Source organism: Streptomyces sp. DH37, assembly GCF_029813835.1.
In the GTDB taxonomy this organism is placed as follows: Bacteria; Actinomycetota; Actinomycetes; order Streptomycetales; family Streptomycetaceae; genus Streptomyces.
The window spans coordinates 1-56340 of sequence record NZ_JARVKV010000036.1 but is presented as its reverse complement, the minus strand read 5'-3'; the positions used below and the strand labels follow the sequence as shown (position 1 = coordinate 56340).

Genomic DNA, 56340 nt, shown 5'->3' with positions numbered 1-56340 from the left:
GGACGTGCTGGAAGGTGACCTTGGCGCGTACGGCCTCGCGCAGCGGCGCGAAGAGCGTCTCGCCCGCCTCCGCCAGCCCGCCGCCGACGATCAGCACCCGCGGATCCAGCAGGGTCAGCGCGGTGACCAGGCCCTCGGCGAGGGCGTCGAGCGCGTCGTGCCAGACGGCGGCGGCCCGCGGATCGCCGGACTCCACGGCCCGGGCGGCGTCGGCCGCCGTCGCCTCCGGGTCGCCGCACGCCTCGGCCCAGGCCCGGCCCACGGCGGCCGCGGAGGCGAACAGCTCCAGGCAGCCGCGCCGTCCGCAGCCGCACTCCGGCCCGCCGGGCCGTACGGTGATGTGGCCGATCTCGCCCGCGCTGCCGTGCGCGCCCGGCTCCACCCGGCCGTCGATGCCGATGGCCCCGGCGATGCCGGTGCCCAGCGGCACGAACAGGAAGCGGTCCACGCCCGCCCCCGCCCCGATCCGCCCCTCGGCGAGCCCGCCGGTGCGCACGTCGTGCCCGAGGGCGACGGGCACCCCGCCGAGCCGCTTGGCGAGCAGGTCGCGCAGGGGCAGGTCCCGCCAGCCGAGGTTGGCGGAGTAGACGGCGGTCCCCGTCGCGTCGTCGATGATCCCGGGCACGGCGACCCCCGCGGCGACGGGCTCCGCGCCGTACCGCGCGATCCCGGTCTCCCGCAGCTCGGCGGCGAACGCGAGCACGTTCTCCACCACGGCGTCCGGCCCGCCGGCCCGCCCGGTGGGCCGCCGTGCCTCGTGCAGCAGCGTGCGGTCGGCCCCGACCAGGGCGGCCTTCATACCGGTGCCGCCCACGTCGAGGGCGACGGCGTACGCGGTTTCGTCATGCGGAGGAGTCACGGGGGACAGTTTCGCCTGTCGTCCGCGAAAGGTCTAGTCCACTCCGCCGCCCCCGTGCCCGTGCCCGCCCTCCTGCCGCGGGCGGGATCCGTCCGCACGGCCGCCGCGGCCACCTGCGGGGCGCATCGCGAGCCGGCGCGCCCCCGGCGCACCCGGGGGCGCGTACGGGGGCACGGACACGGGCTCGGACGGGGACGCGGACGGGGACGCGGACAGGGGCCGCCCGCCGCACCGAGCGGTGCCCGGCCCCTCACGCACCCGGCGGGGCGCCGGGGCGGGTCAGCCCAGGATCACGCTGCGGGTGAGGTTGCGCGGCCGGTCCGGGTCCGCGCCGGCGGCCTCCGCCACGGCGACGGCCAGGCGCTGGGCGCGGATCAGGTCGGCCATCGGGTCCAGCGCCCGCTCGCCCGTGCCCGGGCAGTCGGAGTCCGCCAGCAGCGTCCCGCCCACCCGGGCGATGTCGCCGGACAGGCCCTCCGGCAGGGAACCCAGCAGCCAGGCGACGCGTCCGGGGCCGGTGACGGCGATGGGGCCGTGGCGGTACTCCATCGCCGGGTACGCCTCCGTCCACGCGCCGGCCGCCTCGCGCATCTTCAGGGCCGCCTCCAGGGCCAGGCCGTACGTCCAGCCGCGGCCCAGGAACGTCCACTGCTCGGCGGCCAGCGCGGCCTCCGGCAGCGGCTGGACCACGGCCAGCTCCGCGTCGACCGCCGCCTGCTCGACGGGCTTCACCCCGGCCGGCAGCGCGCCGTGCCGCTCCAGGCCCGCGCGCAGCAGCGCCAGCGCCGTCGTGGCGAAGCGGGTCTGGACGACCGACTCCTCGTCGGCCCAGTCCAGGACGGCGACGCGGTCGGCGGCCTCCATCACCGGTGTGGCGGGGTCGGCGGTCAGGGCGGTGGTCGGCACGCGGCCCGCCAGGCGGGCCAGCAGCCCGAGCACCTCGGAGGTGGTGCCGGAGCGGGTGATCGCCACCACGCGGTCGTACGCGCGCCCCACCGGGAACTCCGACGCCGCGAACGCGTCCGTCTCGCCCTGCCCGGCGGCCTCGCGCAGCGCCGCGTAGGACTGGGCCATGAACCACGAGGTGCCGCAGCCCGTCACCGCCACCCGCTCGCCCGGGAGCGGCAGCGCCTCGGCGGACCCCGCCGCCTCGGCCGCGCGCCGCCAGCAGCCGGGCTGGGTGGCGATCTCGGCGGCGGTACGGGACTGCTCTGCGGCGGCCATGCGGGGCTCCTCGAAGCGGGGCGGCGTGCGGTCGGCAGGGGACCCCGACCAGCGGGTACAAGCACGTGGATAGCAGTCCCGACCTGGGGAGTGAAGCACCGTTGTCGAAGCGATACGCGATGTGGTGCAGACCATTCGGCCGCCGGGATGCGGTGTCCGAGCGCGGCAGTAGGTTGGAGGTGTGAGCACCGGGAGCGAGCAGCCGCAGGGCGGCAACGGCACCGGCGGCCTGTCCGAGGAGGACGAGGCCGTGCTCGCCGTGGAGCGGCGCGGCTGGTCCAGCCCCGGCGCCAAGGAGCGCGTGATACGCGAGCGCCTGGGCATGTCCCCCACCCGCTACTACCAGGTGCTCAACGCGCTGCTCGACGACCCGCGCGCCCTCGCCCGCGACCCGGTCACGGTCAACCGGCTCCGCCGCCGCCGGGACGAGCGGCGCGGGCGGCGGTAGGGCGCCGGTAGGGCGGTGGCGGGGCGGTGGCGGGACGCGGTGGGGAGCCCGCCGGCGGGTAGGGTCCCAGGCATGGGCAGCCACTCCTCACACCCCCTTCCGGAGCAACTCCCCGCACCGACCACCCCCGCCGGACGCGACGGCCTGGCCGCACTGCTGGCCGACCCCGGGCGGGCCGTGGTCGCCCTCGACTTCGACGGGACGATCGCCCCGATCGTCCCCGACCCCGACCGGGCCCGCGCCCACCCCGACGCGGTGCCCGTCCTCGCCCGGCTGGCGCCGCTGCTGCGGTCCGTCGTCATCGTCACCGGGCGCCCGGCCGAGACCGCGGCGCGCTACGGCGGCTTCGCCGGGGCGCCGGGCCTGGAGCACCTGGTGGTGCTCGGCGCGTACGGCGCGGAGCGCTGGGACGCCGCCACGGGCGAGACGCGCACCCCGCCGCCCCACCCCGGCGTGGAGGCCGTGCGCACCGAACTGCCCGGCCTGCTGGAGAAGACGGGCGCCCCGCGCGGCACGGCGATCGAGGACAAGGGACGGGCCCTGGCCGTCCACACCCGCCGCGCCGACGACCCGGCGGGGGCGTTCGAGGCGCTGCGCGAGCCGCTGGCGGAACTGGCCGCCCGGCACGGCCTGGCCGTCGAGCCCGGCCGCTTCGTCCTGGAACTGCGGCCCCCCGGCATGGACAAGGGCGTGGCCCTGACGGACTTCCTCCGGGAGACCGGCGCGGGCTCGGTGCTCTACGGCGGCGACGACCTGGGCGACCTCGCCGCGTACGACGCGGTGGACCGGCTGCGCGCCGGGGGCGTCCCCGGAGTGCTGCTGTGCAGCGGCAGCGAGGAGGTCACCGCCCTGGCCGAACGGGCGGACCTGGTCGTGGACGGCCCCGCCGGGGTCGTCGCCCTCCTCGGGGGGCTGGCGGACGCGCTGGAGGGCGCCGCCGACTGAACCGCGCCGCCGCCCGCCCGCCGCACGGGCCCGGCCCCCGGGGGGGCCGGGCCCGTCAGTCGTCGGTCGTCAGCCGCGCAGCGCGTCGAGCTGGTCCAGGAACCAGTTCGTGGGCGGCAGCGCCGTGGCCGCCGCCGCCAGGCGCTTGGTGCGCTCGGCGCGCTCGCCCGGGTCCATCGTCAGCGCCCGGTGCAGGGCGTCCGCCGTCGCGCCGATGTCGTACGGGTTGACGGTGATGGCGTCCTCGGCCAGCTCCGCGAAGGCGCCCGCCTCGCGGGAGAGGACCAGCGCGCAGCCGCCGTCGGAGACCACCGGGACCTCCTTGGCGACCAGGTTCATGCCGTCCCGGATCGGGTTGACCAGGGCCACGTCGGCCAGCCGGTACGCCGCCAGCGACCGCGCGAAGTCGTCCTTCACGTGCAGCTCGACGGGCGTCCAGCCCTCCGTGCCGTACTCCGCGTTGATCTCGCCGGCGACGCGGGAGACCTCCTCGGTGTAGTCGCGGTAGACCGCCAGGTCCTGGCGGGAGGGGTAGGCGAAGGCGACGTGCACGACGCGGTCGTGCCACTCGGGGTGGTCCGCCAGCAGGCGCCGGTAGGCGAGCAGGCCGCGGACGATGTTCTTGGACAGCTCGGTGCGGTCCACGCGCACGATCGCCCTGCGCGGCTCGCCGTCGGGGCCGAGGCCGATCTGCTCGCGCAGCGCGGCCATCCGCTCGTCCACGTCCGGCCGCCGGGAGCGCTCGCGCAGGAAGTCCGCGTCGGCGCCCAGGCCGTGGACGCCTATCCGCGTCTCGCGGCCCTCGTGGGTGACGACCATCTCGCCGCCGTCCTCGGTCACGGCGACCTCCGCGCCCAGCAGCCTCACGCAGCAGTCGGTGAACGCGTTGGCCCAGCGCTGGGTGAGGAAGGCGGCGCGGTCGGCGCCCAGGATGCCGCGCAGCACCTCGGCGGCCACCCCGCCGTCCGGGTCGTCCGGCAGCATCCGGAAGTAGTCCGGCGGCGCCCAGGGGGTGTGCGAGAAGTGGCCGATGCGCAGGTCCGGCCGCCGCTCGCGGAGCATGGCCGGGACGAGGGTGAGGTGGTAGTCCTGCACGAGGACGGCCGCGCCCTCGGCGGCCTCCTCCGCCAGCGCGTCGGCGAACGCCGCGCTGTACGCCTCGTAGGAGCGCCACTGCCGCTCGAAGTCCGCGCCGAAGACGGGCTCCAGCGGGGTCTGGTAGAGCATGTGGTGGACGAACCACAGCACGGAGTTGGCGATGCCGTTGTAGGCGTCCGAGAAGACGTCGGGCGCGATGTCGAGCATCCGGACCTGCTGGCCTCCGGTGTCCGCCGGGTCCAGCGCGCCGCCCGTGCGCCGCACCGCCTCGCGGTCGCCGTCGCCCAGCGCCGCGCAGACCCACACCGCGTCGCCCCTGACGGCCGACAGGCCGGACACCAGCCCGCCGCCGCCGCGTTTGACGGTCAGTTCGCCCCCTTCGCCGAACGTGTGGGAGACGGGACCGCGGTTGGACGCGACGAGAACCTGGTGCCGAGTGACCATGAGCGGAACCTAGCCGCTGTCCGTACCGCTCAAACGTGCGGTTTTCGTCACACGGGGTCCGGCGGGGCCGGAAACGGCCGGGCGGGGCGGTACGGCGGCGGGAGCTGCTGGAGGCTGTCAGGACCTGTCGGAAGCTGTCAGGAGCTGTCAGGAGCTGTCAGGAGCTGTCAGGAGCTGCCGGGGCCCGCCGGGACGCGGGCAGGGTGGAACGGCGCGCGCCGGGACGGATGCGTGCTCACCGGCGCGCGCCGGGCCTCGGGATGTTCAGGAGGATTTCAGGGGGCTGTTCAGGGGGTGCTCAGGCCGCGTCGCGGCGGGAGGTGTACTCGGGGATCGTGCACATCGGCGGGCGCTCCTCGGTGTCCACCGGGTGGGTGTGCGGGACGAACCCGCCGCCGGGCACGCGCTCGAACTGGGTCAGCACCGGGCGTATGAGCGGGCCGCGCGCCTGCCGTACGTGGGCGGTGCGGTATATCGCCGCGGCCATCCGCCCCAGCGCCAGCCCGTCCTGGTTGCGGTGCCTGCGCACGCCGACGTCGACCTGCGCGAGCGCGTCGAGCCCGACGGTGTGCAGCGCGTCCACCAGCAGGCCCAGCTCGACGCCGTAGCCCACGGGGAAGCTGAGCCGCTCCAGCAGGGAGCGCCGCGCCGCGTACTCGCCGCCCAGCGGCTGGACGAAGCCCGCAAGCTGCGGCCAGTACAGGTTGAGCAGGGGGCGGGCGACCAGCTCGGTGACCCGGCCGCCGCCGGCGGGACTGTCCCCGATGGCGCGGTCGTACATCGCCTTGACCATCGCCAGGTCGGGGTCGGTCAGCAGCGGTCCGACGATGCCCGAGACGAAGGCGGCGTCGAAGTCCCGCAGGTCCGCGTCGACGAAGCAGACGATCTCGCCGCTGGTGGCCAGCAGCGACCGCCACAGCACCTCGCCCTTGCCCGGCACCGTGGGCATCCGGGGCAGCACCTCGTCGCGGTGCACCACCTTCGCGCCCGCGGCCGCCGCCACCTCGGAGGTGCGGTCGGTCGAGCCGGAGTCCACCACCACCAGCTCGTCGACCAGGGGCACCGCCTCGGTCATCAGCTCGCGGCGGATCGTGGCGACGATGTCGCCGACCGTCGCCTCCTCGTTCAGCGCCGGAAGCACCACGCTCACGCTGCCCGCCGGTCCGGCCGCCCGCTTCGCGGCCAGCAGCCGGGGCAGCGGGCGGTCGGCAGCGCTCCATGAGCGTCGCTCCAGCCAGTGGTCGACCTCATCCAGCACGTGCGCCTCCCTGTCCTCGGCGGTCCTCGGCGGTCCTCGGCGGTCCTCAGCGGTCCTCAGCGTCCCAGCTGCCCCGGCGGTCCCCGGCGTCCCGGTGATCCCAGGCATTCTGCGGGACCCGGGTCACCCGGGTGTTCCCGGCGTGTTTCTCGGTGTCGGTCGCGGTCGGTCGGTGTCGGTCGCGGTCGGCCGCAGTGCCGGTCGCAGTGCCGGCCGCGGTCGGACCGTGGTTGCCCGTCACCGGCCGTCCATGCCTGCCGGGAGGCATGTTCCGGAGGCATGTTCCCGGACCCCTTCCCGGGCACGTTCCCGGGCACCGCGCCCGCGGTGGCCGTGTGCCCTTCGTCTCGCGGTTCGGACGGTCGGCCTGACAGCCGAAGGTGTCGGTTACAGTCTTGGACGACGCGTGGGAGTTCCGCATCTCGGCGGTTCCGGCGTGCACAAACGCACCGGTCAGGGTATTGGCCGGCGCCATAGAGCTCATCCAGAGGGGCAGAGGGAACGGCCCGTTGAAGCCCCGGCAACCCTCCCGCCGGCACTCGTTCACAACAGTCCGAGGCCACGGTGGGGAAGGTGCCAATTCCGGCCCGCGGCGAAAGGCGCCACGGGGAAGATGAGGAGAAAGGGCCTCGCCACTCATGGCTGTGCAGACTGTTGCAAGCAGCACCGACTTCTCTCTCGGCTCCGCCGCGGCGCTCTCCTGCCGCGAGTGCGGCGAGCGTTTCCCGCTCGGGCCGGTCTTCGCCTGCGAGGCGTGTTTCGGCCCGCTGGAGATCGCGTACGACCTGCCCGAGGGCGACCCGGAGGAGCTGCGGGCGCGGATCGCCGCCGGGCCGGACAACATCTGGCGCTACGCCCCGCTGCTGCCGGTTCCGGCCGACGTGGCCGACAAGCCCAACATGAACCCGGGCTTCACCAAGCTGGTCAGGGCCGACAACCTCGCCCGCGAGCTGGGCGTCACCGGCGGCCTGTACGTCAAGGACGACTCCGGCAACCCCACCCACTCCTTCAAGGACCGGGTGGTCGCCATCGCCGTCGAGGCCGCCCGCGCCTTCGGCTTCACCACCCTCTCGTGCTCCTCCACCGGCAACCTCGCCGGCGCCGTCGGCGCCGCCGCGGCCCGCGCCGGCCTGCGCTCCTGCGTGTTCATCCCGCACGACCTGGAGCAGGGCAAGGTCGTCATGGCCGCGGTCTACGGCGGCGACCTGGTGGGCATCGAGGGCACCTACGACGACGTGAACCGCTTCTGCTCGGAGCTGATCGGGGACCCGATCGGCGAGGGCTGGGGCTTCGTCAACGTCAACCTCCGCCCTTACTACGCGGAGGGCTCCAAGACCCTGGCGTACGAGATCTGCGAGCAGCTCGGCTGGAGGCTGCCGGACCAGCTCGTCGTCCCGATCGCCTCCGGCTCGCAGCTCACCAAGATCGACAAGGGACTGCGCGAGCTGATCGCGCTGGGACTGGTGGAGGACAGGCCGTACCGGATCTTCGGCGCCCAGGCCGAGGGCTGCTCCCCGGTCTCGCGGGCCTTCAAGGACGGCCACGACGTAGTGCGGCCGGTGAAGCCGGACACCATCGCCAAGTCGCTGGCCATCGGCAACCCGGCCGACGGCCCGTACGTGCTGGACATCGCCCGCCGCACCGGCGGCGCGGTGGAGGACGTGAACGACGCGCAGATCGTCGACGCGATCAAGCTGCTGGCCCGGACCGAGGGCATCTTCGCGGAGACCGCGGGCGGCGTGACCGTCGGCGTGACGAGGAAGCTGATCGAGGCGGGTGTGCTCGACCCCTCCCTGACCACCGTCGTCCTCAACACCGGCGACGGCCTCAAGACCCTGGACGCGGTGGCGCCGACCACCGGACCGTCCGCGATCATCCGTCCGACCCTGGACTCCTTCCGAGAGGCTGGCCTGGCATGAGCGTCACCGTCCGAATCCCGACCATCCTGCGCACCTACACCGGCGGGCAGGCCGAGGTGCCCGCCGAGGGCGCCACGCTGGCCGAGGTCATCGCGGACCTGGAGAAGAACCACCAGGGCATCTCCGCCCGGGTGCTGGACGACTCCGGCAAGCTGCGCCGCTTCGTGAACGTCTACGTCAACGACGACGACGTCCGCTTCGCCGAGGGCCTGCAGACGCCGACGCCGGACGGCGCGGGCGTCTCCATCATCCCGGCCGTCGCGGGCGGCTGACGCCCTCGCGCACCGCACGCCGGCGGCCCCGCTCCCCCGACCGATCCGACGGGGGAGCGGGGCCGTCCGCGCGTGCGCCCTCCAGGGGCTCCGCGCACTCCCGGCGATGAGCGGAATTGGTAATTCCGCCCTTCGAAGAGCGGTAGAGTGAGCACGCCTCCCCCCGTATGCGCACTCAGCGCCCATAAGAACGCGACAACTTGCGCCCAAAATTGCTGCGGCAATTGTCGTGTTGGTCCGCTATGCCCGGCCCGAGTTGCCCTGCTTTCCTGCCGTTCATGTGCTTATCGGCAATCCGGAGTGACCGGAATTCTCGTCGGACAGACCTGTTGCGGAGGGCTTCCGCCCAGATACATTCAGCCGCGGTCGACGCGTTCCGGCGCACACCGCCCCCTCTCGCCGGGGGGTGGTAACTGACCCGGGTCCGCGGAGCGCGGGCTCGCGCAAGGGCCAGCAATAGGGGAGTTAGGAATGGCTCAAGGCACCGTCAAGTGGTTCAACGCGGAGAAGGGGTACGGCTTCATCGCGGTCGACGGTGGTGCGGACGTGTTCGTCCACTACAGCGCGATCCAGATGGACGGGTACCGCACCCTTGAGGAAGGGCAGCGGGTCGAGTTCGAGATCTCGCAGGGCCAGAAGGGCCCGCAGGCGGACATGGTCCGCGTGACGGCCTGAAGCGCCGGACACACGCACCACACGGAAACACACGAGCAGTAGACGGCACAGGAGGGCCCGTGTCCCCGTCGAGGGGGCGCGGGCCCTCCGCCGTGCGCCCGCGCGCGCCCCTGCCTCCCCGTACTCCGGAGTACGGGTGCGAGGGAGGCTCGGAACCCCTGGCGCGCTTGCACTCGGAGGGGTCGAGTGCTAATCATTGGCGTTAGCACTCTGAAGGTGAGAGTGACAAAGCAAGGACCGGTTCGGTGAGGTCCGCAAGCCCGGTGGAGCAAGGAACCGCCGGGCCGGTGGGCCGTCCGTCGCGGGCGCCAGAGCGGTCCGGACACATCCCAACCCGCCCCTGGCCTTCGGCATGGGGAACCCCAGGGAGGACCACTTCACATGGCCAAGATCATCGCGTTCGACGAGGAGGCGCGGCGCGGCCTCGAGCGCGGGATGAACCAGCTCGCCGACGCCGTCAAGGTCACGCTCGGCCCCAAGGGCCGCAACGTCGTCCTTGAGAAGAAGTGGGGCGCCCCCACGATCACCAACGATGGTGTCTCCATCGCCAAGGAGATCGAGCTCGAGGACCCGTACGAGAAGATCGGCGCCGAGCTGGTCAAGGAGGTCGCGAAGAAGACCGACGACGTCGCCGGTGACGGTACGACCACCGCGACCGTCCTCGCCCAGGCGCTGGTCCGCGAGGGTCTGCGCAACGTCGCCGCCGGTGCCAACCCGATGGCCCTCAAGCGCGGCATCGAGAAGGCCACCGAGGCCGTCTCCGCCGCCCTGCTGGAGCAGGCCAAGGAGGTGGAGACCAAGGAGCAGATCGCCTCGACCGCCTCCATCTCCGCCGCCGACACCCAGATCGGCGAGCTGATCGCCGAGGCGATGGACAAGGTCGGCAAGGAAGGCGTCATCACCGTCGAGGAGTCGCAGACCTTCGGCCTGGAGCTCGAGCTCACCGAGGGCATGCGCTTCGACAAGGGCTACATCTCCGCCTACTTCGCCACCGACATGGAGCGGATGGAGGCGGTCCTGGAGGACCCCTACATCCTGATCGCCAACTCCAAGATCAGCGCCGTCAAGGACCTGCTCCCGCTGCTGGAGAAGGTCATGCAGGCCGGCAAGCCGCTGCTGATCATCGCCGAGGACGTCGAGGGCGAGGCCCTCTCCACCCTGGTCGTCAACAAGATCCGCGGCACCTTCAAGTCCGTCGCCGTCAAGGCCCCGGGCTTCGGCGACCGCCGCAAGGCCATGCTCGGCGACATCGCCATCCTCACCGGCGGCCAGGTCATCTCCGAGGAGGTCGGCCTCAAGCTGGAGAACGCCGGTCTGGAGCTGCTGGGCCGCGCCCGCAAGGTCGTCATCACCAAGGACGAGACCACCATCGTCGACGGTGCCGGTGACAGCGAGCAGGTCAACGGCCGCGTGAACCAGATCCGCGCCGAGATCGAGAACTCCGACTCCGACTACGACCGCGAGAAGCTCCAGGAGCGTCTGGCGAAGCTGGCCGGCGGCGTGGCCGTCATCAAGGCCGGTGCCGCCACCGAGGTCGAGCTGAAGGAGCGCAAGCACCGCATCGAGGACGCGGTGCGCAACGCCAAGGCCGCCGTCGAGGAGGGCATCGTCGCCGGTGGTGGCGTGGCCCTGCTGCAGGCGTCCAACGTCTTCGAGAAGCTGGAGCTCGACGGCGACGAGGCCACCGGCGCCGCCGCCGTCAAGGCCGCCCTGGAGGCCCCGCTCAAGCAGATCGCGGTCAACGCCGGCCTCGAGGGCGGCGTCATCGTGGAGAAGGTGCGCAACCTGACCCCGGGCCACGGTCTGAACGCCGCGACCGGCGACTACGTGGACATGATCGCCGAGGGCATCATCGACCCGGCCAAGGTCACCCGCTCCGCGCTGCAGAACGCCGCCTCCATCGCGGCGCTCTTCCTCACCACCGAGGCCGTCATCGCCGACAAGCCGGAGAAGGCCGCCGCCGGCGCCGACGCCGCCGCTGCCGGCATGGGCGGTGGCATGGACTTCTGATCCGCCCGGCGGATCGGTGGTTCCCGCCGCGCGCGGACCACGCGCACGGTGACGAGGGCGGCACCCCGCGAGGGGTGCCGCCCTCCCGCTATGTCCGGGATGTGAGATTCGGCACCGTGCCGGGGCCTGCCCCGCGGGCGGATCAGCGGATAGCCTCCCGGGGACCGCACATGGGCGATCCCCTCGCGCGGCGCTTTCACTCTGTTTCCAGAGCCGAACCCACCCCACACGACTCCTGGACGGCAACGACGCGATGAGCACGCTCGAAACCGTGATCGTCGAGATCAACGATCACTTCTGGACCTACCTGCTGATCCCCCTGGTGGCGGTGGCGGGTCTGTACTTCACCATCCGCTCCCGGGCCCTGCAGATCCGGCTCCTGCCGGAGATCTTCAGGACGATCAGGGAGCAGCCCCGCGCGGGGGCCGACGGCAGCAAGCCGGTCTCCCCGTTCGGCGCCTTCACCATCTCCGCCGCCGCCCGGATCGGCACCGGCAACATCGCCGGCGTCGCGGCGGCCATCACCGTCGGAGGGCCGGGCGCGGTCTTCTGGATGTGGATGATGGCGCTCGTCGGCGGCGCCTCCGCGTTCGTGGAGTCCACCCTCGCCCAGCTCTACAAGGTGCGCGACCGCGGCAAGGGCGGCGAGGGCGCCTACCGCGGCGGACCCGCGTACTACATGCAGCGCGGCCTGGGCCGCCGCTGGCTCGGCGTGCTCTTCGCCGTGATCATCACCCTGACCTTCGGGCTGGTGTTCACGGCCGTGCAGTCCAACACGATCGCCTCGGTCACCGCCGGATCGCTCGGCGCGGACGGGGACGGCGGCTGGGTCGCCCCGGTCGTCGGCGCCGCGCTCGCCGTGCTGCTCGGGCTCGCCGTCTTCGGCGGGGTGCGCAGGATCGCCTCGGTCACCAAGGTGCTCGTCCCCGTGATGGCCGTGCTCTACCTGCTGGTGGGGCTGGTCGTCGTGGTGCTCAACGTCTCCGAGGTGCCGCGCGTCCTCGCCGACATCGTCGGCGGCGCCTTCGGCCTGCGCGAGGTGGTGGGCGGCGGCGTCGGCGCGGCCATCCAGCAGGGCGTGCGCCGCGGCATGTTCTCCAACGAGGCGGGTCTGGGCTCCGCCCCGAACGCCGCCGCCGCGGCCGAGACCTCCCACCCGGTCAAGCAGGGCCTGGTGCAGACCCTGGGCGTCTTCTTCGACACCCTGGTGGTCTGCACGATGACCGCCTTCGTCATCCTCTCCGCCAACCCGGAGCTCTCCGGGCGCCAGGGCGCCGACCTCACGCAGTCCGCGCTGCAGGAGACCCTGGGCGGCTGGGCCGGCCACCTGCTGACGCTGGTGGTCTTCCTGCTCGCCTTCAGCTCGATGATCGGCAACTACTACTACGGCGAGTCCAACATCGAGTTCATCACCCGCCGGCGCTCGGTCATGCTCGGTTACCGGGGGCTCGTCCTGGCCGCGGCCTTCCTCGGCGCGCTGGGCTCGCTGAGCGTGGTGTGGAGCCTGGCCGACGTCACCATGGGCGCCATGGCCCTGGTCAACCTGCTGGCGATCCTGCCGCTGTCGGTGATCGCCTTCCGGCTGCTGGACGACTACCTCGCCCAGCGCCGCGCGGGTCTGGACCCCGTCTTCACCCGCGACCGCCTCCCCGGCCTGACCGGCGTGGAGTGCTGGGACCCGGCGCCCGCCGCCGGGGCCTCCGCCCCCACCGCACGCGGCGGGGAGGACGGGATCCCGGCGGCGGGGACGCGCTGACCCGGATCCGGGCGGGGCACACGGGCCCGCACCGGGGCCCCCGGCCCGCGGCACCCCTTCCGCCGCGGACCGGGGGCCTCTTCGCGTACGGGCCCGGGACGGCCGCCGCGCGGCGGCCGTCCGCCTCCGGTGCCGGAGGCCGCCCGCGCCGGAAGCGGGCCGTCAGCCCCGCGCGGCCTCCAGCGCCGCGCGCAGACGGCCCCCGGACTCCCTCAGCAGGTGTTCGGCGGTGGGGCCGTCCACCCCGCCCAGGATGGTGAGGATGGCGTTCTTCACCTCGCCGTCGGTGGCGGCGAGCGCCGACTCGACCCGCTCGTCGCTCGCGCCCGTGGCCAGCGACACGATGCGGCGGGAGCGGGCCCGCAGCTTCTCGTTCGAGGCGCGCACGTCGACCATCAGGTTCCCGTACGTCTTGCCCAGCCGGATCATGGTGATGGTCGAGATCATGTTGAGGACCAGCTTCTGGGCCGTCCCCGCCTTGAGCCGGGAGGATCCGGTCAGCAGCTCCGGGCCCACGACGATCTCGATGCCGTGCTCGGCCGCCGCCGCCAGCGGCGATCCGGCGTTGCAGGAGAGCCCGACCGTCAGCGCGCCCAGCCGCCGCGCGTGCTCGACCGCGCCGACGGTGTACGGGGTGCGCCCGGAGGCGGAGACGCCGACCACCACGTCGTCGGGGCCGAGCCCCAGCTCGTCGAGGTCGGCCGCGGCGAGGTCGCCGCGGTCCTCGGCGCCCTCGGCCGCGCTGAACATCGCCTCCGGGCCGCCGGCGATCACCCCGACGACCTGGGCGGGATCGGTGTCGAAGGTGGGCGGGCACTCGCTCGCGTCCAGCACGCCCAGCCGTCCGGCCGTCCCCGCCCCCGCGTAGACCAGCCGCCCGCCGCGCGCCATCCGCTCGGCGGTGGCGTCGATGGCGGCGGCGATGCGCGGGAGCTGGGAGGCGACGGCGGCGGGGACGGTGGCGTCCTCCCCGTTCATGATCCTGGCGATCTCCAGGGTGGGGAGCCGGTCGATCTCGGACAGGTCGCTGCGGAACGCCTCGGTGGTGAGCGTGTCCAGTTCGGCGCGCAGCCGGCCGTGCGGGCCGCCGGGGACGCCGCCGGCGGAGGTCGGAGGGGTCTGGGAGGTCTGGGAGGTCGGAGAGGTCTGGGAGGTCGGAGAGGTCGGAGAGGAGGTCATGGAGGTGCGGCTCTTTCCGTTCTTCCGGGTGCCGGGACCGGCCTCCGGTGCCGGCACCCGGGTGGGGTGGGGGGTTGGGGCGGTGCGGTGCCGGCGGTCGCCGGGGTCAGCGCTGCCGGGGGGAGTGGCGGTGGGCCAGCGCCTCGTAGGAGGCCGACAGCGCGGGGGCGGCGGTTTCGTAGGTGCGCTGTGCCACACCGATGAACAGGCAGTCCACGACCAGCAGCTGGCTGGTCCGGCTGGACATGGCCGCCGGCCGCAGTTCGCTCTCGCGCGCCGTGGAGGTGGTCAGCACGTGGTCGGCGTACTGCGCGATCTCCCCGTCCGGCCGGCCGGTGACGGCCACGGTGGTGGCGCCGTGGTCGAAGGCGACGCGCAGCGGTTCGATCACGTCCACCGTACGGCCGGAGTGGGTTATCGCCACGGCGACGTCACCGGCGCGCAGTTGCACGGCGCCGGTGACGGCCAGGTGCGGGTCGGCGTGGGCGTGGGCGACCAGTCCGATGCGCAGCAGCTTCTGCGCCAGGTCCTGGGCGACCAGGGCGGAGGCGCCGGCGCCGTAGACGTCGATCCGGCGGGCCCCGGCCAGGGCGTGCACGGCCGCCTCGACCTGGCCCGGGTCCAGCCCGGCGGCGGTGTCGGCGAGGGTCTGGCGCTCGTCGTGGGCGAGTTTGGCGATGACGTCCTCGATGGGGTCGTCCACGGCGATGTCGGCGGTGACCGACGGGGAGGCGCCGGACGCCTGCTGCGCGGCGAGTCCGGCCAGCGCCAGCCGCAGGTCCCGGTAGCCGGGGTAGCCCAGCAGGCGTGAGGTCCGCACGACGGTGGCCTCACTGGTGCCGGTGCGCTCGGCGAGGCCGGTGACGGTGAGCTGCGCACACCCCGCCGGATCCCCGGCGACGGCCTCGGCGACGCGCTGCATGGAGCGGGTCATCGAGGGGGCCATGGTGCGCACCTTGGCCGCGAGGGCGGCGGGCCCCGGCGGACCGGGACGATGGCCCGGAGCGGTGTCGCGAGTCGGGTTTGCGAAACTTTCCTTCACGCTGTTGTTCACACGACGGAAGATATTTTCACCGCGGGAGGCCGTCAAGGGTCCCGTCGCCTCCGGCGACCGCGCTCGGAGGGCTGTTCCCCCGGGTGATCCCTGCTGCCTCCGACCCCGGCCGACCCCAGCCGTCCCCGGTCGACCCCGACCGACCTCGACCGTCCCCGGCTGCCCCCCGCGGTCTGTTCCAATGGTGGGGTTATGACAGAGCAGCCCCCTCCCTCCGGTTCCCCCGATCCCCGTGACCCCCGCGGCCTCGAACGCGCCCTCCACGCCGGCCGGGCGCTCGTCCTCGCCGACCTCACCGCCTGCGGCATCGCCGAGGCCGAGGTCGTCTCGCTGGTCGAGGACGCGGTCTCCCACCGCCGCTGGTGGGTCGAGCAGTGGCCGGAGGGCGCCTCCTTCGTCGCGGGCCTGATCGCCCAGGACGTCCAGGACGCGCTGCTCGACCGCCGCGGCCGCTGGCCGGGCTGCCCGGTGTGCGGCGGCCCGGAGGAGCACGCCCTCGACGTCGAGCCCGAGCTGGGCCCGGATCCGCACTGGGTGTGCGGCCGGACGGCGACGGCGGTGGCGCCGGTCGGAGGGCTGGGGCGCGCCCGGTGACCGTCTACATCGACCCGCCCGAGTGGCCGGGCCACGGGATGCTGTGGTCGCACCTGGTCAGCGACGTCTCCTACGAGGAGCTGCACGCGTTCGCCGCCGCCCTCGGCTGCCCGCGCCGCGCCTTCGACCGCGACCACTACGACGTGCCCGGGCACCGCTACGAGCGGGCGGTGCGGCTGGGCGCGGTCGAGGTGGGGAGCAAGGAGCTGCTGCGGCGGCTGACGGCGGCCGGCCTGCGCCGCCGCAGGCCCCCGCGCCGGGCGGTCACGGCGCCCTGAACGCGTCCGGGGCGTCCGGGACACCCGGGGCGTCCCGGGCGGGCACGCCGAGGGCCAGGACGGCGGTGTCGTCGTCCACGCCCTCGCCGAAGCCCTCCAGCAGGGCGCTGACGGCGGCGACGGCGCCGGCGGCGCTCGTCGGGGCCAGGTCGGCGGCGAAGGCGTACAGGGCCTCTTCTCCGAAGCGTTCCCCGAAGCGTTCCCCGGAGCGCTCCCCCGACCGCTCCCCGTGGCGGCCGCCGGCAGCGCCGGTGTGGGCCTCGGTCAGTCCGTCGGTGTACAGCAGCAGGGTGTCGCCGGGCTCCAGGCGCACCGTGGTGGTGGCGAAGCGGGCGTCCGGCAGTACGCCGACGAGCTGGCCGCCGGGGGTGTGCAGGTAGTCGGCGGTGCCGTCGGCGCGCAGCAGCAGGGCGGGAGGGTGCCCGCCGCTGGCCAGGGTGAGGCCGCAGCCGTGCTCCCCGGGGGTGAGCAGTCCGTGGATGACGGTGCAGAAGCGCGGGTCGTCGCCGTGGTTCTCGTGTTCCAGGACGGTGTTGAGGTTCTCCAGCACCCTGACCGGGTCGGGGTCGGAGGCGCTCGCGGCGCGCAGGGAGTAGCGGGTCAGGGAGGTCACGGCCGCCGCCGCGGCGCCCTTGCCGGACACGTCGCCGAGGAACAGCCCCCAGCGGCCCCCGGAGACCGGGAAGAGGTCGTAGAAGTCGCCGCCGACCTCGTCCACCGAGGCGGTGTGGTAGTGCGCGGCCAGCTCGGTGCCGGGGATCTCGGGCAGGGCCGGAGGCAGCAGGCTGCGCTGGAGGGTGGTGGCCAGCTGCTGGACGCGTTCGCGCTCGCGCTCGGCCTCCCGGCGGGCGCGCAGCAGCTCGGTCTCGTACGCGCGGCGGTCCCGGGCGTCGAAGACGGAGGTGTGCACCAGCGCCGGCCGTCCGCCCGGGCCGCCCCCGGCCACGGAGGAGACCATCACCGGGAGGCGGCTGCCGTCGGCGGCCCTCAGCTCCAGGGCGATCCCGTTGATCCGGCCCTGCATCCGCAGCAGCGGGGCGAAGTGGGTCTCGTGGTAGATCCTGCCGCCCACGGTGAGCAGGTCGGAGAAGGTCCGGCGGCCGACCAGCTCCTCGCGGCGGTAGCCGAGCCAGCTCAGGAGGGTGGCGTTGATCTTGACGATCCTCCCGTCCGGGAGGGTGGAGAGCTGGCCGCACGGGGCGTTCTCGTACAGGTCCTCCAAGTCCTCCAGGTCCTCCGAGTACTCCGGGTAATCGGGGTACTCGGGGCCGCGGGCCGGCTCCGGCGCGGCCTCCGGCCCGTCCGGTCCGGACCCCGTGCGGGAGGTCACCGCGCCCTCACGAAGGAGGCGATGGCCTCGGCCGTCGGCCCGGGGGCGCTCAGCTGCGGGCAGTGCCCGTGGGCGTCCAGGGTGACCAGGGTGCTTCCGGCGATCCTGTCCCGGACGAACGCGCCCACCTCGCGTGGGGCGAGGGTGTCGTGCGCGCACTCGACCACCAGCGTCGGCACGCTCACCCCGGCCAGGTCCTCGCGGTTGTCGGACAGGAAGGTGGTGCGGGCGAAGACGCGGGCCATGCGCGGATCGGTGCGGCAGAAGCTGTTGGTCAGCTCCTCGCCCAGCTCGGGCCGGTCCGGGTTGCCCATGATCACCGGCGCCATCGCCGCCGACCAGCCCAGGTAGTTGCTCTCCAGCGAGTCCAGCAGCTCCTCGATGTCGGCCTCGCTGAACCCGCCCCGGTACTCGCCGTCGTCGAGGTAGGAGGGGGAGGGGGTGAGCAGGACCAGCCCGGCGAAGCGCTCCGGCTCGCGCAGCACCGCCAGCACTCCGGCCATGGCACTGACCGAGTGCCCCACGAACGTCACGTCCCGCAGGTCCAGCGCGCGGCAGATCTCCAGCACGTCCTCCGCGTACCCCGCCAGCGAGGAGTAGCGCTCCTCGTCCCAGGCGGAGGGGTCCGAGTCGCCGGAGCCCACGTGGTCGAAGAGCACCACCCGGAACTCCCCGGCCAGGGCGGGCACCACCAGGCGCCACATGTTCTGGTCGCACCCGAACCCGTGCGCCAGCACCACCACCGGCCCGTCCTCCCGGCCGGTGACGGTGACGTTGTTCCTCCTGCGCACGTCCATCTCGTACGTCCTCTCGCCGGTGCTCGTGCCCCTCCGGGCGCCCGGTCCGCCCGGAACGCGGGGACGCGGGCCCCGGGCGGCCCGCGGGTTCACCGGCCACCGAGGGTAATGCCGTGCCTCGAAAGGGGCATATCGGGGCTTTCCGGTGAGGGGTGGTCGCGCCCGGACGGGTCAGCCCGCCGCCCCGGTGACCCGTGCGGGTCCGTCGGCGGTCTCCGCGGACGAGCCCGCCACCACGCGGGTGGCGGCGGTGCGCCGGTGCCACCGCGCGGCGGCCACCGTCGCGCCGACCGCCGCGGCGGCCAGCAGCGCGCTGACCCAGGCGACGCCCGTGTAGCCCCAGCCCGCGTTGATCACCAGGCCGCCGACCCAGGGGCCGAGGGTGTTGCCGATGTTGAACGCCGAGGTGGTCGTCGCGCCCGCCAGGGTGGGGGCGGCGCCCGCCACGTCGAACATCCGGGCGTTGATCGCGGGGGCCGTGAAGAAGGCGGTCACCCCGAGCAGCAGTGCCAGCCCGACGGCCATCGCCGGGACGCGCGCGGTGAGCGCCAGCAGCACCAGGACGACGGTGGTGGCGGCCATGCCGGCGTACATCGCCCCGAACAGGTGCGCGTCGCCGACCCGGCCGCCGGCCACGGAGCCGATCAGCGCGCCGACCCCGAACAGGGCCAGCACGGTCGGCACCCAGCTCTCCGTCAGGCCCGCCGTGTCGGTGAGCAGGGGCGAGAGGTAGGAGAAGAGGCAGAAGGTGGCGGCGGCGTTGAGCGCGGTGACGACCAGCGCCAGCCACACCTGGCCGTCGCGGTAGATCCGCAGTTCGCGGCGGAGTACGGGCCGGTCGTCGCCGGTGGGCGGCTCGGTGCGGGGCACCAGCGCGACCACGCCCGCCAGCCCGACGGCGGACAGCGCGGCCACCGCCCAGAACGCCGCGCGCCAGCCCGCGTGCTGTCCGAGGAGCGCCCCGGCGGGCACGCCCACGACGTTGGCGACGCTCAGCCCGCCGATCATCGTGGCCATCGCCCGCGCCTTGGCGCCCGGCGGCGCCAGCGACACGGCCACCGCCGCGCCCACGGCCCAGAACCCGGCGCACGCCAGCGCGCTCACCACCCGCGAGGCGAACAGCACCTCGTAGGTCGGCGCCAGCGCCCCCGCCACCTGCCCGAGTCCGAAGAGGGCCAGCAGCGCGATGAGCGTGGTGCGCCGGGGCAGCCGCAGGGTGGCCCCGGCCAGCACCGGCGCGCCGATCACCATCCCGATCGCGAAGGCGGAGACCAGCAGCCCGGCCTGCGGGATGGACACCCCCATGTCGCGTGCGAGCGGCTGGAGCAGCCCGGCGAGCATGAACTCCGAGGTGCCCAGGGCGAACACGGACAGCCCGAGGACGTAGACGGCCAGCGGCATGCGGGGACGCCGGGCGCGGCGCGGAGCGCCGGAGGACTCGGAGCCCCCGGACCGCTCGGAGGGTGCGGTGGCGCCGGGGGCGGCGCGGGGAGCGTCACCGGGGGTGGCGCCGGGAATGTCGCCGGTGGCGTCGTCGGGATGCGGCATGTAGGGGCCCAACATCATCGGCGGCCCCGTCATTCCTCGGCGCGGCCGGTCGCCCCTTACGTCCCCTTGTGAGGGTGATGGCGCGAATGCCGCGGACTCACCGTTTCGTCACCCCTCCGGCCTCGTCCGCCTCCCCGGCGCCGGAGGCCGTCAGCAGCTCCAGCTCCGTCGTCAGGTTGCGGCGGGCGGTGTGCTCCCAGCGCTCCCGGCCGTAGTGGGTGCGGAACAGGGTGGGCAGGTCCAGGAGCCGGCGCAGGACGTCGGCGCGGCCGGCGCGGAAGGCGTCGTCGGGCACGAAGGCGTACTCCTCGCGGACGGCGGCGGCGTAGGCCGCGTACTCCTGCGGCGACCCGGCCAGCACCGCGAGGTCGGCGTCGCACAGCACCTCGCCGCTCGCGTCGCCGGGGGCCGGGTCGTGGGTGGCGGTGAGGCGGACCAGCCGGGCGACCTCGGCGGACAGGGCGGGGGTCAGGCCCGCCTCGGGGAGGGCGCGCTCGGCGAGACGGGCGCTGCGCTCCTCGTTGGTGGAGCGGTCCGGGAGGTGGACCGCGTCGTGGAACCAGGCCGCCAGCGAGGTGGTGGCGACCTCCTCCGGGCCGTCGCAGTGCGCGGAGAGCAGGCCGATGCGGTCCAGGACGGCGATGAGGTGGTCGGTGGTGTGGTAGCGGCGGTGGGGCTCGGCCCAGCGGGCGAGGAGGTCGTCGGCGTAGGCGTACGGGGAGGGGGTGTCCGGGGGGAGGTCCGCCTCCGGCCGGCGGACGGCGAGGAGGGTCCGGGTCCAGCGCTCGCGCAGCTCGTCGTGGGCCGGGTGGCGGTTCTTCGGCGTGGCCATGGGGGTAATGATGCGCCGCGCCTTCCCAGCGTGTCCGGCGTTATGGCAGGCTCTGCGATATGTCTAGACCAATCCTCGAAGTGATCGCCCTCGACGTCCAGGACGCGGTCGCCGCACAGACCGGTGGGGCGGACCGCCTCGAACTGGTCACCGACATGGCCGCCAGCGGCCTCACCCCCGACCGCGAGACCTTCGCCGCCGTACGCGACGCCGTCGACCTGCCCGTACGCGTGATGCTGCGCGCGACGGACGACTTCGCGGCCGGCGACGCGGAGGCGCTGGAGGCGCTGTGCGAGCGGGCGCGCGCCCTGTGCGCCGAGGGCGCCGAGGAGTTCGTGCTCGGCTTCCTCGACGACACCGGCCGTCCCGACCTCGCCGCGATCGGCGCCCTCCTCGACGCCGTCCCCGGCTGCCGCTGGACCTTCCACCGCGCCATCGACCGCTGCGCCGACCGCGCCGGGCTGCGCAAGCAGCTCGACGGGCTCGCGGGCCTGGACACCTACCTCACCGCCGGCTCGGCGGACGGCGTGACGGCGGGCCTGGCCGTCCTGTGCGCGGAGGCGGCCCGTACGGCGGCCGGGGAGCCCGGTTACCTCCCGCACCTGATGGCCGGCGGCGGCCTGAACCTCGGTCACGTCCCCGCCCTGCGCGACGCGGGCGTGGCCGCCTTCCACATCGGCGGCGCGGCCCGCCTCGGCGGCTGGGACACCCCCGTCTCCCCGGACGCGGTACGCGTCTGGCGCGAGACGCTGGACGGCTGACCGGGCCGGGCGGCGCGTCACCCCCCGACCCGTTCGGGGGCGTGCGCGGCGGACCGCGGGCCGGTGCCGCCGGGGCCGGGGCCGGGGAGGGCCGCGGCCGACGGGCCCCCGCGGGAGGCGCCGTCGCGGGCCGTGGCCGCCCACAGCGCGACGGCGACGAAGAGCACCTGCTCGGGGATCCTGAACCACAGCGGTGTGGCCGGGCCGCCGTCGAGCACGACGTCACCGACCGCGGCGTGGATGTTGGCCGGGAGCATGAGGACGAGGAGCACGGCCAGGCCGAACCCGGCCGCCGGACGCGTCGAGGCCCGCACGAGCCCCACGGCGCCGAGGAGTTCGAGGACGCCGGTCGCGTACACCGCCGCGCCGGGGAACGGCACGAAGGGCGGCACCATGGCCACCAGGTCGTCGTGGCCGAGCGGCACCGCGGCGCCCGGCCGGGCGAAGTGCGCGACCGCGGTGACCACGAGCATGGCCGCCAGGCCGTGGGCGGCGCAGGCCCGCCAGGGGGCGAACCGGCCGACTCCCAGCGCGCCGAGCAGGCGGAACCCCAGTGCGGGGCCGACCAGGAGCACGAGGGTTCCGAACATGGGGGTCCTCCGGTGGACGAAGAGGCGTGGGCGAACGGACGGCCGTCCTCTCCGGGAACCGGTCCGTCCCCGTTCGGCCGCGTCGGTGCTCACTCGAACCCTTCCACCGGAACGCCGCCGTCCGGCGCGGTGAAGGTCCCTGGCCCCGGGGCCGGGGGGCACCGCGTCCGCCGGCCGCGTGCCGGACACCCGGGGCCGTTCGGCCCTGGCGTGCCACCCGCGCCACCCGCGCCACGCGCGCGGCACGGGTGGCGCGGGTGGGCGCACGGTCGGTCCGCCCGGCTCCCGTCCCGGCGCCGGGGGCGTCCGTCCTACCGGATCGCGGACTGGAAGGCGGGCAGGTACGCCTTCTCGTGGCCCTCGGCCGTCGGGTGGATGTTGGAGCCGCTGATCCACGGGTCCCTGGTGCAGATCTCGTGCCCGGCGAAGGCGGGACGGGCGTCCGCGAAGGAGAACCCGGCCGCGGCGGCGCGGTCCGCGATCACCTGGTTGAGCACGTCGGAGCCGTCGTTGACGGCCGCGCGCTTGCCGGCGCCCATGCTCAGGCAGAAGCCGCCCTCCTTGTAGAGGTACGGGTAGCCCACGACGACGACCTCGGCGTTCGGCGCGCGGTCGCGGATGGTGGCGTACAGGGCGTCCAGTTCGCCGGGGAGTTGGCTGCGGGTGTACCGGGCGGCCTCCGCCAGTCTCTCCTCGCAGACCGCCTGCGAGGAGAGCAGGCAGGTCAGCATGATCGAGGCGAAGCCGGAGTCGTTGCCGCCGATGCTGATGCTCACCAGTGACGTGCTCTCGTTCAGGTACCGCACCTGGTTGTTCAGGACGTCGGGGATCGTGGCCCCGCCGCAGGCGGCGAAGGTGAAGGACGCGGGCGCGGAGACCTGCGCCCACCGGGCCGGATAGGCGTTGCCGCTGCGGGTGCACAGCGCGTCGGAGTAGTCTCCGGCGCCGGTGCCGGACGAGTAGGAGTCGCCGAGGGCCACGTAGTTCTCGCCGGCGCCGTCGCCGGCCGCGGACGCGGGGGCGGCCGGTACGGCGACCGCCGTCGCGAGGGCCAGCAGGACGGTGGTGAGGACGCGGGGGATGCGCATGGTTTCCTCCGGAGGACATGCACAGGGGTGTGAGGGGGTGTCACACCATTACCGCCTCGGTCCGCCCCCGGAATCGGTGGAATCGCCGGTCCCGGCACTCGAGTGGGTGACATGACAGGGAGTCGTGCGATCGTGTGATGGTTACGGAGAGCCTCCGGATGTCGCTCCGCGTGTCCGTGCTGGGCGGGAGATCGGCCGCGACCGGTGCGACCGTTCCGCGACAGGAGGCCCCGTTCCGCGCCAGGGGCCCGCCACGACCGAACCCGGGCGACTCGACCCGTACGCCTCGCCCAGGACGTCCTACGGCGCGGAGCTGCGCCGCCCGCGCGAGGCGGCCGGGCCCATGCGGTCCCGGCGCGGCGAGCGCGCCTTCCGCCCGGGCGCGTACGTCGGCCGGTTCGCGACGGCGGTACGGCGGCCCGCACGACCGCGCCGTCCCGCGCCGTCCCGCCCATGCCCCGTCCCGTCCCGCCCCGTCCCGTCCCGTCCCGTCACGCATCTCCCCGAAGCCGGCGGGGGCGACGACGAACGCGTCCGGCACCCGGACGGCGGCCCGGGCGGCGATCGCCGCGAGCGGGAGCCGGCAAGCCGCCTCGGCCTCCCCCCGGCCGTCCGGCCCGTCCCACCGCCGTGCCGGTCATCGGTCCCCCTCCTCCCCGGGGTGGGACGCCTCCGCCGGGGCCGGCGCTCGCCCCGCGCCGGAACGGGCCGCCGCCGCGCCGGCTCCGGCCTCCGGGGAGTCGAGGCGGGCCATCTCCTCGTCCGTGAGGCGCAGCGCGCCCGCCGCGACGTTCTCCACCAGGTGGTCCGGGTCGCCGGTGCCGGGGATCGCCAGGACGTGCGGGCCCTGCCGGAGCGTCCACGCCAGCCGTACCTGCGCGGGCGTCGCGCCGTGCGCGCGGGCGACAGCGCGCACGGCCTCGCCCTCGGTCCCGCCCGCGCCCGCCTCACGCCGCTCCCCGGCGATCGCGAAGAACGGCACGAACGCGATGCCCGACTCCCCGCAGAGGCGCAGGAGCGCGCGGTCCCCGGGCTCCGCCGCGCCGATGCCGTAGGCGTTCTGCACGCACACCACCGGCGCGACGGCCCGCGCCTCCGCGAGCTGCCCGGCCGTGGCGTTGGAGAGGCCGAGGTGGCGGACGAGCCCGGCGTCGCGCAACTCCGCCAGCGCGCCGAAGTGCTCGGCGACCGAGCCGTTCCGCCGGCTCGGCGGGACGCGCAGGTTCACCACGTCCAAGTGCTCGCGGCCGAGCTGGCGGATGTTCTCCTCGACCTGGCCGCGCAGCTGGTCGGGCCGGGCCCACCACCACTCGCCCGACGGGTCGCGGCCCGGCCAGACCTTGGTGGCGATGACCAGGTCCTCCGGGTACGGGGCCAGCGCCCGGCCGATCAGCTCGTTGGCCGAGCGCAGGGAGGAGAAGTAGAAGGCGGCGGTGTCGATGTGGTTCACGCCGAGTTCGTGGACGGCGCGGCGCAGTACGGCGACCGCCCGGTCGCGGTCGCTCGGCGTGCCGTCGTGGAAGGCGCCGCTGCCCGTCAGGCGCATCGCGCCCAGGCCCATCCGGTTGACGGTCAGGTCGCCGAGCGTCCAGGCGCCCGCGGCGTCCGCGCGGGGGAGCGCCATCAGGCGTCACCCCCGCCGCGCAGCGGCTCCGGCAGGGGAGCGGCGTGGACGACCGTGAGGCCGGAGACCGCGCGCGTCAGGGCCACGTACAGGCGGCGCAGGCCGGTGCGTTCGTCCGGTTCGCCGTCGACGACGGCGGCGGGCTCGTCCAGGACCACGTGGTCGTACTCCAGGCCCTTGGCCAGCGTCGCGGGGACGAGGGTGAGGCGGGTGCCGGCGTCCGTCTCCGTCCCGGGGACGAGGTGGGGGATCCCGGCCGCGTCCAGCGCCCCGGCCAGGGCGGGGACGCGGGCGTCGGCGGCGATCAGGCCGATCGAGCCCTCCCGCCCCAGCGCCTCGCGGCAGGCGGCCACCACCGCGCCGTCCAGCTCGCCCACCGCCGCGGCCCGCACCCGCAGGGAGCCCGCCGCCTCGCGGATCGAGGTCGCCTCGGACAGGCCCGGCGCGATGTGCGGCAGCAGCCGGGAGGCGTACGCGATGACCTCGCGCGGCACGCGGAAGCCCTGCGTCAGCTCCTCCACCGCCGCGTCCGGCTTGCCCAGGTGGGACAGGGCCTCGGACCAGCTCGCCGTCGCCCAGGGCGTGGTGCCCTGCGCCAGGTCGCCCAGCACCGTCGCCGAGCCGGTGGTGCAGCGGCGGCCCACCGCCCGGTACTGCATGGGGGAGAGGTCCTGCGCCTCGTCCAGGACGACGTGGCCGAGCGAGGGGGTGCGCCGCACCAGGTCCGCCGCCTCGTCGATCAGCACCGCGTCGGCCGCCGACCACCGCGCCGACCTCACCCCGCGCGGCGGCTTCGTCCACAGGACCGCCTTGCGCTCCTCGTCGGTGAGGATCCCCTCGGAGCAGGCCGCCAGGAAGTCGGCGTCCGACAGCAGCCGCAGCACCAGCTTCGCCGGATCGACCTCCGGCCACACCGCCCTGACCACGGCCTTCACCGCCGCGTTGCGCGCCACCGCGTCCTGCACCCGGTCGTCCGGGGCCTCGCCCGACCGCTCCATGCGCGTCAGCACGGCGTGCGCGACGCGCTGCGGCAGGGCCTCGCGGGCGGCGCCGTAGCGGATGCCGCGGTCCAGCAGCTCGCGGACGATCTCCTCCAACTCGTACGCCGGGATCCGCCAGCGGCGCGAACCGCGGACGACGACGCACGGCTCGGTGGGCATCGTCACGCCCGAGCGGACCGCGCGGCGCAGCACCTCGGCCATGCGGGCGTCGCCCTTGACGCGGGCGGCCTCCGGGTCGTCGGCGCCGCGTACCTCCACGCCCGTCGCCGCGGTGACCAGGTCCTCCACGGTGGCCTGCCGCACCGCCAGTTCGCCCAGCGCGGGCAGGACCTGCTCGATGTAGCGCAGGAAGGACCGGTTGGGGCCGATGACCAGGGTCCCGGTGCGGGCCAGGCGCTCGCGGTGCGCGTAGAGCAGGTACGCCACGCGGTGCAGGCCGACGGCCGTCTTCCCGGTGCCCGGCGCTCCCTGGACGCACACGGTGCCGTCGATGCCGGTGCGCACGATCTCGTCCTGCTCGGGCTGGATGGTGGCCACGATGTCGCGCATCGGGCCGACGCGCGGGCGCTCGATCTCGCGCCTGAGCAGGTCGCTGGTCCTCTCGGCCTCGTCCGGGTCGGACAGGCGCTCGTCCTCGTACGCGGTCAGCTCGCCGCCGGTGTAGCCGAAGCGGCGGCGCAGGCCGACGCCCTGCGGGTCCTTCTTCGAGGCGCGGTAGAAGGGCTGGGAGACGGGGGCGCGCCAGTCGATGACCATCGGGTCGCCGTCGGCGTCGTGGACGTGGCGGCGGCCGATGTAGTAGCGGGCCGCGCCCGGATCGTCCTCGTCCGGGGAGCCGGGGGAGCCCGGGGAGCCGGTGCAGTCCAGGCGGCCGAAGAACAGCGGGGTGTCGGCGAGGTCGGCGAGGGCCTCGATCCGGGCGTCGATCTGGCGCTGGAGCACCTCGGCGTTCACCCAGTTGGCGGTGACGTCCCTGATGTCGAGCGACTCGACGTCGTGGCGCATGGCGCGCAGCGCGGTGCGGGAGGCGGCCAGGTGGGCGCGCTCGCGTTCGAGCGGATCGAGCGGATCGAGCGGATCGAGCGGATCGAGCGGGCCGGGCCGGTCGGTGTGGTGGTCGGGGGCGTGCGCGGGCACGGGCTGGCCTCCTGCGGGAGCGCGCACGACGGCGGTGCGGCGCACCGCTCGGATGTGCGGCCGCGCCGCACGCCGGGTGCGGTGGACGACAGGGTCGGAGGGGACCGCGTACGCCGGCGGGAGCCGACACCGGCACGGCCGCCGGGAGCGCGGTCCGCCGGCCGGTACCGACCGGCCGGCTCCTCCCCGGCGGCACGGCGGCACGATGGCACGCGGAACGCATGCCCTGCGGTGCCGTGGCGCGGGAGGCGGGAGACGCGTGATTCTAGCCCCGCCCTTCCCGGCGGGCGAGCGAATATCCCCCGCACGCGGGAAGAGCGGACGAGTCGAGTTGCGGGCGGAGGAAACCCGTGGTGGGACCTAGGATGGATAGGGACCAACAGGGCGAAACGACCGCGAACCCGTGGAGTCATGAACAGCGCACCCATCCCTCCCCAGGCATCCGGCGGCCAGACCACGGGCGCCACGGCGCTCGCCGCCCTCGAGGCGCGCAGCGGCGACGGCGGCCACCGCCACCGCCGTCACCTGCTGGGCGACGCCGTCCGGGCGATCTCCGTGTTCGCCGCCGCGGCGTTCGACGTCGCGGTCCTCGGCGACTACGCGGAGGCGCGCGAAGAGGACCAGGACCGGGACCGGGATCAGGACCGGGACCGGGACCGCGGAACGCGCGACGGGAGAGCGCACGAGCCCGCGTCCCGCGCCTGACGCCGGCCGGGCGCACCGGGCCGTCGGTTAGGGTCGCCCCGCGGCGGTGACCGCAGACGACCGAAGGACGACCGTCGACCGACGGACCGGAACCCAGGAGGTGGCCGAGTGCCGGCTGCGCCCACACCCGACACCGGCACCGAAGCCGAACGCCCGGCCCGTACCGCCCGTGCCCCCCGTACCGCCCGCGCCCGGATACGCGGCGCGCTCGGCGGGCGCGGCGACCGCCGTACGTACGCGGCCGCCGCCCTGCTGGCGCTCTCCCTCGCCGCGCTCGCGGCGGTCTGCGCGGCGCAGCCCGGCCCGCTGGTCGACGTCCTCGTCTACCGCGCCGAGGGCCTGGCCGTCGTCGAGGGGCGCGACCTGTACGGCTTCACCGTCACCGAGTGGGACCTGCCCGCCACCTACCCGCCCTTCGCCGCCCTGCTGTTCGTCCCCACCGCCCTGCTCCCGCTGCCCGCCGTCCAGGCCCTCTTCGCGGCCGGCAACGTCCTGCTGCTCGCGCTGCTGGTCCACCTCTCCCTGCGCCTGGCCGGGCGGCGGACCTCCCCCGCCACGCTGATCGCCGCCACGGCGGTGGGCCTGTGGCTGGAACCGGTCTTCCAGACCATGGTCTTCGGGCAGATCAACCTCGCCCTGGCCTGCCTGGTCCTGTGGGACCTCGGTCGCCCGGACGGCGCCCGCGGCAAGGGCCTGGCCATCGGCGTCGCGGCCGGGATCAAGCTCACCCCCGCGATCTTCGCCGTCCACCTGCTGCTGACCGGCCGCGTCCGGGCCGGGCTGACGGCGCTGGCGGGCTTCGCCGGGACGGCGGCGCTCGGCGCGGCCGTCCTGCCGGGCGCGAGCGTGGACTTCTGGACCCGGCGGATGTTCGAGACCGGGCGCGTCGGCAAGGCGTGGATCGTCGACAACCAGTCCCTCCAGGGAATGGCCGCCCGCCTCCTCCACACCCCCGAGCCCGGTCTGTGGTGGGCGGTGCCCACGGCGGTCGCCGGGCTGCTGGGCCTGTGGCTCGCCCGCCGCGCCCACCTGCGGGGACGGGAGAGCTGGGGGGTGCTGGCCGTCGCGGGCACGGCGGTGCTGGTCTCGCCGATCAGCTGGTCCCACCACTGGGTGTGGTGCGTGCCGCTGCTCGCCGTCCTGACCGCCGCCGTCCCGCCGGGCAGGCGGTGGCCGCCGTGCGCCGCCGTCACCGTCGCCGCCGCCGTCGCCGTGCTCTTCACGGCCCGCACGCACTGGCTCGTCCCGCACTCCGGCGACCTGGACCTGCACCTGCCCTGGTGGCAGCAGCCCCTCGCCTCCCCCTACCCGCCCCTGGCCCTCGGGCTGATGGCGTACGCGGCGTGGCGCCTGCGGCGGGAGGGGAGCCGGGGCACCGGACGGCGCCCGGCCCCGCCGGCCCGGCACGCGGACGGACTCCTCCCGCCTCCTCGCCATGAGCACGGCGGACCGGCCGGGAGGCCGTGACGCCGCCATCACGCCGCCGCGACGCCGCCATGACGCCGCCGTGTCCGAGCCGGGACCGGCCCCGGTCCCGGCCCCGGTCCGCGGCGCACCGTCACCGCCCCGCGAAGCGGTCCAGCGCGTTCAGCACATGGGTGCGGGTGGCGGCGCCGCCGAGGTGGCCCTCGGCGGCGACGATGGTCAGCTCCGCGTCCGGCCAGGCGCGGGACAGCTCCCAGGCGGTGTCGAGCGGGCTGCTCAGATCGGCCCGGCCGTGCACCAGGACGCCCGGGATGCCCGCCAGCCGCCCCGCGTCGCGCAGCAGCGCGCCCTCCTCCAGCCACGCGCCGTGGGAGAAGTAGTGCGCGCAGATGCGCACCAGGGCCAGCCGGGCGGCCGAGGGGCGGTCGCCGTACGGGTTGGCGGCGCCGTCCGTCTCGCCGGACAGGACGGCGTCCTCCCAGGCGCACCACTCGGCCGCGGCCCGCTCGCGCACCGCCGCGTCGGGGTGCTCCAGCAGGCGCGCGTACGCCCCGATCAGCTCGGCCGCGGTGGCGTCGCGCGGTACGCCGGCCCCGGCTCCGGCCCCGGCGAGGAAGCGCTCCCACTCCCCGGGGAAGAACCGGGCCACGCCCCGGTAGAGCCAGTCGGTCTCCGTGCGCCGGGTGGTGGTGACGCCGGAGATCACGACGTGCGACACCCGCTCCGGGTGCCGCTCGGCGTAGGCGAGGATCAGCGTGGAGCCCCACGAGCCGCCGTACAGCAGCCACCGGTCGATGCCCAGGTGCTCGCGCAGCCGCTCCATGTCGGCCACCAGGTGCCAGGTGGTGTTGTGCCGCAGGTCGGCGGCCGGGTCGCTCGCGTGCGGGGTGCTGCGGCCGCAGCCGCGCTGGTCGAACAGCACCACCCGGTACCGCTCGGGGTCGAAGAGGCGGCGCGCCCCCTCCCCGCAGCCGGAGCCCGGCCCGCCGTGGACGACCGCGGCGGGCCTGCCGTCCGGGGCGCCGCAGACCTCCCAGTACACGCGGTGGCCGTCGCCCACGTCGAGCAGGCCCGTCTCGTACGGCTCGGCCGGCGGGTACGGTCCGCGCATCGGCGACCTCCTCGTTCCGTGGTGGAACCCGGAGGCTAGCCCACCCCGTCCGGCTCCTCGTCGCCCGCGAGCAGCTCCGAGGCGTCCACGATGCGGTAGGCGTAGCCCTGCTCGGCCAGGAAGCGCTGGCGGTGGGCCGCGAAGTCCTGGTCGACGGTGTCGCGGGCGACGACCGAGTAGAAGCGGGCCTCGTGGCCGTCCGCCTTCGGGCGCAGCACGCGGCCCAGGCGCTGGGCCTCCTCCTGGCGGGAGCCGAAGGTGCCCGAGACCTGGATGGCGACCGTGGCCTCGGGCAGGTCGATGGAGAAGTTGGCGACCTTGGAGACCACCAGCACCGACAGTTCGCCCGAGCGGAACGCGTCGAACAGCTTCTCGCGCCGCGCGTTGCCGGTGTCGCCCTTGATCACCGGCGCGTCCAGGTGCTCGCCCAGCTCGTCGAGCTGGTCGATGTACTGGCCGATGACCAGCGTCTGCTGCCCGGCGTGGCGGCGCACCAGCGCCTCGGTCACGCGCTGCTTGGAGGCGGTGGTGGAGCAGAAGCGGTACTTCTCGTCCGGCTCGGCCGTCGCGTACGCCAGCCGCTCGGACTCGGTGAGGTCCACGCGGACCTCCACGCAGTCGGCGGGGGCGATGTAGCCCTGCGCCTCGATCTCCTTCCACGGCGCGTCGAAGCGCTTGGGGCCGATGAGGGAGAAGACGTCGGACTCGCGGCCGTCCTCCCGCACCAGCGTGGCCGTCAGGCCGATGCGGCGGCGGGCCTGGAGGTCGGCGGTGAACTTGAACACCGGCGCCGGGAGCAGGTGCACCTCGTCGTAGACGATCAGGCCCCAGTCGCGGGAGTCGAACAGCTCCAGGTGCGGGTAGACGCCCTTCCGCTTCGTCGTCAGCACCTGGTACGTGGCGATGGTGACCGGGCGGATCTCCTTCTTCGCGCCGCTGTACTCGCCGATCTCGCTCTCCGTCAGCGAGGTGCGCCGGACCAGCTCGTGCTTCCACTGCCGGGCCGAGACGGTGTTGGTCACCAGGATCAGCGTGGTGGACTTCGCCGTGGCCATCGCGCCCGCGCCCACCAGCGTCTTGCCCGCGCCGCAGGGCAGGACGACGACGCCGGAGCCGCCGTGCCAGAAGTTCTCCACGGCCTGCCGCTGGTACGGGCGCAGCGCCCAGCCGTCCTCGTCCAGCTCGATCGGGTGCGCCTCGCCGTCCACGTAGCCGGCCAGGTCCTCGGCGGGCCAGCCCAGCTTGAGCAGCGCCTGCTTGATCTGGCCGCGCTCGGAGGGGTGCACGGCGACGGTGTCGGGGTCGATCCGGGCGCCGACCAGCGGCTGGATCCGCTTGGACCGCAGGATCTCCTCCAGCACCGGCCGGTCGGAGGTCTCCAGGACGAGCCCGTGGACGGGGTGCTTGAGCAGCCGCAGCCGGCCGTAGCGGTCCATCGTCTCGGCCACGTCCACCAGCAGCGCGTGCGGCACCGGGTAGCGGGAGTGGGTGACCAGGGCGTCCACGACCTGCTCGGCGTCGTGCCCGGCGGCGCGGGCGTTCCACAGGCCCAGCGGCGTCAGCCGGTAGGTGTGGATGTGCTCCGGCGCCCGCTCCAGCTCGGCGAAGGGGGCGATGGCGCGGCGGCAGGCGTCGGCCTGCTCGTGGTCGACCTCCAGCAGCAGGGTCTTGTCGCTCTGGACGATGAGCGGTCCGGTCACGTGGGGGTCCTCCTGCCTACGGCTGCTCCGGCGCGCGATCGGCGCGTTCGCGCACGGGCCGACCGTCCAGTGTGCCCCATCGGACCGACATGCGGCCCGCGCGCGGCGGGCGCGGGCGGCACGGACCGGGCTCAGCCGTCCGGTTCGGGGGAGGGCGCCGGGTCCGCCGCGCCCGTGATGCGGTGCAGCGGGTAGGTGCGGACCTCCTCGGCGGTGTGGTCGTACGCCGTGACGAAGCCGCCCTCGACGCGGACGGGCTCAATGACGCGCCGGCCCGCGGTGCCGTCGGCGTCCACGTGGCCGATCCACACCGGCGTCCCGCGGCGGGCGGCGGCGCGCAGGGTGGCCAGGGTGTCGGCCGCGGGCGTGCGCGGCGGGCGGCCGTCGGGGGCCGCCGGGGCGGGACGGCGGGGGGTGTGCGGTGCGCCGCCGGCCGCCAGGTCGCCCGCCCGGATGGCGCGTACGGCCGCGGCCGGCAGTGCGGCGCCGGGGTCCGGCGGGCCGTCCGGCACCGGCTCGGGCGCGGTGCGCGGCGGGGTGCGCAGGGCGTCGGGGCGGTGGACCACCACGTCGCCCTCGGCGGACTCGGCGGCCGGCGCGTACCCCATCGCCCGCAGCCGCTCCAGCAGGGTCACCGGATCCGCCTGGGCCGCCAGCACCGTCGGCGCCAGCAGCCGCAGGCCCAGGGAGGCGGCGCGGCGGTCGGCGGCGATCTCGGCCAGCAGCGCGTCGTCGTCGCAGCGGACGTACGAGCCGGCCGCGCCCACCCGCAGCCGCCCGTGCCGTCGCGCCACGTCGTCGATCAGGTACGTCAGCGGCTGCGGGACGGGCGTGCGGGAGTGGGCGGCCAGGAAGGAGTGCAGCTCGGCGGCGTCGCGCCCCGCGTCGAGGGCGCGGCGCACCGACTCGGGGGTGAAGCGGTAGACGGTCGCGCCGCCCTTGGACTCCACGTCGGCCAGCACGCCCAGCGTCTCGGCCAGGGGGCGCCGGAGGGGGCCGGGGGCGACGGCCGTCAGGTCGGCCTGGAGCAGCACGTGGTCCAGCGGCTCGGGGAGGAGGGGGGCCAGGAGGGACGCGGCCGCTTCCCGGCCGCTGTCCTGATCGTCCGGATCGCTGTCCTGATCGCTGTCCCGGCCCCTGTCCTGAGGGGCGCCCCCGGCGGCGTCCGCCGGGGAGTCCTCGTCCAGCAGGGGGCGCGCGTACGACGCCAGCGCGCCGCGTCCGGTCACGCCCAGCAGCTCCGCCTCCGCCAGCGTCCACCGCACGATCCGGCCGCGCAGCTCCGCGCCGCCGCGCAGCGGGCACTCCCAGTCCAGCCGGGCCGCCACCGCGTCGGCGTCGGGGGCCGTGCCCTCGGGCTCGGCGGCCAGCAGGCCCAGCGCGCGGCGGCGCAGCTCGGGCGCGAGGCCGCGGTCCAGACCGGGGCCGAGCGCGCCGAGCGTCCGGTTCCGCGCGTCGCGCCCGCCGACCAGCCCGGCCAGCCGGGTGGCCGCCAGCCAGGCGCGGGCCAGGCGCGTCCAGCGCCGCTCGGGCGGCTCCTCCAGCCACGCGTCGTACGCGGGGGTGGGCGCGTACCGCTCGTCCGCCTCGCCGTCGGAGGCCAGCAGTCCGGCGGCGTAGGCCAATTCGATCCAGAAGGCGGCGACCGGCTCGGGGACGTCGAGCGCGACGGCGGTGCGCTTGAGGTCCCGTACGCCCAGACCGCCCGCGCGCAGCACGGGCGGCGCGTCCGAGGCCGTGCCCCACAGCGTCAGCAGCTCCTCGACGGTCGCGAGCGCGGCCAGCGCCTGGCCCGCGGCGGCGGCGTCCGCCACCGCGGGCGGGTGGGTGCGGCCCGGCCCGACGGCCGGCGGCAGCGGCTCCGGACGGCGGTGGGCGCGGCCCCCGCGCAGATGCAGGGCCACCTCGCGGGGCAGGACGACCGTGCGGGGCGCGGCCGGCAGCAGCAGCCCGCGGTCCAGCAGCCAGCGGACCGGGGGCGAGGGGGAGGCGGAGACCTCGCCGTAGGGCGGTCCCCACATCAGCTTGTCGAGCATCCCCCGCGCCTCCTCCGGCGCCTCCCCCAGCAGGGCGTCCATCCGCTCCCGGTCGCCGAACAGCCCGGTCAGGGACGCCAGCGCGCTGACCGGGTCGTGGGTGGCGGGCAGCCCGGCGGCGGCCAGGATCTCCTGGAGCCGGCCGGGCGACATCCCGGACGTGGCCTCGGCCAGGGACGGGCCCAGACCGGTCCGGGACGGGGCGCTCGCGGACGGGGCGAGCAGTTCGCGGGCGGTGCGCACCAGGCGCAGCCGGTCGTCGCCGCCCCAGACCACCGCACGCTCGCGCAGCAGGCCCAGCGCGCGCGGCAGCTCGTCCCCGCAGCCGGGCAGCAGGGCGGCCAGCTCCCCGTACGGGCAGGGGTCGGGCGCCACGGCCAGCGCCTCGGCGACCTGGAGGGCGAAGCGGTCCAGCCGTTCCAGCGCCCGCAGCACCGAGGCGCGGGCGCCCGCGCGGGTGGCCAGCTGGGAGAGGTCGCCGGGGAGGGGCGAGAGCAGGTCCGGGCGCGCCCGCAGCAGGGCGGCGAGCGCGTCGTCGGAGCGGGAGCGCAGCTCGTCGGCGAGCGTGCGGGGGGCCGCTCGGCGCCGCGCTTCGGGCTCGGTGGTCATCCGTACCACGGTACCGGCACCCCGTGGCGATCGGTTCTGGCCGCGGGCGGCGCGGGGTACGGTCGTGGACGTACGGGTGCGTACGGGTGCCAGAGTCCGGTGAGCGCTGGGGTGTTCGGTGGGGATCGAGAGCGAGCAGCTCGTCTTCGACTATCTGAGCCGGATCGGCGATCTGGCGCACGGCACGACCATGACGGCCGCCGAGCGGGCGAGCCTGGTGGCCGGCGTGCGCGCCGACATCGAGCGGCGCCGCGCGGAGGCGGGCGGCGCGCACACCGTGGCCGGGGTGCGCCGGATCCTGGACGGCATCGGGCGGCCCGAGGACGTCGTCGCCGGCACGGGCGTCCCCGTACCGCAGCCCAGGGGGCCGCAGCCCGTGCAGGAGACCCCGGAGGGCGGGGCGTCGTCCGCCTCCCCGACCGCATCCCCGACCGCCGCCTCGCCGCCCCACCTGGCGCCCGCCGGTGAGCTGGGACCGCGGGAGAGCGACCCCGACTGGTGGCGCGGCGGACCGGGCGGCCCCCGGTACGCGCCGGGCGGCCAGCGGCCGGTCGGGGGCTTCGTCGGCGGGATCGAGCTGCCGGAGATGCTGGATCGGCCGCCGGACCCGGCGGAGGCGAGGGCGCAGGCGGAGGCGAGGGCCCAGGCGGAGGCGAGGGCGAGGGCGGAGAGGGCCGCGGCCGAGGAGGGCGTGGCCGGGGAGCTCCCGGTCGCGCTCCGGGGGAAGCGGTGGGCGCGCCTGAGGCGCCCGCGCACGGCACGTACGGCGAAGGCGGCGGGCGCGGGCGCCGGCCGCGTGCCGAGGGCGGGCGGCGTGGTGGAGCTGCTGGCCGCCGCCCTGCTGGTGGCGGGCGCGGTCGCCGGTTCGCTGATCCCGCTGGGCCTGGGCTGGCTGGCGGCCTGGTGGTCGCCCCGGCTGAGCCGCCGGGAGGCCAGGCGGGCGGTGACGGTCGTGCCCGGCGCGGTCGCGGCCGCCGGGCTGGTGTGGCTGTGGGGCCGTACCGAGGGCCGCTGGGGCGAGCCGATCGCGCGGGGCGCGCTGGGCGACGAGATCGCCGCCTCCTGGCCGTGGGCGCTGCGCGCGGCGGCCGTCGCCAGCGCGCTCTACCTGCTGTGGCGGGCGCGGCGGCCGAAGGGGTAGCCCGCGCCGGCGCCGCCGGCCACGCCGCGCCGCGGAGCGCGGAGGGGGAGGAGGGAGGCCGCGGCGGACTTCCCCGCGCCGCGGCCGGCGGGCGTCAGCCCCGGGAGCCCTCGGCGAGCAGCTTCCGCATCTCCTCCAGGATCGTGTCGGCGGCGGTGTAACCGATGCCCTGGATCCAGGTCTCGTCGTCCACGCGGAACGCGCGGCCGTTCCGCACCGCGTCCATGCCCTTCCACAGCGCGCCGCCGACGGCGTTCTCCTCGCCGGACTTCCCCGGATCGCCGTAGGAGGTGTAGAAGACGACGTCCGCGTCGCCCTGGTCGACCTTCTCCGGGCTGACGTCGACCGAGAAGCCGTCGGGGGCCTTGTCGGCGATGGCCGGGCGGTCCACACCGACGTCGGCGAGGATCGAGCCGATGTAGTTCTCCCTGCCGTAGACGCGGGTGTCCGCGCCCTCGACGAAGCGGATCACGCTCACCGTCAGCTCCCCGGCCTTCTCCCGGCCGCCGAGGGCCTCGGTGACCTCGGCCGCCTTCGCCTCGTACGCCTCGACGGCCTTCCGCGCCTCGTCCTTCCTGTTCAGGGCGTCGGCGTGGACCAGGAAGTTCTCCTTCCAGGGCGCGCCGGTGGACTCGGTGAAGACGGTCGGGGCGATCTCGGACAGCTCGTCGTAGCGGTCCTTGTCGCGGACGTCGCTGCCCAGGATCAGGTCCGGCTTCAGCGCCGCGATCCGCTCCAGGTTGGGCGCCATGATGTTGCCGACGTTCTCGATGCCCTCGACCTTCTCCCGCGGCAGGTACTTCAGGAAGCCGGAGGCCACGTCGGAGCGGGTGGAGCCGACGGGCTTCACGCCGAGGGTTATGGCCGAGTCCAGCTCGGCGGTGTCGAGGACGACCACCCGCCGGGGGTCGGCGGGGACCCGGACCTCCCCGTGGGCGGTCATGACGGTCCGGGTGCCCTCCCCGGCGGTGTCGTCCCCCGTCCCGGAGCCGGAGCCGCAGGCGGACAGGGCGAGGACGGCGGCCAGCACCACGGCGGTGGCGGCGGGCGTACGGCGGCGGCCGGGGGCCGTGTCGAGGGTCATGGGTTCGCCTTTCGGACGCTGAGAGGGGCAGGTGCGGATGCAGGGGCGGGAGCGGGGGCGGCGGGGGAGTCCCAGGGGGCGCCGGGGACGACGAGCGGGCCGCCCGTCACCGGGTCGGGGACGACCACGGCCTCCAGGCCGAAGACCTCGCGGACCAGGGCGGCGGTGACGGTCCCGCCCGGCGGGCCCTGCGCGACGATCCGGCCCTCGCGCATCGCGACGAGGTGGTCGGCGTAGCGGGCGGCCTGGTTGAGGTCGTGCAGGACCATCACGACCGTGCGCCCCCGCTCCCGGTTGAGCTGCCGCACCAGGTCGAGCACCTCCACCTGGTGGGCGATGTCGAGGTACGTCGTCGGCTCGTCGAGCAGCAGCAGCTCGGTCTCCTGGGCGAGCGCCATCGCGATCCACACGCGCTGCCGCTGCCCGCCCGACAGCTCGTCCACGGAGCGGGCGGCCAGGTCGGCGACGCCGGTGCGGGCCATGGCGTCGGTGACGGCCCGCTCGTCGGCCTCCGACCACTGCTGCCACCAGCGCTGGTGCGGCTGCCGGCCCCGGGCGACGAGGTCGGCGACGGTGATCGTCTCGGGTGCGACCGGCGCCTGGGGGAGCAGGCCCAGGGACCGGGCGATCCGGCGCGTGGGGATGCGGTCCAGTTCCCGGCCGTCCAGCAGCACCGCGCCGCGCCGGGGCCTCAGCAGCCGTCCCAGCGCCCGCAGCGTGGTGGACTTGCCGCACGCGTTGGGGCCGACGATGACGGTGACGCGGCCGTCCGGCACGTCGAGGTCGAGGCCGTCGACGACCGTGCGGTCCTCGTAGGCGAGCGTGAGGTCGCGGGCCGACAGCCTGCTCGCGGTCCCGGTTCCGGTCCCGGTCCCGTCCGCTGTCGTGTCCGCCGTGTCCGCCGACTCGGTCGGCATGTCGGTCGTCATGCTCCGCCTCCGGTGCGGCTACGGGCGATCAGCCAGATGAGGTAGGGCGCTCCGATCGCCGCCGTCAGCACCCCGACGGGCAGCTCCACCGGCGCGAACAGCCTGCGGGCCAGCAGATCGCCCAGGGTGACGGTGAGGGCGCCCAGCAGGGCCGTGGCGAGCAGCGGGATCCGCGCGGTGCGCGTCAGCCGGCGGGCGATCTGCGGGGAGAGCAGCGCCACGAAGTCCACCGGCCCGGCCGCCCCGGTGGCCACCGAGGCCAGGACGACCCCGGTCGCCGTCAGTCCCAGCCGGGCGCGGCCCAGCCGCACGCCGAGGGCGGTGGCGGTGTCGTCGTCCAGCGCCACCTCCCGCTGGGCGCGGGAGCACCACAGCACGGCGGGCAGCACGGCCAGCAGCACCCAGCCCAGGGGCGCGGCCTGCTCCCAGCCGCGCCCGTTGAGCGAGCCGGTCATCCACACCTGGGCCTGCTGGGCGGCGAGGAAGTCGCCCTTGGTCATGAACAGCTGGGTGACCGAGCGCAGCGCGACGGAGAAGCCCAGGCCGATGAGGACGAAGCGGGCCGCGTGGATGCCGCGCCGCCAGGCGAAGACGTAGATCAGCGCGGCGGCGAGCACCCCGCCCGCGACGGAGAGGTAGGGCAGCAGGGCGTACGAGGTCAGGCCGAAGGTCATCGCGCCGACGGTCACGGCGGCGGCGCCGTGGGTGACGCCGATGATCTCCGGGCTGGCCAGCGGGTTGCGGGCGACGGTCTGGATCAGCCCGCCCGCCACCCCGAGCGCGGCGCCCACCAGCAGCCCGACGACCACGCGCGGCAGCCGCAGCGTCCCCACCACCAGCTCGTCCGGCGAGGGCCGCCCCAGCAGCACCTTCACCACCTCGGCGGGCGCGGTGGCGGTCTCGCCGAGGGAGAGCGCGGCGACGACGGCCGCGGCCAGCGCGGCGGCGAGGACGGCCGTCACCGCCGCCGACCGGCGGTGGACGAGGAACGAGGCGCGCCCGCGGCGCACCAGGCCGTACCCGGCGGGTCTGGCCGGCGCCTCGCGGGCGGTGTCCGCCGCGGTCACGACCCCACCGCCTTCCCGCGCACCAGCGCCACCAGGAACGGCACGCCGATCAGCGCCGTCATCACGCCCGCCGGGACCTCGCCCGGCGGCACCACGATCCGTCCCACCACGTCCGCCACCAGCAGCACCACCGGCCCCAGCAGCGCGGTCACGGGCAGCAGCCAGCGGTGGTCGGAGCCGACGAGGGCGCGGGCGAGGTGGGGGACGGCCAGGCCGACGAAGGCGATGGGACCGGCGGCGGCGACCCCCGCGCCGGTCAGGACGGTGGCCCCGAGGCCGCCGGTGATCCGTACGGCCGCCGTGTTCTGCCCCAGGCCCTTCGCCACGTCCTCGCCCAGCGCCAGCGCGTCCAGGCCGCGCGCGGCGGCCAGCACCAGCAGCGCGCCCGCCGCCAGGAACGGCCAGACCTGCCCGATCACCTCCGTGCCGCGCCCGGCGACCGAGCCGACCTGCCAGAAGCGGAACTCGTCCAGGGTGGCGGCCCGCGTGGTCAGCACACCCGCCACCACCGAGTACAGCAGCGCGTTGACGGCGGCCCCGGCCAGCGCCAGCTTCACCGGCGTCGCGCCCGCCCGCCCCCGCGCGGCGATCACGTAGACGGCCACGCCCGCCGCCCCCGCGCCCGCGAAGGCGAACCAGACGTACCCGGAGAGCGTGTGCACCCCGGCGAAGGCGATGGCCAGGACGACGCCCAGCGCCGCTCCCTGGCTGACGCCGAGGATGCCGGGCTCGGCGATCGGGTTGCGGGTCAGGCCCTGCATCACGCAGCCGGCCACCCCGAGCGCGGCGCCGACCAGCAGCGCCAGCAGGGTGCGCGGCGCCCGCATGGTCCGCACCACCTGGGCGGCGGGGCCGTCGCCGCCGTGCACCAGCGCCTCGTACACCGCCCCCGGCGCGATGGTGCGGCTGCCGACGGCCAGGCTCAGCACCACGGCGAGGGCGAGGGCGGCCGAGGCCGCCGCCACCCAGCCCAGCCGGCGGGCCGTCCGCGCGCGGCGCGGGACGCCGCCGAGCGCGGCGGGCACTGGGGCGACGGGCATCTGCACCTCGGACGTACGGGACGGGAAGAGCACGGGCGGGACGGGGACCGACCCACTCAGGTTAGGCGAGCCTAACCACTCTGCCGAGAGGTTGCACAATGAGGGACATGGCTTCTCGCGCGGTGACGGTCGGCTTCGACCTCGACATGACGCTGATCGACTCCCGTCCCGGCATCCGGGCGACCTATCTGGCCCTGTCGGCCGAGACCGGCACGTACATCGACGCCGACCTCGCCGTCACCCGTCTCGGCCCCCCGCTGGAGGTCGAACTGGCGCACTGGTTCCCCAGGGAGGCGCTCGACGAGGTGGGCGCGCGCTACCGCGAGCTGTACGTGCGCCACGGCATCGGGCCGGCCCTCCCCATGCCCGGCGCCCGCGAGGCGGTGGCGGCGGTGCGGCGGGCGGGCGGCAGGGCGATCGTGGTCACCGCCAAGCACGAGCCCAACGCCAAGCTCCACCTCGACCACCTGGGCATCGCGCCGGACGCGGTGATCGGCTGGCTGTGGGCGGAGGCCAAGGCGGAGGCGCTGGTCGAGCACGGCGCGGGCGTCTACGTCGGCGACCACCTCGGCGACGTGCGCGGGGCGCGGGCGGCCGGGGCCCTGTCGGTGGCGGTGCCGACGGGCCCGTGCGGCGCGGAGGAGCTGCGGGCGGCGGGGGCCGACGTGGTGCTGGAGGACCTGACGGCGTTCCCCGCCTGGCTGGAGGCGTACGCGGCGGCCTGAGCGGGTCCGGCGGGCCCGCCCGGGCCGCGGCGGGCCCGCGCTAGCCGTGCGGCCGGGGGCGGGCCTCCGAGCGCGCCTCGCGCCGCTGCGCCGCGATCGACCGCAGCACTCCGGCGCCGGCGATCGCGAAGCCGACGCCCATCAGCATGCTGACGAGGTACGCGGCCGTGGGCAGCGGGTCGGAGCCGAGGAAGAGGGGGGTGATGGTCGCGAGGGTGGCCACCGCGCCCACGACGAAGACGGCGGCGCCGACGCGGACGAGCAGATCTCCCGGACGGGACGTTTCACTGGTCACCGGGACAGGGTAGTTCCGTGGGAAGACACGCGCGGGACACGGGGGAGCCGGCCCGGGGCGTCTTGTCACCGGGGCGCGGATCATTAATCTTGGTGACGGCGGGTCACGGGCCCGCCATAGTCTTGTGCAGACCTTTGAGACCTTTGGTTTTTCGAGAAGTCGTAGCCCGGTGACATCCGGACGAATTACGAGGACGAGGACAGACGTGCCTACCGGCAAGGTCAAGTGGTTCAACAGTGAGAAGGGTTTCGGCTTCCTCTCCCGCGACGACGGCGGTGACGTCTTCGTGCATTCGTCGGTGCTCCCGGAGGGGGTGGCCACGCTGAGGCCCGGCCAGCGCGTCGAGTTCGGCGTCGTCGCGGGCCAGCGCGGTGACCAGGCCCTCTCGGTCACCCTGCTGGAACCGGCCCCCTCCGTGGCCGCCGCCCAGCGGCGCAAGCCGGACGAGCTGGCGTCGATCGTGCAGGACCTCACCACGCTGCTGGACGGGGTCGCGCAGCAGCTCGAGCGGGGCCGCTACCCCGACCGCCAGCAGGGCCACAAGATCGCGGGCATGCTCCGCGTCGTGGCCGACCAGCTCGACGTCTGAGCTTGGCGTCCGAGCCCGACGTCCGAGCCCGACGTCCGAGGGGCGCGGGTCCCAGCCCGCGCCCCCGCGCAGGCCGCGGTACGGGCCTACACGAAGTCCAGCGCGCCGCGGCCGAGGGGCGGCACGAGCTCCTCGGCCGCGGCGCGCGTGAGCAGTCCGCGCACCGCCGCGTAGCCGCTCTCGCCGAGGTCGGCGGTGAACTCGTTGACGTACAGGCCGATGTGCCGCTCCGCGACCGAGGGGTCCATCTCCTGGGCGTGCTCCAGCACGTAGGGCCGTGACGCCTCCGGGTCGTCCCACGCCATCCGCACCGAGGCGCGGGCCGCGTCGGCGAGCGCGCGCAGCGTCCGCGCGCCCAGCGAGCGCCTGGCGACGATCGCGCCCAGCGGGATCGGCAGCCCGGTGGTCTCCTCCCAGTGCTCGCCCATGTCGGCCAGCCGGTGCAGGCCGTAGTCCTGGTACGTGAAGCGCGCCTCGTGGATGACCAGCCCGGCGTCGACCCGGCCGTCGCGCACGGCGGGCATGATCTCGTGGAAGGGCAGCACGACGATCCTCCCGACCCCGCCCGGCACCCGCTCGGCCGCCCACAGCCGGAACAGCAGGTACGCCGTCGAGCGCTCGCCCGGCACCGCGACCGTCGCGCCGCTCAGACCGGCCTCCGTCCCCGCCTCCCGGGTGAGCACCAGCGGGCCGCAGCCGCGCCCCAGCGCGCCGCCGCACGGCAGCAGCGCGTACTCCTCCAGCACCCACGGCAGGACGGCGTAGGAGACCTTCAGCACGTCCAGCTCGCCGCGCTCGGCCATGCCGTTGGTGACGTCGATGTCCGCGAACGTCACGTCCAGCTCCGGCGCGCCCGGCACCAGGCCGTGCGCCCAGGCGTGGAAGACGAAGGTGTCGTTGGGGCAGGGGGAGTACGCGGTCCGCAGCGGCCGCTCAGTCCTGGCGCCGGTCATGGTCCCTCCAACCGTCGAGTACGGGAACGATCCTGCCGAAGGCCGCGGTCAGGGCGTCGAGCGCCTCCGCGAACCGCCAGGCGGCGCGGTCGCGCGGGCCCACCGCGTTGGAGACCGCGCGGACCTCCAGCACGGCCGCCCCGCAGACCGCCGCCGCCTCCGCGACGCCGAAGCCCTCCATCGCCTCGGCCAGCGCGCCCGGATGCCGCCGCGCCAGCAGCGCGGCCCGCTCGGCGGTGCCGGTGGCCGTGGAGACCGTCAGCACCGGGCCGTACGCCGCGCCGGCCGCCTCCGCGACGGCCCGCGCCAGGCCCTCGGGCGGCAGGTGGACGGCGGTGCCGAAGCCCAGCTCGGCGACGGAGGCGAAGGGCTCGGGCCCGGCCGGCGTCTCGGCGCCCAGGTCCGCGGCGACGATCTCCGAGGCGACCGCCACCGAGCCGACCGGGGCCAGCGGGGCGAAGCCGCCGCCGATGCCCGCCGAGACCACCAGGCCGTACGGGCGGCCCTCCGCCGCGCGGCGCTCCAGCGCCACGGCGGTACGGGCCGCCGCGGCGGCGGGCCCGGCGCCCGCGGCCAGCACGTCGATGCCGGCCGGGGCGCACGCGACCGCCACCGCGTCACGCTCCGCGGGCACGGCCGTGACGACCAGGACGGACGCGGCGGGGCGGCGGGACCGGACCGGGCTCAGTGCCCGCTCTCGCGCTTGAGCTCGACGTTCCACACGCCCCGGTAGTCGCTGCCGTCGTACTCGACGATGCTCAGCTGCACCGACTGCGGCTCGCCGCCCTGCCCCTGCTCGCCGTTCTGGAAGAAGGCGTCGCCGGAGAAGCTGCGGTACGTCTTGCCGATCCGGTCGGTCACCGCGGGCTGGCCGTCGAGGAACAGCACCCAGCCGTCCTCGGCCATCTCGGGATCCACGCCGATGCGCAGCAGGTCGCCCTCGCCGACGGTGATGGAGGTGTCCGTCTCCTGCTTGGCGCAGGAGAGGACCTTGTCCTGGGAGATCTTCTCGTTGTCCTCGTAACAGGCGGCTTCCGTGGACACGCTGTCGGCGCCGACGGTCACGGTCGCTCGGGGAGTCGGCTTCTCGCAGGCGGAGAGGGCGACGAGCCCGAGGGTGGCCGCACCGATGGCTACGGCAGTGCGGATGGTGCGGCTGCCCTTGCCCCGGGAGATCGTGTGGGTCATGGCGGCAGGCTACCCGGCGGTTCCGTTCAGGCGACGCGCGGGTGGGGTGTGCCGTGCCGCGCGGCCGACAGCAGGGGGCGGACGGTGGCGAGCGCCCCCGCCGAGACGATCACCCCGGCCACCGCCATGCCGACCGGCCCGATCAGCGGCAACGCGATCCCGGCGGCGCCGCCGACCACCCACGACATCTGCATCAGCGTCTCGGAACGGGCGAAGGCCGAGGTGCGCACCAGCTCCGGCACGTCCCGCTGGATCAGCGCGTCCAGCGACAGCTTGCCCAGCGCCTGCGCCAGCCCGGCGACGGCCGCGACGACGGGCACGGTGACCGTGCCGTACAGCACCGCCGCCACGACGGTGGCGGCCAGCGCCAGCGCCAGCACGGACGCGATGATCACCTCCGGGACGCGGTCGCGCAGCCAGGCGCCCAGCGCCGTGCCCAGCGCGTTGCCGCCGCCCGCCGCCACGGCCACGACGCCGAGCGAGACCACGGGGTCCAGACCGGCCAGGGGGTGCTCGCGCAGCATGAAGGCGAGGAAGAAGGTGAGGAAGCCGGAGAGGGCGCGCAGGGAGGAGTTGGCGATCAGGGCGTTGAGCACGGAGGCGCCGACGGTGCGCAGGCCCGGCCGCCGCGGCTTGCCGCCGTTGCCGTTCCCGCCGTTCCGCCCGGCGCTCCCCCGGGCGCCCTCCTCGCTCCCGTCGCCCGCGTCGCCGCTCCCGTCGCCGTCGCCGTCGCCCGCGCCGCCGCCGTGCTCCGCCTCGTAGGCGGTCAGCAGGGCCCGCCGCTCGCCCTTGGCGGAGTCCACCTTGTGGGGGAGCGAGAAGGACAGGAACGTGCCGATCACGAAGACGGTGAAGGCCCCGTACAGCGGCCAGGACGGCCCCAGGCTGTGCAGCCCGGCCCCGATCGGGGCCGCCGCGCCGGTGGCCAGCAGCCCGGCGAGCGTCACCCGCGAGTTCGCCTTCACCAGCGAGATCCGGTGCGGCAGCAGCCGGGGCACGACCGCCGATCTCACCACCCCGTACGCCTTGGAGGCCACCAGCACCCCCAGCGCCGCCGGATACAGCTCCAGGCTGCCGGTGGCCACCGCCCCGGCCATGCTGAGCGCGAGCAGCGCCCGGGCCAGCATCGACCCGGCCATCGCGGCGCGGCGGCCGTGCGGGATGCGGTCCAGCAGCGGCCCGATGACGGGGGCGAGCAGCGCGAAGGGGGCCAGGGTGACGGCCAGGTAGAGCGCGACGCGCCCGCGCGCCTCGCCCGTGGGGACGGAGAAGAAGATCGTGGACGCCAGGGCGACCGTGATCATCATGTCGCCCGCGGAGTTCACCGCGTGCAGCTCGATGAGCTTGCCCAGCCCGGACTCGCCGGCGCCCTGGGCGTGCGTGGCCCGCCGGATGCGCCGGCCCAGCGCGCGGGGAGGCGTGTGCGCGGCGCGGGCGATCGCCCGCGCCGTACGTCGGAATCGCCCCTCACCGGGCCGGGGCGTCCTGGAGGCTGCCACGTCGTCAGTGTGCCCTACCGTCCGCCGCCTAGCCCGGCTCCTTTCGGTGGAAGGTCGTGGTTGAAGGTGCGACGGCCAGGGGCGCACGCGCGTGGGGTAGCGTGGGGGGATGGTGCGCTCCGCCCGGCGAGACCGCTTGGGTCCGGACGTCGCAGCGGTCCTCCGGTCCGCTCCGTCCTCACCCGTCTGACCTGGGCAATACGGCAGGCGCACCCGCGAAACGGCGTAGGAGAGAATCGATTCTTGTGAGTGCTGCGATGCGAGGCCGTACCCCTGATCGCCTGTGCGCCGAGGCGGTTGAACTGGCGCGGGAGGCGGCGCGGGAGGCCGCTTTCCCGGGCAGGATCGGCGACCATCTGGGTGCCGTCGCCGAGGGGGACCGCGTCGTCACGCACTTCTTCGCGTGCCTGGAGCCGGGCTACCGCGGCTGGCGCTGGGCCGCCACCGTCGCGCGGGCCTCGCGGGCGCGGGTCGTGACCGTCGACGAGACGGTGCTGCTGCCCGGCCCCGACGCGCTGCTCGCCCCCGAATGGGTGCCCTGGAGCGAACGTCTGCGCCCCGGCGACCTCGGCCCGGGCGACCTGCTGCCCACCGAGGCGGACGACCCGCGCCTGGAGCCCGGCCACAACGGCGGCGATCCCTCGCCGCACGCGGCGGTCGTGGAGTCGGCCTGGGAGGAGGCCGGCGCCGAGGGCCCGGCGGAGGCCGAGGACGCCGACATCGTCACCACCGAGCCCGGCGAGTTCCCCGGCGTCCCGGCGCGCGGCAGCATCGCGGCGGTGGCCGAGGAGATCGGCATGGGCCGCGCCCGCGTCCTCTCCCGCTACGGCCTGCACGCCGCCGCCGACCGCTGGGAGGAGGAGTTCGGCCCCGCGACGCCCATGGCGCAGGCGGCCCCCGCCTCCTGCGAGAGCTGCGGCTTCCTGGTGCCGATGGCGGGCTCGCTGCGCCAGGCGTTCGGGGTGTGCGCCAACGAGTTCTCCCCGGCGGACGGCCGCGTGGTCTCCCTCGCCTTCGGCTGCGGCGCCCACTCGGAGGCGGCCGTCATGCCGAGGACGCCGCGTCCGGCCCCGCCGGTGATCGACGAGACGCGGGTGGACGAGCTGCCGCTGGACGGCGGGGCGCGCGGGGACGGCGACGGCGGGAACGGCGCCGCAGCCGGAGGCACCGGCGCCGGAGGCGGCGCGGAGGCGTAGCGCCCGACCGCCGGGCGGCCGGGGATCCGGCGACCGCCTCCGGCCCCGTTCCCGGCCCCGGCCCCGGCCCTGATCCCGACTCCGATCTCGGCCCCGGCCCCCGTCACAGACCCGGGGCGCCCCAGAGCGGGAACCAGCGGCTCAGGTCCGGCTCGATGTTCAGGTCGTCCTGGAGGACCGCCCTGACCTGGAGCTCCAGCGGGCTGTCGCGCTTCTGGCCGGGCAGCGGGGCGAAGGGGTAGAAGGTGCCGCGCTTGTAGAGGTAGACCAGCGCGAGGGGATGCCGGCCGGGTGTGTGGAAGGCGGCCAGGGAGCACAGGAGCTGCGGGCCGAAGCCGCTGTCCCGCAGCGCGGCGTTCACCGCGTGCAGGTCGTTGACCAGGGAGGGCAGCTCGTCGGGGGCGCGGCGGGAGAGCAGCCAGGAGTACCCGTAGCCGTCCTGGCTGAACTCCACCGCCGCGCCGCCGCGTCCGGAGTCCGCGTCCAGCAGGGCCCGCACCTCCTGCTGGATCCGCGCGAAGGCGCCGCCCTCGATGCTCGCGAAGCACACCGAACCCGCTCCGGTGGGGGTGAGGCCGGCGGCGGCCTGGAGGGCGATCGCCGCCGAGGGCAGGCCGAAGAGCCGGTCGAGGTCCGGCTGGGCCGGCTTGCTCCGGCCGAACAGGACGTCCCACAGTCCCACGGGCAACTCCTTCCCGGGTCCGGTTCTCAGGAGGCCTCGCCGCCCAGCCGCGCGGAGATCTCCGCCAGCGCCTCCAGGCGGCGTTCCAGGCTGGGGTGGGTGGAGAACAGGCCGGCCACCGTGCTGCCGGGCCCGAGGGCGGGGGTGAAGAAGAACGCGTTGAACGCCTGGGCCGTGCGCAGGTCCCGGGTGGGGATCCGGGCGATGTCGCCGCTGACCTTGGTCAGGGCCGAGGCCAGGGCGGAGGGCTTCCCGGTGAGCATGGCCGCGGCGCGGTCGGCGGCCAGCTCGCGGTAGCGGGACAGCGCCCGGATGAGCAGGAAGCTGAGGGCGTACACGACGGCGGAGACCAGCATGACCATCGCGAACACGGCGGCGGTGTTCTGGTCGCGGCGGCCCCCGCCGAAGAGCTGGGAGTAGAAGGCGAAGCGGACGACCAGCCCGGCCAGCACGCCCAGGAACGAGGCGACGGTGATCACCGCCACGTCGCGGTGGGCGACGTGGGAGAGTTCGTGGGCGAGGACGCCCTCCAGTTCCTCGGTCTCCAGGCGCCGCGTCAGCCCGGTGGTCACGCAGACCACGGCGTGGTCCGCGTCGCGGCCGGTGGCGAACGCGTTGGGCAGGTCCATGCCCGACACGGCGACCCGCGGCTTCGGCATGTCCGCGGTGGCGCACAGCCGGTCGATCACCCCGTGCAGCCGCGGCTCCTCCTCCGGGGTGACCAGGCGGGCGCGCATGGCGTACAGGGCGACCCGGTCGGAGAACCAGAACTGCGCGCCCAGCAGGACGGCGGCGATGACGACGACCAGGACGAGGGAGTCGAGCAGGGCGATCAGCGCGCCGACGAACCCCACGTACAGCAGTCCGAGCAGGAACATCGTGAGCACCATGCGCCCGGTGAGCCGCCGGTCGGGCTCGAAGCGGCTGCGCATCACGCACCCGCCCCGGAAACCGGGCCCTCGCCGAGTGCCCTGCCGAGTGCTCCACCGAGCGCCCTGTCGAGTGCTCCACCGGGAGGCCGCTCGACCGTCGTGACCCTCATGCCCATGGGGTCCTCCTGTCCGTCACGCTCCCGCCGGCCGGGACCGTGGACCGAGACGCGGTTGCCTTTCCTACCTGTATACCCCAATGTCCTGAACAGTCCGCCCCTGGCCGTGGACGGGGAGCCGACCCGCGCGACCGGCGGGCCCGGCGCACACGAGGTGCGCCGGACGCAGTACCGTCGCCCGCAGACAGGCCATCAGGCTCGTCCCGTGACGGAGGAGACGGACACGTGAGCGGCACGGTGCTGGTGCAGGGCGCGGACGACGGGGTGGACCCCTTCAACACCGCACGGCTGCGCCGCGGCGTACTCGACGCCTGGGCGGCGTCCCCCGCGCGCTTCCGCGAGGACGCCAACGCCGAGGAGGACCTCGCGCTCGGCGGCTACCGCGACCGGCTGGTGGTCGAGCTGGCGCAGAACGCCGCCGACGCCGCCGCCCGCGCCGGCGTGCCCGGCCGGCTGCGGCTCACCCTGCGCGGCGGGGTGCTGGTGGCCGCCAACACCGGCGCGCCCCTGGACGCGGCGGGCGTGGAGTCCCTGTCCACCCTGCGCGCCTCCGCCAAGCGGGACGAGGAGGCGCCTTCGGGCCCCGGATCAGGACCGGGAGCAGCCCCCGGAACAGGAGCAGGGGCGCCCGTCGGCCGCTTCGGCGTCGGCTTCGCCGCCGTCCTGGCCGTCAGCGACGAGCCCGCGATCGTCTGCCGCACCGGCGGCGCCCGCTGGTCGCTCGCGGAGGCCCGCGAGCTGGCCGCCCGGGCCGCCGGGGACCACCCCGGGCTCGCCGACGAGCTGCGCCGCCGCGAGGGCCACGTACCGCTGCTGCGCCTGCCGATGCCCGCACAGGGCACCGCGCCGCAGGGGTACGACACGGCCGTCGTGCTGCCGCTGCGCGACGGCGCCGCCGAGGAACTGGCCGTCCGGCTGCTCACCGCGATCGACGACGCCCTGCTGCTCACCCTGCCCGGCCTGAGCGAGGTCGTCGTCGAGACCGACGGCGGGGTGCGGACGCTGACCCGCCGCGAGGACGGCGCGTACGTCGTCGTGGACGACAGCGGCGCCGCCGGGCAGGGAGGCGCCCCGACCCGCTGGCGCGTGGCCGCCGCCGCCGGGCGCACCGACCCCGCCCTGCTCGCCGACCGCCCCGTCGAGGAGCGGCGGCGGCCCTTCTGGTCCGTCACCTGGGCCGTGCCCGTCGACGCCGACGGCGCGCCCGCCCCCGCCCGCACCGTGCCCGTCGTCCACGCCCCGACCCCCACCGACGAGCCGCTGGGCCTGCCCGCGCTGCTGATCGCCTCCTTCCCGCTGGAGCCCTCCCGCCGCCACATCGCCCCGGGCCCGCTGACGGACTTCCTGCTGGAGCGCGCCGCCGACGCCTACGCCGCCCTGCTGCGCGACTGGGAGCCGGTCACGAGCGGCACCGTCGACCTCGTCCCCGGTCCGCTGGGCAGGGCCGAGCTCGACGGCGAGCTGCGCCGCCTGGTGCTGGAGCGGCTGCGGCGCACCCCGTTCCTGGCGAGCGCCGCCACCGACGAGAACGGCGAGCCCTACGCGCTGCGCCCCGCCGACGCCGAGATCGCCGAGGGCGCCGGGGCCGCGACGGTCGCGGTCCTCGCCGAGCTGTTCCCCGGCCTGCTGCCCGCCGGGCTGGAGCGCCGCACCGAGCTGCGCACCCTCGGCGTCCCCCGGGTGCCGCTGGGTGAGCTGGTCGACCGGCTGGCCGGCGTCGAGCGCGCCCCCGAGTGGTGGCGGCGGCTGTACGACTCCCTCGCCGGCGTCGACCCCGACCGGCTGACGGGCCTGCCCGTCCCCCTCGCCGACGGCCGCACCACCGTCGGGCCGCGCCGGGTGCTGCTGCCGCTGCCGGACACCGCGGGCGCCCCGGGCGCCCCGGGCGCACAGCCGCTGTCCCGGCTCGGCCTGAAGGTCGCCCACCCCGACGCCGCCCACCCGCTGCTGGAGAAGCTGGGGGCCACCCCGGCCACGCCCCGCGCGGTGCTCACCACCCCGCAGGTGCGGGCGGCGGTCGCCGCGTCGCTGGAGGCCGCCGAGACCTGGTACGACGAGGAGGACGGCGGCCCCCTCGACGCCGAGGAGCTGGCCGACACCGTCCTCGCCCTCGTCCGCGACGCCCGGCTCTCGCCCGGCGAGGAGCCCTGGCTGGGCGCGCTGGCCCTCCCCGACGAGGAGGGCGAACTCGCCCCGGCCGCCGAGCTGGTCTTCCCCGGCAGCGCCTTCGAGCGCGTCGTCCGCGAGGGCGAACTGCCCGCCTGCGACGCCGAACTGGCGGAGAAGTGGGGTGAGGGGCCGCTCTCGGCGGTCGGCGTGCTCACCGACTTCACCCTCGTACGCGCCACCGACGTCGTCCTCGACCCCGACGAACTGGAGCCCCGCGACACCGACTTCCCCGAGCCCGACGACGCGGGCCTGCTGGACGCGGTGGACGTGTGGTGCGAGGACGTCCTCGACGGCCTGCCCGAGACCCCCGTCCCGCCGGTGGTCTCCGAGCTGCTCGCCGTCCGCGACCTGGACCTCGTCGACGACGACCACTGGCCGCAGGCCCTGCGGATGCTCTCCCGGCCCCCGCTGCGCGACGCGCTCACCACCCCGGTGCGCGTCCTGCTGCCGGACGGCACGGTGGAGACCGTCCGCCCGTACACCGCCTGGTGGCTGCGCGGCCACCCCGTCCTGGACGGCCGCCGTCCGGCCGGGCTGCGCGCGGCGGGCGGCGACCCGCTGCTGGCGGGCCTGTACGAGGAGGCGTCCGCCGCCACGGCCGACCTGGACGAGCAGGTGCTGCGCGCCCTGGGCATCCGCACCTCCGCCGCCGCCCTCCTGGACGAGCCGGGCGGCGCCTCCGAGCTCCTCGGCCGCCTCGCCGACCCGGACCTGCCCGTCGGCGCGGCCCAGCTCCACGGCCTCTACACCCTGCTGGCGGAACTGGACCCGGAGGAGGTCACGCTCCCGGACGAGCTGCGGGCCGTGGTCGACGGCGAGGTGCGGGTGGTGGACGCCGCCGACGCGCTCGTCGCGGACGCCCCCGACCTGCTGCCGCTGGCCGCCGGCCGCCCGCTGCTGCCGGTGCGCCCGGCCCTGGCGGCCGGTCTGGCCGCCGTCCTCGACGTACGCCGCCTCGGCGACGTCGTCGGCGGTGGCCTGCCCGCCCCGGCGGCCGGGGAGGGCGAGGTCCGCGAGGTGCCCGACGCGGTGCGCGTCCTGCTGCCCGGCGCCCCGGCCACGTACGTCGAGCACGACGAACTGGTCGTCGGCGGCGTGGAGCTGGACTGGCGGCTCACCCCCGACGGCACCCTCCACGCCGCCACGGTCGAGGGCGTCGCGGCGGGCCTGGCCTGGGCGGCGGGCCAGTGGCCGCGCCGCTTCGAGGCCGCCGCCCTGCTGGAGGACCTCTCCCGGGTGGACGAACTGGCCCGGGACCGCTGGTTCGACTGAGCGGGAGGGCCGCCGTCCGGGCCGTCCCGTGCGTCAGTCGCGGCAGAGGGAGGTGTTCAGGGGCGGCGTGTACTTCTGGTACACGACGCGCTCGTGGTCGATGGGATCGCCGAGCACCTCGAACCTCAGCGGCAGGTCGTCCTCCTCCAGCGGGCCGCCCGCGGTGACGGCGAGGAGCGCGCCGTCGCAGTACGGGTCGCGCCCCGACACGGACTCGGGGGGACGGACGGCCGCCTCCTCCTCCATGGCGAGGTCCAGCGCCCTCCGCCCGACCTCCTCCACCCTCACGAAGCCGCTGTCCCCGGCGCCCCTGACCAGCCACCACTGGACCTGCGCCCGCACCGGTTCGCACAGCGGCGCGCCGACCCAGGTCGCGTCCGGGCCGCGGACCTCCACACCGCCGTCCTCGGTGAACACGCCGTCGTACAGCGGCGGGACGACGACGGCGTCGAGCCAGTCGGCCTCGTCCTCCGCGTCCCAGCCCTCGTTGGGGTGGCAGCCGTCGGGGCCCGGCGGATACGCCGGCTCGGTCCCGGTGGGGACGGGGGACGGCGAGGCCGACGGCGGCGCGGAGGACGGGGCGGACGCGGAAGGCGGGGCGGACGGGCCGGACGCCTCCCGCACCGGCCCCGCCCGGTCGTCCGCCGCGCCGGAGCATCCGGCGAGCACGGTCAGCACCGCGCACACCGCCGCGGCGCACGCCGCACCCCGGCGCGTGCGCCGCGCCCCGCTCGAGGAACGGCCCGCGACCCCGGAACCCATGGCATCCCCCAACTCCCCGTGCCGTACGGCCCCCCGGCCACGGCCTCCCCGCGAGCCTAGCGCCGCCGCCCGGCGGAACGGTGGAATCCGGACGGATCGCCCCCTCGCCGGCGCGGTACGGCCGCGACGGTGACGATCTCCGGGGAGGCGGCGGTCAACGGCCCCCGCCCCCAGTCCCCGTACCGCTCCACGACCGTCAGTCCGGCCCCGGAGAGGAAGCCGTCGAGCGCCTCCATGTCCGGGAAGCGCAGCTCGCTGCGGCTGTCCCGCTCCCAGCCGGGGCCGGTGAACGTGGTGGTGAAACGGACGGTGCCCCCGGTGCCCCCGGCGTCCCCCTCCACCGGCTCCTCGACCCGGTGCGCGACCCGTACCGTCGCGCCCGCGCCGTCCGCCACCTCGACCGCGTGCTCCGGCGTCCAGCGCTCCCACGGCCGGGCCGCCGGGTTGCGCGTCTCGAACGCGAAGCGCCCGCCGTCGGCGAGGGCGGACCGTACGGCGGCGAGGGCGGTGCGCACCTCCTCGTCGCCGAGCAGCACCTGGAAGGCGTGCCCGGTCATCACCACCAGCTCGAACTCCCGCTCCCAGGAGGCCGATCCCAGGTCCCCGAGCACCCACTCCACGTCCACCCGCTCCCGGGCCGCCGCCTCCCGCGCCCGGGCGAGCATCGCGGCGGCCGGGTCGAGCCCGCACAGCCGCCCGCCGTGCCCGGCCGCCCGCGCGCGGCGCAGCAGCGCGCCCGTACCGCACCCGACGTCGAGCACGGACGCGGCGGACATCACCAGGCCCAGGTGGAAGTCGTCACCGGGCCCCCACGGGTTGAGCGCGTCGTACAGGGCCGCGAGGACGGGATCGGAGTAGGCGCGGTCGACCACCGCACCAGTCTGCCCGGCCCCTCCGCCGGGGCGAGGTGAACCTCCGGCGACCTGAATCGAAAGGAGTTGTGAACGAAGGTCCGTGTCCGTACAGTTGCGCCACCACTGCACCGGTGCGTCCATGGGCACTGATGTGCGTCTTTTCCTTCTGTGGGGGACTCCTTGCGCAAGCGCGCTGCCTTCGCCATGCTCACCGCGGCCACGACCGCGGTCCTCGGCCTCACCGCCCCGGCCGCCCAGGCGGCCGAAGACCTCACGGTCAACAGCGTCGTCGTCAACGGCGGCAAGAACGTGACCGTCGGCACCACCCACGCCAAGACGTTCACGGTCTCCGTGACCGCGACGGACGACTCCGGCATCGAGGAGGCCGACTTCTACCTGTACGGCCCCGGCTACGGCTTCCTCCAGCCGAACGCGCCGGTGACGTGCACGGAACTGAGCCCGACCTCGTCCAGGTGCTCGGCCGCCTTCACCGTCGACCCGAAGGTCGACCTGTACGACAACGACCAGGCGGGCACGTGGTACGTCGACGCCTTCGTGGCGTCGTACGACTACGACACCTACGTCAGCGACAAGGCCGGCAGCTTCAAGCTCCAGCGCTTCTCCGCGCTGACCGCCAACGCCTCGCCGGAGCCCGTCAGGAAGGGCGCGACCATCACGGTCACCGGCAAGCTGACCCGTGCCAACTGGTACACCGGCACGTACACCACGTACAGCAAGCAGCCGGTCAGGCTGCAGTTCCACAAGAAGGGCGGCACCGGCTACAGCACGGTCAAGACCGTCTACACCAGCTCCACCGGGACGCTCAAGACCACGGTGACGGCCTCCGCCGACGGCTACTGGCGCTGGAGCTTCGCCGGTTCCGCCAACACCTACCCGGTCACCTCCAAGGCCGACTACGTGGACGTCCAGTAACACGCGTCCGCGCGCACCGCCCCACCCGGCCCGACGGCGCACGCCGTCGGGCCGGGCCCGTGTTCAGGCTCGCCCCGTGACCGTCGGCTCGCTCACCAGCAGCCCCGCGCGGCCGGTGCGGCGGGCCTCGGCGAGCGCGGCCAGCCGCCGGTAGCCCTCGGGGTTCATCAGCCGCTCCCAGGTCTCCCAGTCCTCCACGGCCCAGCGGTCGTGCTCGCCCGGATCGAGCCGGATGGACGCGAGCCGCTCGTCGTCCAGGGTGCCGCCGTCGAAGCAGAAGCCGATCTTGGCGAGCGGCGCGTCGGCCGGGTCGGAGCGGATGTAGTGCGCCAGCAGCAGCGGTCGCGGCCCCTCGATCCGCAGCCCGGTCTCCTCGTACGTCTCCCGCACGGCCGTCCGGTACGGGTCCTCGCCCGGGTCCATGTTGCCGCCCGGGAGCTGCCACACCCGGTCCGCGAACACCGAACGCAGTTGCACCGGCCGCCCGCGCACGTCGGTGAAGTACAGGCACGCGTAGACGGTGGCCTTGGGCAGGGTCGCCAGGTAGTCGGCCCGCGCCATCGGGAACGGCGCCCCGGGGGACTCGTCGCTCATAGCGGTCATGGGACAGTCCTATCCCGCGGCGCGTCCGCACGTGCGGGTTTCGCCCGGCGGGACCTCTCCGGGCGACACGGCCGCGACGCGCCCCGGCGGTCAGGGGGCCGGGACCGCCCCGCGCAGGAAGTCCGCCAGCAGCGCGGTCGTCTCGGCGGGGCGCTCCAGGCCGGGCAGGTGGCCCGCCCAGGGGAGTTCGAGGTGGCGGACGTCGGACCCGGTGAGGAGGGACGGCAGGCGGGCGGCGATCGCGCGGAAGTCCGCCAGGTCGTGGACGCCGGAGACGGCGAGGACGGGGGCCGTGACCGCGGAGAGGTCCAGTGCGGGCTCGGGGAGTTCGCCGGTTCCTCCCCCCGTCCCGCCCCCCGCCTCCTCCTCCGCCGCGAGCTGCACCTCGAAGGCGTGCCGCTGCATCCGCCGCACCTTCTCGCGCGCCGCCTCGTCGGCGTCCGGCCCGAGCCAGGTGTCCACGTTGAGCTCGACGGCTCCGGCGAGGTCGCCGGCCTCGAGCAGCGCCTCCTCGCGCTCGTCGAAGGCGGTCAGCTCCGGGCCGGGCTCGTGTCCGGGCTCGTGTCCGGGCAGTGCGGGGCACAGCAGCGCCATGGCGGTCACCCGGTCCGGCCACCGCGCGGCGAACTCCAGGGCGACACGGCCGCCGTAGGAGGAGGCGACCAGGGCCGTCCGCCCGATGCCGAGGGCGTCCAGCAGGGCGAGCACGTCGTCGGCGTCGCGGTGGGGGGCGGTCGCCGCCGGGGTGTCGCCGAAGCCGCGGAAGTCGCAGCGCACCACCCGGTGGCCGGCGTCGGCCAGGGCGGACCACTGCGGGTCCCACATGCGCCGGTCGCAGACCGAGGAGTGCAGCAGCACCAGGGCGGGGCCGTCGCCGGCGGTGTCGTGGGAGAGCGTCGTCGGGGTCGTCATCCGGCACAGGGTAGGGGCGGAGGGGCCGGGCCGCCCGCGGATATTCGCGGGCTCCGTACGCCTCTGCGTCCCTCTGCGTCCCCCCGTGTCCCTCTGCGTCCCCCCGTGTCCCTCTGCGTCCCCCCGTGTCCCTCTGCGTTCTCTGCGTCCCTCCCGCGCGCGTCGACCGTGCGGCCGGGCCGTCAGGCCGTCAGAGCGCGAACTCCTCGCCCGCGCCGTACGCCCGCACCACCGCCTCCCCGGCGGCGTGACCGGTGCGCACCACGTGCACCCGCCCCCGGCCGGAGACCCGGGCGCGGTCGCCCTCCACCGTCAGCAGGGTGTTCTCGTCGAGTGCCACGCCGTGCCGGGCGCGGCCCCGCGCGACGGTGTCGACCAGCCGGGACAGCGTCCCCCACTGCGCGGTGTGCACCTCGACGGCGCCCGGCAGGAGGCCGAGGCCGGGGCGGACGTCCACCTCCTCCAGGTCCTCGGCGGCGTCGCCGGGGCAGACGGGGATCCCGTCGGAGAGCCATCCGCCGACGACCGCGTGCTCGGCGGCGACCGACGCGCCCGCCGAGAAGCCCGCGTACGGCAGGCCCCGCATGATCCGCAGCGTGACGGTGTCCAGGACGCCGGCCAGCGCGTCGTGGTACGCGGGGGTGAGCCCGCCGCCCACCAGCAGCGCGTCCGCGCCCTCCAGGACGGCCGGGTCGAACGCCCCGCCCACCGGCACCAGGACCGGTTCCGGCACGCACGAGGGGTCCACGCCGCGCAGGGCGGCCTCGAAGCGGGCGAAGTACCCGGCGCCGTCGCCCTCGTCGATCAGCAGGCAGGCGACGGTCGGGGCGTCCCCGGCCTCGGCGAGGAAGGGCCCGTAGACCGCGGAGGCGGCTTCCCCGTCCCAGCCTCCGCCGATCAGATGGATGCTCATGGTGCCGTTCCTCCGTGGGGGGTGTGCCGTGGTGCGGCTCGGACGGTAGCAACACGCCTGGCCGGAGCGCGAAGACTTTATGGACGGCTGCCCCGCGCGCGGGGTCCGGGCCGCCGCCCGGTCCGAGGATCACCCGCACGTGCGACCGCCCCGGACACCGGCGGGGTCCGGGGCGGTCG

General features: G+C 75.6%; 51 protein-coding genes and 1 riboswitch (1 of these 52 only partly in view). Of the genes, 18 read left to right on the top strand and 33 right to left on the bottom strand.

The window, feature by feature from the left end; translation table 11 throughout:
• Together QC029_RS18710 and QC029_RS18705 are read right to left on the bottom strand one after the other, a co-directional pair.
• Positions 1-859, bottom strand: the 5' portion of a protein-coding gene (locus tag QC029_RS18710; RefSeq protein WP_279556842.1) for an ROK family protein. The gene continues 98 nt to the left of window position 1, outside the view; only the first 859 of its 957 coding nucleotides appear in the window; its start codon is at positions 857-859; its stop codon lies beyond the left edge, outside the window.
• Positions 860-1138: 279 nt separating this feature from the next.
• Positions 1139-2083 (bottom strand): SIS domain-containing protein, encoded by a 945-nt coding sequence (locus tag QC029_RS18705; RefSeq protein ID WP_279556841.1) that lies wholly within the window; start codon positions 2081-2083, stop codon positions 1139-1141.
• 181 nt (positions 2084-2264) lie between these two features.
• Between QC029_RS18705 and QC029_RS18700 the strand changes: the two genes are divergently transcribed.
• Positions 2265-2531: a DUF3263 domain-containing protein gene (locus tag QC029_RS18700; RefSeq protein ID WP_279556840.1), complete on the top strand. Its 267-nt coding sequence runs from the start codon at positions 2265-2267 to the stop codon at positions 2529-2531.
• A 72-nt stretch (positions 2532-2603) separates the two neighbouring features.
• Positions 2604-3476, top strand: coding sequence for a trehalose-phosphatase (otsB, locus tag QC029_RS18695; protein WP_279556839.1), 873 nt, complete (start codon positions 2604-2606; stop codon positions 3474-3476).
• Between the two features lie 69 nt (positions 3477-3545).
• Here the strand turns inward: otsB and QC029_RS18690 are convergent, their stop codons facing one another.
• Together QC029_RS18690 and QC029_RS18685 are read right to left on the bottom strand one after the other, a co-directional pair.
• Positions 3546-5018, bottom strand: a complete 1473-nt coding sequence (locus tag QC029_RS18690) for a trehalose-6-phosphate synthase (protein WP_279556838.1) — start codon at positions 5016-5018, stop codon at positions 3546-3548.
• 298 nt (positions 5019-5316) lie between these two features.
• On the bottom strand, positions 5317-6276 hold the full coding sequence (locus QC029_RS18685; protein WP_279556837.1) for a glucosyl-3-phosphoglycerate synthase: 960 nt from the start codon (positions 6274-6276) through the stop codon (positions 5317-5319).
• Between the two features lie 477 nt (positions 6277-6753).
• A riboswitch (SAM riboswitch) is annotated at positions 6754-6896 on the top strand.
• A gap of 18 nt (positions 6897-6914) precedes the next feature.
• On the opposite strand from QC029_RS18685, the gene thrC reads away from it, so the two are divergent.
• The 5 genes from thrC (at position 6915) to QC029_RS18660 (ending at position 12908) form a co-directional block, all read left to right on the top strand.
• Positions 6915-8195, top strand: coding sequence for a threonine synthase (gene thrC, locus QC029_RS18680; protein WP_279556836.1), 1281 nt, complete (start codon positions 6915-6917; stop codon positions 8193-8195).
• Entirely contained in the window at positions 8192-8467 is a 276-nt protein-coding gene (locus QC029_RS18675; protein ID WP_279556835.1) for a MoaD/ThiS family protein, read from the top strand. Before thrC ends, QC029_RS18675 begins: the two co-directional genes overlap by 4 nt.
• A gap of 471 nt (positions 8468-8938) precedes the next feature.
• Positions 8939-9142 carry a cold-shock protein gene (locus tag QC029_RS18670; RefSeq protein ID WP_004986573.1) on the top strand — a complete coding sequence of 68 codons (204 nt, stop codon included), beginning with the start codon at positions 8939-8941 and terminating at the stop codon, positions 9140-9142.
• Positions 9143-9523: 381 nt separating this feature from the next.
• Positions 9524-11152, top strand: a complete 1629-nt coding sequence (gene groL, locus QC029_RS18665) for a chaperonin GroEL (RefSeq protein WP_279556834.1) — start codon at positions 9524-9526, stop codon at positions 11150-11152.
• Between the two features lie 253 nt (positions 11153-11405).
• The gene (locus tag QC029_RS18660; RefSeq protein ID WP_279556833.1) at positions 11406-12908 is read left to right on the top strand and encodes a sodium:alanine symporter family protein; all 1503 of its coding nucleotides are present in this window, start codon (positions 11406-11408) and stop codon (positions 12906-12908) included.
• A 162-nt stretch (positions 12909-13070) separates the two neighbouring features.
• On the opposite strand, the gene murQ is transcribed toward QC029_RS18660, so the two are convergent.
• Both murQ and QC029_RS18650 read right to left on the bottom strand, forming a co-directional pair.
• A complete protein-coding gene (gene murQ / locus QC029_RS18655) occupies positions 13071-14087 on the bottom strand; it encodes an N-acetylmuramic acid 6-phosphate etherase (RefSeq protein ID WP_279556832.1) in 1017 nt (338 codons plus the stop codon).
• 106 nt (positions 14088-14193) lie between these two features.
• The gene (locus QC029_RS18650) at positions 14194-15129 is read right to left on the bottom strand and encodes a MurR/RpiR family transcriptional regulator (protein WP_279556851.1); all 936 of its coding nucleotides are present in this window, start codon (positions 15127-15129) and stop codon (positions 14194-14196) included.
• A gap of 204 nt (positions 15130-15333) precedes the next feature.
• On the opposite strand from QC029_RS18650, the gene QC029_RS18645 reads away from it, so the two are divergent.
• Both QC029_RS18645 and QC029_RS18640 read left to right on the top strand, forming a co-directional pair.
• Positions 15334-15735 carry a hypothetical protein gene (locus QC029_RS18645; protein ID WP_279556831.1) on the top strand — a complete coding sequence of 134 codons (402 nt, stop codon included), beginning with the start codon at positions 15334-15336 and terminating at the stop codon, positions 15733-15735.
• Positions 15732-16013, top strand: a complete 282-nt coding sequence (locus QC029_RS18640; protein WP_279556830.1) for a DUF4031 domain-containing protein — start codon at positions 15732-15734, stop codon at positions 16011-16013. The genes QC029_RS18645 and QC029_RS18640 overlap by 4 nt, the downstream gene beginning before the upstream one ends.
• On the opposite strand, the gene QC029_RS18635 is transcribed toward QC029_RS18640, so the two are convergent.
• From QC029_RS18635 to QC029_RS18620, 4 genes are all read right to left on the bottom strand, one after another.
• A complete protein-coding gene (locus QC029_RS18635) occupies positions 16000-17343 on the bottom strand; it encodes a SpoIIE family protein phosphatase (RefSeq protein WP_279556829.1) in 1344 nt (447 codons plus the stop codon). The two genes, QC029_RS18640 and QC029_RS18635, sit on opposite strands and share 14 nt — an antisense overlap.
• Entirely contained in the window at positions 17340-18140 is an 801-nt protein-coding gene (locus QC029_RS18630; protein WP_279556828.1) for an alpha/beta fold hydrolase, read from the bottom strand. The genes QC029_RS18635 and QC029_RS18630 overlap by 4 nt, the downstream gene beginning before the upstream one ends.
• A gap of 171 nt (positions 18141-18311) precedes the next feature.
• Complete coding sequence (locus QC029_RS18625; RefSeq protein WP_279556850.1) at positions 18312-19541, bottom strand: Cmx/CmrA family chloramphenicol efflux MFS transporter; 1230 nt, start codon at positions 19539-19541, stop codon at positions 18312-18314.
• Positions 19542-19785: 244 nt separating this feature from the next.
• The gene (locus tag QC029_RS18620) at positions 19786-20520 is read right to left on the bottom strand and encodes a hypothetical protein (RefSeq protein ID WP_279556827.1); all 735 of its coding nucleotides are present in this window, start codon (positions 20518-20520) and stop codon (positions 19786-19788) included.
• Positions 20521-20579: 59 nt separating this feature from the next.
• Here QC029_RS18620 and QC029_RS18615 point away from each other — a divergent pair, with 59 nt between their 5' ends.
• Positions 20580-21281: a copper homeostasis protein CutC gene (locus QC029_RS18615; protein ID WP_279556826.1), complete on the top strand. Its 702-nt coding sequence runs from the start codon at positions 20580-20582 to the stop codon at positions 21279-21281.
• Positions 21282-21298: 17 nt separating this feature from the next.
• Here QC029_RS18615 and QC029_RS18610 read toward each other — a convergent pair whose 3' ends face one another.
• The 4 genes from QC029_RS18610 to QC029_RS18595 all read right to left on the bottom strand — a co-directional run bounded on the left by QC029_RS18610 (position 21299) and on the right by QC029_RS18595 (position 26589).
• Positions 21299-21871: a hypothetical protein gene (locus tag QC029_RS18610; protein WP_279556825.1), complete on the bottom strand. Its 573-nt coding sequence runs from the start codon at positions 21869-21871 to the stop codon at positions 21299-21301.
• Positions 21872-22182: 311 nt separating this feature from the next.
• Positions 22183-22959, bottom strand: coding sequence for an SGNH/GDSL hydrolase family protein (locus QC029_RS18605; protein ID WP_279556824.1), 777 nt, complete (start codon positions 22957-22959; stop codon positions 22183-22185).
• A 637-nt stretch (positions 22960-23596) separates the two neighbouring features.
• Positions 23597-24583: an aldo/keto reductase gene (locus tag QC029_RS18600; RefSeq protein WP_279556823.1), complete on the bottom strand. Its 987-nt coding sequence runs from the start codon at positions 24581-24583 to the stop codon at positions 23597-23599.
• Positions 24583-26589 carry an ATP-binding domain-containing protein gene (locus QC029_RS18595; RefSeq protein ID WP_279556849.1) on the bottom strand — a complete coding sequence of 669 codons (2007 nt, stop codon included), beginning with the start codon at positions 26587-26589 and terminating at the stop codon, positions 24583-24585. The genes QC029_RS18600 and QC029_RS18595 overlap by 1 nt, the downstream gene beginning before the upstream one ends.
• 543 nt (positions 26590-27132) lie before the next feature.
• Here QC029_RS18595 and QC029_RS18590 point away from each other — a divergent pair.
• Positions 27133-27426 carry a hypothetical protein gene (locus QC029_RS18590; RefSeq protein WP_336621598.1) on the top strand — a complete coding sequence of 98 codons (294 nt, stop codon included), beginning with the start codon at positions 27133-27135 and terminating at the stop codon, positions 27424-27426.
• Between the two features lie 249 nt (positions 27427-27675).
• Complete coding sequence (locus QC029_RS18585) at positions 27676-28893, top strand: glycosyltransferase 87 family protein (protein WP_279556848.1); 1218 nt, start codon at positions 27676-27678, stop codon at positions 28891-28893.
• A 91-nt stretch (positions 28894-28984) separates the two neighbouring features.
• On the opposite strand, the gene pip is transcribed toward QC029_RS18585, so the two are convergent.
• From pip to QC029_RS18570, 3 genes are all read right to left on the bottom strand, one after another.
• Positions 28985-29962, bottom strand: a complete 978-nt coding sequence (gene pip / locus QC029_RS18580) for a prolyl aminopeptidase (RefSeq protein WP_279556822.1) — start codon at positions 29960-29962, stop codon at positions 28985-28987.
• Between the two features lie 35 nt (positions 29963-29997).
• Positions 29998-31662 carry a DNA repair helicase XPB gene (locus QC029_RS18575; RefSeq protein WP_279556821.1) on the bottom strand — a complete coding sequence of 555 codons (1665 nt, stop codon included), beginning with the start codon at positions 31660-31662 and terminating at the stop codon, positions 29998-30000.
• A gap of 131 nt (positions 31663-31793) precedes the next feature.
• Positions 31794-34307, bottom strand: coding sequence for a helicase-associated domain-containing protein (locus tag QC029_RS18570; protein ID WP_279556820.1), 2514 nt, complete (start codon positions 34305-34307; stop codon positions 31794-31796).
• Between the two features lie 118 nt (positions 34308-34425).
• On the opposite strand from QC029_RS18570, the gene QC029_RS18565 reads away from it, so the two are divergent.
• Positions 34426-35448, top strand: a complete 1023-nt coding sequence (locus tag QC029_RS18565) for a hypothetical protein (RefSeq protein WP_279556819.1) — start codon at positions 34426-34428, stop codon at positions 35446-35448.
• Between the two features lie 94 nt (positions 35449-35542).
• Here QC029_RS18565 and QC029_RS18560 read toward each other — a convergent pair whose 3' ends face one another.
• The 4 genes from QC029_RS18560 to QC029_RS18545 are packed head-to-tail and all read right to left on the bottom strand — an operon-like array spanning position 35543 to position 39568.
• A complete protein-coding gene (locus QC029_RS18560) occupies positions 35543-36532 on the bottom strand; it encodes an iron-siderophore ABC transporter substrate-binding protein (protein WP_279556818.1) in 990 nt (329 codons plus the stop codon).
• Entirely contained in the window at positions 36529-37461 is a 933-nt protein-coding gene (locus QC029_RS18555) for an ABC transporter ATP-binding protein (RefSeq protein WP_279556817.1), read from the bottom strand. Before QC029_RS18555 ends, QC029_RS18560 begins: the two co-directional genes overlap by 4 nt.
• On the bottom strand, positions 37458-38528 hold the full coding sequence (locus tag QC029_RS18550) for an iron ABC transporter permease (RefSeq protein WP_279556816.1): 1071 nt from the start codon (positions 38526-38528) through the stop codon (positions 37458-37460). Before QC029_RS18550 ends, QC029_RS18555 begins: the two co-directional genes overlap by 4 nt.
• Positions 38525-39568 carry an iron ABC transporter permease gene (locus QC029_RS18545; protein WP_279556815.1) on the bottom strand — a complete coding sequence of 348 codons (1044 nt, stop codon included), beginning with the start codon at positions 39566-39568 and terminating at the stop codon, positions 38525-38527. The genes QC029_RS18550 and QC029_RS18545 overlap by 4 nt, the downstream gene beginning before the upstream one ends.
• 107 nt (positions 39569-39675) lie before the next feature.
• On the opposite strand from QC029_RS18545, the gene QC029_RS18540 reads away from it, so the two are divergent.
• Entirely contained in the window at positions 39676-40293 is a 618-nt protein-coding gene (locus QC029_RS18540) for an HAD family hydrolase (protein ID WP_279556814.1), read from the top strand.
• 40 nt (positions 40294-40333) lie between these two features.
• Here QC029_RS18540 and QC029_RS18535 read toward each other — a convergent pair whose 3' ends face one another.
• On the bottom strand, positions 40334-40588 hold the full coding sequence (locus tag QC029_RS18535; protein ID WP_279556813.1) for a hypothetical protein: 255 nt from the start codon (positions 40586-40588) through the stop codon (positions 40334-40336).
• A gap of 205 nt (positions 40589-40793) precedes the next feature.
• On the opposite strand from QC029_RS18535, the gene QC029_RS18530 reads away from it, so the two are divergent.
• Positions 40794-41177, top strand: a complete 384-nt coding sequence (locus tag QC029_RS18530) for a cold-shock protein (protein WP_279556812.1) — start codon at positions 40794-40796, stop codon at positions 41175-41177.
• Positions 41178-41263: 86 nt separating this feature from the next.
• On the opposite strand, the gene QC029_RS18525 is transcribed toward QC029_RS18530, so the two are convergent.
• From QC029_RS18525 to QC029_RS18510, 4 genes are read right to left on the bottom strand one after another with little or no spacing between them, the layout of a single operon-like run.
• The gene (locus QC029_RS18525; RefSeq protein WP_279556811.1) at positions 41264-42130 is read right to left on the bottom strand and encodes a 1,4-dihydroxy-6-naphthoate synthase; all 867 of its coding nucleotides are present in this window, start codon (positions 42128-42130) and stop codon (positions 41264-41266) included.
• Positions 42111-42818, bottom strand: a complete 708-nt coding sequence (locus QC029_RS18520) for a futalosine hydrolase (RefSeq protein ID WP_279556847.1) — start codon at positions 42816-42818, stop codon at positions 42111-42113. The genes QC029_RS18525 and QC029_RS18520 overlap by 20 nt, the downstream gene beginning before the upstream one ends.
• Entirely contained in the window at positions 42815-43318 is a 504-nt protein-coding gene (locus QC029_RS18515) for a DUF2771 domain-containing protein (RefSeq protein WP_279556810.1), read from the bottom strand. The genes QC029_RS18520 and QC029_RS18515 overlap by 4 nt, the downstream gene beginning before the upstream one ends.
• 26 nt (positions 43319-43344) lie before the next feature.
• The gene (locus QC029_RS18510; RefSeq protein WP_279556846.1) at positions 43345-44757 is read right to left on the bottom strand and encodes an MFS transporter; all 1413 of its coding nucleotides are present in this window, start codon (positions 44755-44757) and stop codon (positions 43345-43347) included.
• 317 nt (positions 44758-45074) lie between these two features.
• Between QC029_RS18510 and QC029_RS18505 the strand changes: the two genes are divergently transcribed.
• Positions 45075-46013 carry a DUF3027 domain-containing protein gene (locus QC029_RS18505; protein ID WP_279556809.1) on the top strand — a complete coding sequence of 313 codons (939 nt, stop codon included), beginning with the start codon at positions 45075-45077 and terminating at the stop codon, positions 46011-46013.
• A gap of 103 nt (positions 46014-46116) precedes the next feature.
• Here the strand turns inward: QC029_RS18505 and QC029_RS18500 are convergent, their stop codons facing one another.
• Together QC029_RS18500 and htpX are read right to left on the bottom strand one after the other, a co-directional pair.
• Entirely contained in the window at positions 46117-46695 is a 579-nt protein-coding gene (locus QC029_RS18500) for a hypothetical protein (protein ID WP_279556808.1), read from the bottom strand.
• 26 nt (positions 46696-46721) lie between these two features.
• The gene (gene htpX / locus QC029_RS18495) at positions 46722-47627 is read right to left on the bottom strand and encodes a zinc metalloprotease HtpX (RefSeq protein WP_279556807.1); all 906 of its coding nucleotides are present in this window, start codon (positions 47625-47627) and stop codon (positions 46722-46724) included.
• A 341-nt stretch (positions 47628-47968) separates the two neighbouring features.
• Here htpX and QC029_RS18490 point away from each other — a divergent pair, with 341 nt between their 5' ends.
• Positions 47969-51184: a sacsin N-terminal ATP-binding-like domain-containing protein gene (locus QC029_RS18490; protein ID WP_279556806.1), complete on the top strand. Its 3216-nt coding sequence runs from the start codon at positions 47969-47971 to the stop codon at positions 51182-51184.
• A 33-nt stretch (positions 51185-51217) separates the two neighbouring features.
• Here the strand turns inward: QC029_RS18490 and QC029_RS18485 are convergent, their stop codons facing one another.
• Together QC029_RS18485 and QC029_RS18480 are read right to left on the bottom strand one after the other, a co-directional pair.
• Positions 51218-51862 carry a hypothetical protein gene (locus tag QC029_RS18485; RefSeq protein WP_279556805.1) on the bottom strand — a complete coding sequence of 215 codons (645 nt, stop codon included), beginning with the start codon at positions 51860-51862 and terminating at the stop codon, positions 51218-51220.
• Positions 51863-52002: 140 nt separating this feature from the next.
• Positions 52003-52818 carry a trans-aconitate 2-methyltransferase gene (locus QC029_RS18480; protein ID WP_279556804.1) on the bottom strand — a complete coding sequence of 272 codons (816 nt, stop codon included), beginning with the start codon at positions 52816-52818 and terminating at the stop codon, positions 52003-52005.
• A gap of 162 nt (positions 52819-52980) precedes the next feature.
• On the opposite strand from QC029_RS18480, the gene QC029_RS18475 reads away from it, so the two are divergent.
• Positions 52981-53733: a calcium-binding protein gene (locus QC029_RS18475; protein ID WP_279556803.1), complete on the top strand. Its 753-nt coding sequence runs from the start codon at positions 52981-52983 to the stop codon at positions 53731-53733.
• A 63-nt stretch (positions 53734-53796) separates the two neighbouring features.
• Here the strand turns inward: QC029_RS18475 and QC029_RS18470 are convergent, their stop codons facing one another.
• The 3 genes from QC029_RS18470 to QC029_RS18460 form a co-directional block, all read right to left on the bottom strand.
• Entirely contained in the window at positions 53797-54327 is a 531-nt protein-coding gene (locus QC029_RS18470) for an NUDIX hydrolase (RefSeq protein ID WP_279556802.1), read from the bottom strand.
• 99 nt (positions 54328-54426) lie between these two features.
• Entirely contained in the window at positions 54427-55248 is an 822-nt protein-coding gene (locus QC029_RS18465) for an alpha/beta fold hydrolase (protein ID WP_279556801.1), read from the bottom strand.
• A gap of 190 nt (positions 55249-55438) precedes the next feature.
• A complete protein-coding gene (locus QC029_RS18460) occupies positions 55439-56161 on the bottom strand; it encodes a Type 1 glutamine amidotransferase-like domain-containing protein (RefSeq protein ID WP_279556800.1) in 723 nt (240 codons plus the stop codon).
• Between the last annotated feature and the right edge of the window lie 179 nt (positions 56162-56340).

Excerpts from the sequence above, each read along its gene's own strand:
- QC029_RS18505 (WP_279556809.1), top strand. The coding sequence starts at position 45,075 with ATGCGAGGCCGTACCCCTGATCGCCTGTGCGCCGAGGCGGTTGAACTG.
- QC029_RS18705 (WP_279556841.1), bottom strand. The coding sequence starts at position 2,083 with ATGGCCGCCGCAGAGCAGTCCCGTACCGCCGCCGAGATCGCCACCCAG.
- QC029_RS18625 (WP_279556850.1), bottom strand. The coding sequence starts at position 19,541 with ATGCCGCTGGCCGTCTACGTCCTCGGGCTGTCCGTGTTCGCCCTGGGC.
- QC029_RS18470 (WP_279556802.1), bottom strand. The coding sequence starts at position 54,327 with ATGAGCGACGAGTCCCCCGGGGCGCCGTTCCCGATGGCGCGGGCCGAC.
- QC029_RS18610 (WP_279556825.1), bottom strand. The coding sequence starts at position 21,871 with ATGTTCGGAACCCTCGTGCTCCTGGTCGGCCCCGCACTGGGGTTCCGC.
- QC029_RS18620 (WP_279556827.1), bottom strand. The coding sequence starts at position 20,520 with ATGGCCACGCCGAAGAACCGCCACCCGGCCCACGACGAGCTGCGCGAG.
- QC029_RS18605 (WP_279556824.1), bottom strand. The coding sequence starts at position 22,959 with ATGCGCATCCCCCGCGTCCTCACCACCGTCCTGCTGGCCCTCGCGACG.
- pip (WP_279556822.1), bottom strand. The coding sequence starts at position 29,962 with ATGCGCGGACCGTACCCGCCGGCCGAGCCGTACGAGACGGGCCTGCTC.
- QC029_RS18540 (WP_279556814.1), top strand. The coding sequence starts at position 39,676 with ATGGCTTCTCGCGCGGTGACGGTCGGCTTCGACCTCGACATGACGCTG.
- htpX (WP_279556807.1), bottom strand. The coding sequence starts at position 47,627 with ATGCGCAGCCGCTTCGAGCCCGACCGGCGGCTCACCGGGCGCATGGTG.
- QC029_RS18555 (WP_279556817.1), bottom strand. The coding sequence starts at position 37,461 with ATGACGACCGACATGCCGACCGAGTCGGCGGACACGGCGGACACGACA.
- murQ (WP_279556832.1), bottom strand. The coding sequence starts at position 14,087 with ATGACCTCCTCTCCGACCTCTCCGACCTCCCAGACCTCTCCGACCTCC.
- QC029_RS18460 (WP_279556800.1), bottom strand. The coding sequence starts at position 56,161 with ATGAGCATCCATCTGATCGGCGGAGGCTGGGACGGGGAAGCCGCCTCC.
- QC029_RS18645 (WP_279556831.1), top strand. The coding sequence starts at position 15,334 with ATGACAGAGCAGCCCCCTCCCTCCGGTTCCCCCGATCCCCGTGACCCC.
- QC029_RS18600 (WP_279556823.1), bottom strand. The coding sequence starts at position 24,583 with ATGGCGCTCCCCCGCGCGGACGCCGCGGGCGCCTGGACGCTCGGCGAC.
- QC029_RS18595 (WP_279556849.1), bottom strand. The coding sequence starts at position 26,589 with ATGCGCCACGACGTCGAGTCGCTCGACATCAGGGACGTCACCGCCAAC.
- QC029_RS18590 (WP_336621598.1), top strand. The coding sequence starts at position 27,133 with ATGAACAGCGCACCCATCCCTCCCCAGGCATCCGGCGGCCAGACCACG.
- QC029_RS18660 (WP_279556833.1), top strand. The coding sequence starts at position 11,406 with ATGAGCACGCTCGAAACCGTGATCGTCGAGATCAACGATCACTTCTGG.
- QC029_RS18465 (WP_279556801.1), bottom strand. The coding sequence starts at position 55,248 with ATGACGACCCCGACGACGCTCTCCCACGACACCGCCGGCGACGGCCCC.
- QC029_RS18515 (WP_279556810.1), bottom strand. The coding sequence starts at position 43,318 with ATGACCCACACGATCTCCCGGGGCAAGGGCAGCCGCACCATCCGCACT.
- QC029_RS18675 (WP_279556835.1), top strand. The coding sequence starts at position 8,192 with ATGAGCGTCACCGTCCGAATCCCGACCATCCTGCGCACCTACACCGGC.
- QC029_RS18545 (WP_279556815.1), bottom strand. The coding sequence starts at position 39,568 with ATGCCCGTCGCCCCAGTGCCCGCCGCGCTCGGCGGCGTCCCGCGCCGC.
- QC029_RS18670 (WP_004986573.1), top strand. The coding sequence starts at position 8,939 with ATGGCTCAAGGCACCGTCAAGTGGTTCAACGCGGAGAAGGGGTACGGC.
- thrC (WP_279556836.1), top strand. The coding sequence starts at position 6,915 with ATGGCTGTGCAGACTGTTGCAAGCAGCACCGACTTCTCTCTCGGCTCC.
- QC029_RS18630 (WP_279556828.1), bottom strand. The coding sequence starts at position 18,140 with ATGGACGTGCGCAGGAGGAACAACGTCACCGTCACCGGCCGGGAGGAC.
- QC029_RS18570 (WP_279556820.1), bottom strand. The coding sequence starts at position 34,307 with ATGACCACCGAGCCCGAAGCGCGGCGCCGAGCGGCCCCCCGCACGCTC.
- otsB (WP_279556839.1), top strand. The coding sequence starts at position 2,604 with ATGGGCAGCCACTCCTCACACCCCCTTCCGGAGCAACTCCCCGCACCG.
- QC029_RS18690 (WP_279556838.1), bottom strand. The coding sequence starts at position 5,018 with ATGGTCACTCGGCACCAGGTTCTCGTCGCGTCCAACCGCGGTCCCGTC.
- groL (WP_279556834.1), top strand. The coding sequence starts at position 9,524 with ATGGCCAAGATCATCGCGTTCGACGAGGAGGCGCGGCGCGGCCTCGAG.
- QC029_RS18525 (WP_279556811.1), bottom strand. The coding sequence starts at position 42,130 with ATGACCGGCGCCAGGACTGAGCGGCCGCTGCGGACCGCGTACTCCCCC.
- QC029_RS18615 (WP_279556826.1), top strand. The coding sequence starts at position 20,580 with ATGTCTAGACCAATCCTCGAAGTGATCGCCCTCGACGTCCAGGACGCG.
- QC029_RS18560 (WP_279556818.1), bottom strand. The coding sequence starts at position 36,532 with ATGACCCTCGACACGGCCCCCGGCCGCCGCCGTACGCCCGCCGCCACC.